The organism is Streptomyces sp. SDr-06, assembly GCF_003324565.1.
Lineage (GTDB): Bacteria > Actinomycetota > Actinomycetes > Streptomycetales > Streptomycetaceae > Streptomyces.
Window position 1 is genome coordinate 1 of the sequence record NZ_QOLA01000013.1, and the last position, 54,776, is coordinate 54,776.

Below are 54,776 nucleotides of genomic sequence, written 5' to 3' on the forward strand. Positions count from 1 at the left end.
CTTTCAGCGCCGATGGTACTGCAGGGGGGACCCTGTGGGAGAGTAGGACGCCGCCGAACAAATTGTGGGGAAAGCCCCGCACCGGATCTGTAGGAATACAGGTCACGGTGCGGGGCTTTTTCGCGTTGTGGCAGTATCCCTCCATGGAACACGTCATACGCCCCGTGCGGGCCGATGAATGGCTCAAGGTCAAAGAGCTCCGGCTTGCCTCGTTGCTGGACCCCGCAGCACCCGTCGCCTTTCTCGACACGTACGAAAGCGCGGTCGCCCGGCCCGATGCGTACTGGCAGGAGCGGGCGGCCGGGGCTTCACAACAGGAGGGTTCCGTCCGGCAGTTCATCGCTGAGGGGCCCGACGGGGAGTGGGCCGGCCAGGTGGTGGTGCTGGTCGAGGCCGAGGGTGATGACGACGTGTTCGGGAACAGGATCGCCGCACCGCAGGCCCACCTCGTGGGCGTGTTCGTACGGCCCGGGCACCGCGGGGTCGGGCTGACCGAGCGGCTCTTCGCGGCCGCACTGGAATGGGCCTGGGCGCTGCCGGAGCCGCGCCTGCACCGGGTACGGCTCTTCGTGCACGAGAACAACCCGCGCGCCCAGGGCTTCTACCGCAAGGCCGGCTTCGTGCCGACCGGGGTCACCGCGTTGCTGTCCGGGGACGGTTTCTACGACCTGGAGATGGAGATCGTCCGGCCGTAGCCGTACGGGAGCGTACCGGCGTCAGTCAGGCGAGGGTCTCGGTCCAGCGGGCCCGGGCCTGTTCGGGGGAGCGGAGCAGGGCCAGGGTGGGCATGCCCAGGTTCTGGCCGGTCGACAGCAGCTCGGGGAGCCTGGGCAGCGGGGCCACGGCCGCGACGTCGTCCAGGACGAGTGTCATTGGTGGGTCGAGGCGACCGTCAGATGACCGTTCGGCCATGCGGCGGCCGCGCTCGACCACGTCTGAGGCGAGTGCCGTGAGCAGGGGCATCGCGGCGGGATGGGACCGGGGGTCCTCGATCGCTTCACCCACCACATAAAGGGTGCCCCCCTCGTTCACAAATGATTCCAGCGCGAGCGAATCCGCTCGGTTCGGGTTGCAGGCGTCGCGGATATGGATCGAGGAGAGACAGGCCAGAGCCCGGGCCGTCAACTGCTGGGCGATTTCCCGGCGTTCGGGGTAGGCGGTGAGGGCGGACTCCAGGAGCCCGGCGCCGCCGCTCTGGGCCTTGGGGTGGGTGCGGAGGATGCGTACCGCCTCCTGGGCGGACGTCCCCTGTGACCAGCGGTGCAGCTGCTTCATGGCCTTGCCGTCGCGGCTCTCCAGGGCGGCGGCGTGCAGCCAGCAGCGCAGGAGGGTTTCCGCGGTGTCCGCCATGGCGGCGTCCACGCGGGCCTGCGGGCGGACCGGGGCCAGGAGCGCGGCGGCCCGCGCGGCGGCGGTGTCGGGGTCTTCGCAGCCGGCGGTGGGGGACCAGTGCAGCCTGGCGGGGGTGTCGCAGCGGTGGGTCGGGTCGTAGACGTGTACGGGGCCGAGCTTTGCCCGGGCGTCCTTCGTCTCCGCCCACAGGACGGGGTCCGAGGTGACCACCAGGGCCGGGCCCTCCGCGTCCTGGATCGCCTGGAGGGCGGTGGGTCTTCTCGCTTCCGGGGCGCCGAAGAGGAGGCGGGGGGCCTGCTGTTCCGCCCGGGGGGCGGGGAGCTGTTCCCACGTGGCGGGGGCGGGCTCGCTCACGGGCGCGGGGTGCGGGTGTTCTTGCGGTGGTGCGGGGCTGGGTGCGACCGGCTGCGCGGGAGCGGCGAGCGGGGCTCCGGCGGGTGCCCGCTGTGTCCGCTCTTCCCCGAGGTCTCGGCTTCGCTCGGCCGGGGGAGGCCCCAGCAGCCCCGCGGAACGTTCGTCGACGCCCACGGGCGAGGGGAGTTCAGGGGAGGCACCCGCGACCCGGCTCGGCGCGTGCTTCGCTCTCGATCGCACCGCTCGCCAGCGGGTGAACGTGCCCAGGGCGAAGATCGTCAGGACGATCAGGACGAGGAGTTCGCCGATCAGGAGGCCCCAGAAGAGGCCGTAGCCCGAGAGAGCGGTCGGCGGGGTGTCGGGCCAGGCGGCCGGCAGGTCGTGGGGGGCGGTCACCAGGGAGCGCAGGGCCATCGGGCTGTGCGTGAACGATACGCCGGGGGGCCAGGCCCCCTGGGTGAAGAGGCCCGCCAGACCCGTGGCCGTCCACACCAGGACCGTGAGGCCAAGCAGGAAGGCCAGCAGGCCGATCAGGAGTCCGTCCGGGATGCCGCGCTGGTCGCCTCTCGGTGTGCCGGTTCCGCTCACGTCAGGCCACCGTGGACTCGGACGAGCCGGACAGTTGCTGTTCGATGAGCGCGGCGCGGCGTTCCGCCTCCGATTCGAGCTGGGAGTCCAGCTCCGAGGCCAGGATGTCGTCCGTGGCGGCGGACTCGGTCATGGCGCGGTCGGTGAAGACCAGCGGCCGTTCGCGTTCCGTGATCAGGTGTTTGACGACCTGGACGTTGCCGTTGACGTCCCAGACGGCGATGCCCGGGGTGAGGGTGGGGATGATCTCGACCGCCCAGCGGGGCAGGCCGAGGACGCGGCCCGTCGCCCTGGCCTCGTCGGCCTTCTGGGCGTAGATCGTCCTGGTCGAGGCCATCTTGAGGATCGCCGCCGCTTCCCTCGCCGCCGCTCCGTCCACGACGTCGGAGAGGTGGTGGACCACCGCCACGAAGGACAGGCCGAGACGTCGGCCGAACTTCAGGAGGCGCTGGAAGAGCTGGGCCACGAAGGGGCTGTTGATGATGTGCCAGGCCTCCTCGACCAGGAAGATGCGCTTCTTCCGGTCGGGGCGGATCCAGGTGTGCTCCAGCCAGACGCCCACGATCGCCATCAGGATCGGCATCGCGATCGAGTTGCGGTCGATGTGCGAAAGGTCGAAGACGATCAGGGGCGCGTCCAGGTCGATGCCCACCGTGGTCGGGCCGTCGAACATGCCGCGCAGGTCGCCGTCGACCAGACGGTCGAGCACCAGGGCGACGTCCAGGCCCCAGGCCCGTACGTCGTCTATGTCGACGTTCATCGCCTCGGCCGACTCGGCCTCGGGGTGGCGGAGTTGCTCGACGATGTCGGTCAGGACCGGCTGGCGGTCCGTGATCGTCCCGTTGACGTAGGCGTGCGCGACCTTGAGAGCGAAACCCGATCGTTCGTCCAGGCCGTGACCCATCGCGACTTCGATGATCGTTCGAAGCAGGGCGAGCTGGCCGGTCGTGGTGATCGCCGGGTCCAGTGGGTTGAGCCGGATGCCGCCGTCCATCGCGGTCATCGGGTCGAGCCGGATGGGAGTTATCCCCAGCTCGCGCGCGATGAGGTTCCATTCGCCGACGCCGTCCTCGCCCTGGGCGTCGAGCACGACCACCTGCCGGTCGCGGAACCTCAACTGCCGCAGCACATAGGTCTTCTCCAGGGCCGACTTGCCGTTGCCGGACTCGCCGAGGACCAGCCAGTGCGGGGCCGGGAGCTGCTGTCCGTACAGCTGGAACGGGTCGTAGATGTAGCCCTTGCCGCTGTACACCTCGCGCCCGATGATCACGCCGGAGTCGCCGAGGCCGGGGGCGGCGGTCGGCAGGTAGACGGCCTGGGCCTGGCCCGTGGAGGTGCGGACGGGAAGGCGGGTGGTCTCCACCTTGCCGAAGAGCAGGGCGGTGAAGGCGTCGGTGACGAGAGACAGCGGATCTCGCATGGCGGGTACTGCCTCTCAACTAGCGGCGGATGCCGGTCGCGAACGGCAAGGTGTTGACGAAGGCCCGATGGTGCTCGCGGTCGCACCACTCCAGCTTCAGGTACGACTTGCCGGCGGAGGCCCTGATGGTCCGCTTGTCGCGGGCCAGGGCCTCCGGCGAGCGCGAGGACACCGTGATGTAGCCGACCAGGTTGACGCCGGCGGCCCCGCTCGCGAGGTCCTCGCCGCGCTGGTCGAGGCGGCCGTGGGCGGCGATGTCGCGCGGGTCGACCGTGCGGTTCATCTTGGCCGCGCGGGACGCCTCCGCCTCGTCGTTGGTCTTCTCGGTGAGCATGCGCTCGATCGCGACCTCGGTGGGTTCGAGGTCCATGCAGACCGCCACCGTGCGGATCACGTCCGGCGTGTGGACGAGCAGCGGGGCCAGGAAGTTGACGCCGACCGGGGTCATCGGCCACTCCTTCACCCACGCCGTGGCGTGGCACCAGGGGGCCCGCGTCGAGGACTCGCGGGTCTTGGCCTGGAGGTAGGTGGGCTCCACGGCGTCGAGCTCGGCGGGCCAGGCGTTGCGCTTGGTCATGGCCTGGATGTGGTCGATGGGGTGGTCCGGGTCGTACATGGAGTGCACGAGCGAGGCGAGACGGCTCTGGCCGAGCGGCTGGCGTACCCGGATGTCGGCCTCCGCCAACCGGGCGCAGATGTCGGTCAGTTCGCGGGCCATGACGACCGCGAGGCCGGCGTCGCGGTCGAGCTTGCGGCCGTGGGGGTTGGCGGCGCGGGCCATGGCGTGGGCCTCGGCGGCGAGCTCGCGGCTGTACTGCATGCAGGCCACGAGGTAGGCGCGGTGCTGCTCGCTGGAGGTGGACACCATGGACTGGAGCTGCTCGTACGACTCCTGGAGCCAGGCCGGGGCGTTCTTGTCGCCGCGCTGGGCGACGTCCTTGGCGTGCGCGTCGGGGTCGGCGGGCAGGGTGCGGGCCAGCATCTGGAGCCTCGTCACGAAGCCGTCGCCGTTGGCGACGTGCTTGAGTAGCGTGCCGAAACGGTCGACCAGGGCTTCCTGGTCCTCACTGTCGCGCAGGCCGACGCCCGGTCCCTCGATCTCGATCGCGGCCGTCACGGTACGCCGGTCGGCGTGCAGCAGGACCGCGATCTCGTCGGGACCGAAGGGAGCCGCGAGCCAGTTGATGTGGCCGATGCCGGGCGGCGGCCCGACCTCGACCTCGCGCCCGTCGAGCCGCACCCCGGCCTCGGGCGCCCCCGAGCGGAAGGCGGTGCCGCGCCGGAGCGACCGCTTGTAACTGCGGTTGATCTCGAACCACTTGTAGAACGTGCGGTGCTTGTACGGCAGGTACACCGCGGCGAGCGCCAGGAACGGGAAGCCCATCAGGAGCACGATCCGCAGGGACAGGACGGGGACGAGCAGCCCGCACATCATGCCGAGGAAGGCGCCGCCGATGATCAGTACGATCTCGCCGGTCTCGCGGTTCTTGCCGACGACGGCCGACGGCCGGGCACGGCCGATCAGATACGTACGGCGGGGCGCGACCGGCTGGGACTGGGTCGTCAACGCCCTCCACCTCCAGTGTTCTTGTTACCTGTGTTGCGGCGGTGAGTGTGCGGCGTGCCCGACGTGGGAGCGGAGCCGCTGCGCGGCGTGGGTGCGGCGGAGGGGACAGTTCCGCCGCCGACCCCGCCGCCGGAGCCCCGGCTGCTGTGGGCGGACATGCCGCCGGACACGGCGTTCGCGGGGCGCGCCTGGGTGGCTCCGCCCCCCTGGTTGCCCCGTCCGCTGTGGGTCTTGATGCCCTGGGAGACGAGGGCGGCGGGCGAGGAGATGAGGGCGGCGGCCTGGGAGCCGTCGGTGGCCTGCTTGCGGTTGGTGCGGGCGGAGGCGATCTCGTCGCCGAAGCCGGGCACGAAGCGGTAGATCATCGCCGAGGCGAAGATCGCGAGCAGGATGATGGCCAGGCCCGAGACGACTGCCGAGAACGAGTCCGGGCCCTTGCCGGAAGAGAGCGCCCCGGCGAGCCCGAGCACGATCACGATGACCGGTTTCACCATGATCACGGCGATCATGATGCCCGCCCAGCGGCGTACGTGGCCCCACATGTTCTTGTCGACGAGCCCCGCGTACACGACGGTGCCGAGCAGCGCGCCGACGTACAACAGGGCGGCGCGGATGACCAGTTCGAGGAAGAGGACGCCCGCGGCCAGGATCGAGACGAGCGCGACGACGATCAGCATGATCGGCCCGCCGCCGATGTCCGTGCCCTTCTTGAGCGCGGCCGAGAACGACCCGAAGAACACGTCCGACTGGTTGCCGGTCGCGTTCGCGATGGCCTCCGTGACGGCGTCGGTCGCCGATACGACGGTGTAGAGGATCAGCGGCGTGAACGCGGAGGCGAGGACCGTCAGCCACAGGAAGCCGACGGCCTCCGAGATCGCCGTCGACAGCGGCACCCCGCGGATGGCCCGTTTGGCCACGGCCAAGAGCCACAGGACGAGGGTGAGGAAGGTCGCGGCGGCGAAGACCACGGCGTACTGGGTGCGGAAGCTGGGGTTGGTGAAGTCGACCGTCGCCGTCGACTTCACCGCGTCGGAGAGCTTGCCGACGATCCAGGCGGCCGCGTCGGCACAGCCCTTCGCCAGGGAGGTCAGGGGGTCGGCGGATTGGGTATCGGGTGGCGGGGTGGCTCCGCCCTTGCTGGAACCGGATTCGCAGTAGTCCCTGGCGGGGCCACGAATGAGGTCGCAGGCGTTGTTGCTCGGGCTCGGGCTCGGACTGCTGCCCGGTGACCCGCTCGGAGTGGGAGTCGGGGCAGCGTACGCCCTGGTCGCGAGCAGGATGGCCGCCGTCTGGACGGCCGTGAACGCGGCGGCGATCGAGAAGGCGCGGTGGGGCGGCTTACCGGGCATACGTGAACCCTCCGTACTGCTCCACGGCGTCGGACATGTCCTTGGCGGGAGCGGCGGCCTGGTCACGGCCGACGGGTGCCGGGCCGTCCTTCTGCGTAAAGTCGGTGATCTTCCAGTCCCCGCCGGTCCACTTGAGCTGGAACGTGTTCGTGAACCAGCTCTCCGACACTGGGTTCTTGGAGCCCTCACCAGCCATCCCGAACAGTGCCGAGTACCAGACCGACACGGTCGCGGTGGCACCGTCGAACTTGTCCGCCTTGGAGCCGACCGGGTTGAACCGGGAGATGAACGTCTGCCCAGCGGGCGCCGTGCCGTCCGGGTTGAGGCCGATGCGGGTCAGGAAATCCTTGCCGGAGTAGGCCTTGTCGAGGTCGCTCTGCCGGGCCGCCGCGACATCCGGGGCGTACACCGTGCCCACGATTTCGTGACGGCGGTTCGTGCTGTACATGCCGTCGGAGCCCAGCGCCACCAGGTAGTTGACGGCAGCCGACTGTGCCCCCTGCTCGTTCTGGGGGAAGCCGGAGGCGATGCCGGATTGTTTGCCCGGTACCGGCTTCGTGCCGGTGGCCGCCGTCGACTGGCCGTCCGGCTTCTTCGCGTTCTGGCCGTCCGCCGAGGCGCCGGAGTCGCCGCCCCGGTTCGCGAAGGCGATCGCGGCCACCAGCAGGACCACGACGCCCACCACCATGACGAGCGAGCGGCTGTTGCGCGGGGGGCGGCGGGTGCCGCCGTAGCTGTCGCCGGAGCCTTCCGGGAGGCGGGTGCGGGTCTGGCGGGTGCCGCCGAGCGTGCTGAAGCGGTCGTCGCCCGGGCCCGGGGCACCCCCGCCGTGGCCCGGCTCGTCGTCGAAACTCATGCCTGCGCCCCCTCGACCGTTGGCGGTTCCGCGTAGTACGACGGTAGCCGTGCTGGTACCCGCGCGGGCGCGGTGTAATGACTCGACATCAGGGAGACGCAACCTCTGCCGTTGGGCACGACGGACGGGTGGTGTGAGGGGGACAGAAGAACAGAAAGAGGGGAGCGGATCGGCTGACGTGAGGTCAGACGGCCATCCCGTACACGATGGTGAAGAGCGTGCCGAGTGAGCCGATGATGAAGACTCCGGTCAGGCCCGCCACGATCAGGCCCTTGCCCTGCTCGGCGCTGAACGTGTCGCGCAGCGCCGTCGCTCCGATCCGCTGTTTGGCCGCACCCCATACCGCGATGCCGAGGCAGAGAAGGATGGCGACCGCCATCACCACCTCCACCATGATGCGGGCCTCGTTGCCGAGCGTCCCGAACGGCCCCCAGTTGGGGGCGATTCCGCCGATGATGGTGGTGATGTCGCCTTTTCCGGCTGCCAGGTACATGTAACTCACCGCCCCTGTCGGGTAGTTCGAAGCCCCTGCCCCATGGCATGGGTCAGGTTCTATCTTCGCTGATGAAACCGGCGGAGTAGGACGCCTTGGCGCCTCTCTTTACCCGCCCCCGCACGCCAGTGCCGGTCGCACCGCCCTGACCTGCGGTGAACCGGTTGTATGCGGGAAACGCGTATGGTCACTCTGTGTATCACGCAGGGTGACTCCGGGCAATGACTGTCGTTGTTACACCCTTGGGCCGCTTGTCGTGTCGGCGGTCCGGGTACGGGTGCCCAGGCGACGGGCCGCTTCATAGAAACTTCTCAGAAAAGGTTCATGGTCGTTCTCAGCGGGGCCCGCGAGAGTCAGAGTGTTCGCAGTAGTCAGCAAGCAGGCCCGCCGACCACCAGGAGACGCACCGTATGAAGCGCACTGGCATCTCCGGGATGAAGTTCGCATCCAGGCGCGGACGGTTCAGCGCGCTCTCGGCCGCGGCGGTGCTGCTGGTCATACCCGCGTACGGGGACCATGACGTGGCGTCCAGGAATCTGACCGAGGCGGCACCGGCCACGGCGGCCAACGCCCGGGTGGGCGCCCTGTTCAAGGGGGACCTCGACGGCGGGCACTACTGCACCGCATCGGTGGTGCACAGCTCGGGCCACGACCTCATCGTCACCGCCGCGCACTGCCTTCCCCCGGACGAGTCGGAGGACGGCAAGGCGGTGTTCGTGCCCGCCTACCGGGACGGTTCGGCGCCGTACGGGACCTGGCCGGTGCAGTCGGTGTACGCGGACGACAGCTGGAACGAGGACGGCGACCAGGACAGCGACGTGGCCTTCGCGGTGCTCGGGCCCGGTTCGGACGGCGGCAAGAAGGTGGAGGACGTGGTGGGCGCCGCGCCGCTGTTCGCGGGCCGCACGACCGGGCAGTCCGTGACCATCACCGGCTACCCGGGCGACACCGAGGCCCCGCAGGTCTGCACGAACACGTCCATCGCGTACGGCGACACCCAGCAGCGCGTCGACTGCCCCGACTTCCCGGGCGGCACCAGCGGCAGCCCGTGGGTCGTGGCGGGCGGGGCGGTCGCGGGGGTGATCGGCGGGTACGAGTTCGGCGGCGACGACCCCGACGTCTCGTACAGCATCGTCTTCGGGCAGCACACCAAGTCGCTGTTCAAGCTGGCGGAGTCGGCGGGCGATCCGAAGCCTTCGGCGCCGATGGCGGCCATCAGCCCCCAACCCGTCGCCAGCAGTACGCCGCTGACGTCCGGTCAGCAGGCCGCCCAGCCGACGAGTCAGACGATTGCGTGCGCCTGCCTCCTTCCTTGATCATGCTGGACATCCCCGCCGCTCGGCGTTCGCGCCGGGGGCGGCGATCGCGTGCGCGGCGACCGGGCGGCCGCCCTTCGGGGACGGGCCCGGTGGATGCGGTGTCGTACGGGGTGATCCGGGCCCGGTGCGACGGATTCATGGCCGGATGAGCATGGCCCCGACACGAGTGCGGGCGAAGTGGCGGTGAACCCGGCCTTGATGGGGGAGGGTTGAGGGGTGCGCAGAGTCTGGGTGATCGGCGGGGTCGGGTTCGGGGTGTGCCTGAGCTTCGTCGCGCTGCTCGTGGTCGGTACGTACTCGGCCGCCGCCGGGCTGGCTTCGAAGGCGGGCGGGGCGGTCGGGCTGGCCAAGGGCGCCGTCCCGGCCGTCTACCAGCCCCTCGTGCAGAAGTGGGGCAACCTCTGTCCCAGTCTCAACCCGGCGATGCTCGCCGCCCAGCTCTACTCGGAGAGCGGCTGGAAGCCCAATGCCGTGAGCCCCGTCAACGCGCAGGGCATCGCCCAGTTCATGCCCGACACCTGGGCGAGCCACGGCATCGACGGCAACGGTGACGGCAAACGGGACATCTGGGACCCGGCGGATGCCATTCCGTCAGCAGCCTCGTACGACTGTGAATTGGCCAAATACGTCAAGGACGTGCCGGGCGACGCGAGCGACAACATGCTGGCGGCGTACAACGCGGGCGCGTACGCGGTCATCAAGTACAAGGGCGTCCCTCCGTACGCGGAGACCCAGGGCTACGTGAAGACCATCCGCTCGCTTGCGAAGAGCTTCGCCGCGCCCGTGGGCCGGGTGCAGCCCTCCCAGCAGGCGGCCGGGGCCATCTACTACGCGCAGCAGAAGCTGGGCACGCCGTACCTCTGGGGCGGGGAGGGGACGCCCGAGCAAGGGGGGCGGTTCGACTGCTCGGGGCTTACGCAGGCCGCGTACCAGAGCGTCGGGATCACGCTGCCGCGCGTCGCCAACGACCAGTACAACGCCGGCCCGCACCCCGCCCGCAACGAACTGCTCCCCGGGGACCTGGTGTTCTTCTCGACCGACCTCAGCAACTCGCGGGCCATCCACCACGTCGGCCTGTACGTCGGTGGCGGGTACATGATCAACGCGCCCTACACCGGTGCCGTCATCCGCTTCGACAAGATCGACGCGCCCGACTACTTCGGCGCGACCCGGGTCACCAAGGACGGCGCGGCGGCGCTGCCCAGCTTCAAACCGGGGGCTTGAAAAAGTCCACCCAGTGGCTGGAACTCTCCGTGAAGCCAAGGCCCTGAGCTGCGACGATGAGTCACTCTTCGATAACGTCGTCGTGATCATTCGGTGGAGAGTGGAACGCGGCGGCCGTGGAGGGCGTTCCCTGGACAGTGATTGATGTACGTACTGACCACGGGGGTTGGTAGCAGGACGGATCAAGGCAAGGGGCCGCAGCATGGCTGGACTCGCATTCGACGGAGCGAATCCCGATGTCAGCGTGCTCTACGACATCAACGGACTCGCCAAGGACGCCCCGTCCTGGTTCGACCGCGCCATGGCGTTCGTCGGGGAGTACGGGATCCTGCTCGGCCTGGTGCTCGTCGTGCTGTGGTGCTGGTGGACCGTGCGGCGCGGGGAGGACCGCCAGTCGGCGGTCACGTCCGTGGCCGGGATCGTGTGGGGCCCGCTGGCCGCTGGGATCGCCGTCCTGGTCAACATCCCGATCCGGGGCTTCGTGCACCGCCCGAGGCCCTTCCTCGACCACAAGGGCCTCGACGTCCTGGTCGAGGGGAAGACCGACTTCTCGTTCGTCAGCGACCACGCCACCCTCGCCATGGCGCTGGCGGCCGGACTCTTCGTGGCCAACCGGAAGTTCGGCCTCGTCGCCCTCGGCCTCGCCCTGTTCGAGGGGTTCTGCCGGGTCTACATGGGCGTGCACTACCCGACCGACGTCGTGGGCGGGTTCGCGCTCGGCACCGCCGTCGCGCTGCTGCTCGCCCCGCTCGCCCAGATGCTGCTCACCCCGCTGGTCGCGGCCGTCGCCCGCTCGCCGCGGCTCGGCCGCCTGGTGCACTCGCGCAAAGCGCTGACGGTGGTTCCGGCCGCGGCCGGCGGCCCGGTCGAGCACCCGGGGCCCGAGGAGCGCGACCTCGCGGCCTGACCGGCCGTCAGAGAGCTTGCGGGAAGTCGAAGAGCCGGGCCGGGTCGTACCGCTTCTTGAGCTCCGCAAGGCGTGGCGCGGCCGAACCGTAGTAGGCCGTACGCCAGTCGGCGAGGGACGGGTCCGGGTAGTTCTGGTAGGCGGCGCCCGACGCGTACGGGCGCATCGCCTCGTGCGTCCGGGCGAGCCAGGCCTGCTGCGTCGCCCCCGAGGTGCCAGGCCGCCAGGACGCGATGTACTGGACGAGCACCCGCGAGGTGCGGTGCACGAAGGCGGTGGCGTCCGGTGCGACCCGGTTGATCGCGCCGCCGAGCGCGGTGAGCACCACGGTGCCGCCGCCCCCGTTGTCCGCCGCCGCGATACGGGTGAACTCCTCGGCCCGGGTGAGGAGTTGGCGTACTCCGGCTGACGGGAGCGCCTCGGTGAAGAAGTCGGACCTCGCGGCGTACGTCTCGCGCTGGAGCACTCCTTGCGGGGAGCGGCCGGGAGTGCGGCCCGGCAGGTGGCACTGGTCCTGGCCGAACGTGGCGCACCCCGCGTACAGGAGCATCGCGTCCTGGAAGCCGGTGCGGTGCAGGGACACCGAGGAGGCGGGGGCGCCCGCGCGGTCGGCGAGGCGGTCGAGCGCGTTCTGCAGGTCGTCGTACGAACCGATCGAGAACGCCGCCACGTTGACGGTCGGGGCGGCGCCGCCCGCCGCGCCCGCCACATGGGCGGCGGACCAGATCTCGTCCGCCTGGTCCGGCCCCCACGCCTGCCAGGCCTCGATCACGCCCTGCGCCTGCCGCCAGGGCCAGGTCAGGTACGCGGTCACGCCCCGCGGAGCCTCGTGCGTACGGAAGGTGAGGCTCGTGACCACCCCGAAGTTGCCGTTGCCCGCGCCGCGCAGGGCCCAGAAGAGGTCCGCGTTCTGCTGGTCGTTCGCGGTCAGACTCCGGCCGTCGGCCGTGACGAGGGTCGCGGAGGTCAGGCTGTCGCAGGTCAGCCCGTACGCGCGGGCCGTGACGCCGTGTCCGCCGCCCAGGGTCAGGCCCGAGACGGCGACGGTGGGGCACGAGCCGCCCGGGATGGCGCGGCCGTTCTTGGCGAGGCCCGTGTAGACGTCGACGAGCCGGGCCCCCGCGCCCACGGTGCCGTCCCCCGCCACGCCGTTCAGCCGCGACACGTCGACGACGAGGCGGCCGGTGCCCGAGGACCAGCCCGCGTAGTCGTGGCCGCCGCTGCGGACGGCGAGCGGGGTGCGGTGGGCGCGGGCGTAGGCCAGGCACTCCTGTACGTCCGCCTCGTGGGCCACGTAGGCGACGGCGTCCGGCTTCTGGTCGTCGTAGCGGGTGTTGTAGAGCTGGCGGGCGGTGGCGTAGTCGGCGTCCCCGGGGCGCACCAGCTTGCCCTCCAGGGAGTGGGCCAGCGCGTTCCAGTCCGCGGGCGCCGACGCGGAGGGGCTGCGGGAGGGGGTGGCGCTGGGCCGGGGCGTGTGCTTGCCGGTGCCGTCGCAGGCGGTCGCGGTGAACGCGGTGGCGGCTGCGGTCAGGAGGGTGCGGCGGCGCATGAGGGGCTCCCGGGGGCGTGTGGGGCGCTGCGCTGGCTATTGCCCGCCCCGCCCGCTCCCGAACCGGGAGCCGCGCCCCGGGCGCCGGGACTCAGTGGGCGGGGTCGGTCGAGAGCTGGGGGTTGTGGGCCCGGGCGTCGGTGCGGGCCCGGTCACGGCTGCGGCGGGCCGGGCCCGTCCAGCCGCAGGAGCAACGGGCGATCGCGAAGCTGCCGCGTTCCGTGATGGTGGTCTGGTGGGGCACCTCACCACCGTACTGCGGGCGTGACGGGGGCCGTACCGGAGTCGTTAGGAGTGCGGGCTAGGCCAGTGGGCGTTGGGGGTTTGGCGACGATGGTGGTGCAACGGCACGGAGCCGGACGAGCGGGTGCGATCGCGGCCGCCGCGCTGGTGGGCGGGGTGATCGCGACCGTCGCCGGATGCGGCGCGGACGACGTGGAGGTCGCGGGCGGCGCCCAGGCCGACCCGGCGGCGATGGTGCGGATGGCGGCCGACCGCCTGGTGGCGGCGGGGACTTCGCAGGCCACCACCTCCATGGAGATGGCCACCGGGGGCACCCGGGTGACGATCCGCGGCCAGGGCACGTACGACTTCCGGCGCAGGACGGGGCAGTTGACGGTGGTGCTGCCCAAGGACGCGGCCGGGGCGGACGAGCGCCGCCCGATCACCGAGCTCCTCGCGCCCGGCGCGCTCTACATGAAGAACCGGGGCGCGGGGGTGCCCGCCGACAAGTGGGTACGGGTCGACACCGCCACCCTCGCCGACGGCAACCTGGTCACGGGCGGCGTCACCGACCCGTACACGGCCGCCGAACTCCTGCGCGGCGCCCACGGCGTGAACTACGTCGGCGACGAGGAACTCGCCGGGGTGAAGGTGCGCCACTACCGGGGCAGTGCCGCATTGCCCGCGAAGGTGGCGAAAGGGTTCTCCACGGGGGCGGTGCCCTTCGACGCGTACCTCGACGAAGCGGGGCGACTGTGCAAGGTCCGCCAGCAGTTCAGCTACGTCAACCGTGGCCGGCCCGTGGCGGTCGCCTCGACGACGCTGCTTTACGGGTTCGGGGCGCCGGTGAACGTGCGGCTGCCGGACGCGCGGGACATCTTCGCCGGGAAGATCCAGCCGTAATCAGCCAGAAATGGCCCCCTCGGGCGGGGCTGTGGTGGCGGAAATGGTCCGTCCGTGCCATGCGCGGTCCGTGTCCCCCTCCCTACGCTAGGAAGCCGACGATGGCGAGCAGACCGAGCGAACAGTCCGAGCCGGGCGGACAGACCCGGCGGACGACGGCGGGAAGAGGTCGAGGAAGAGGTGATGTGCGTGGCTTCGCTTCGCGGTGCGACCGTCCAGGACCACGTGGCCCTCGTCGAGATCGAGCTGTGCGGTGACCTGATGATCGCGGCCTCCGCCGCGGAGGGGGACCGGCTCAGCCCGGACCTCATCGACGAGGTGCTGAACGTGGGGCGACCCGGCCCCGCCGAACCGCCGGAACGGTCCGCCATCTGGGCCGGCCGCGACGACTGGGTCTAGCACGGGGACTTGAGGGCGCGGCGGGTCTTCCTTCCGCCGCGCCCCGCCCGCATCCGTCACGTCTGCCGCGACACGCCCGTGCCGGGAGGTCCTTGCGGGTGCGGCTGTCCGGGGTACGCCGCGTCCGGGCCCGTACGTTCGGGAAGGCGTGAGGCGCGGGGCTGCCTCACGTGCGCATCATGCGGGCGATCGCCTTGGTGGCTTCCTCCACCTTGGCGTCGATCTCGTCGCCGCCCTTGACCGCCGCGTCCGCCACGCAGTGCCGCAGGTGCTCCTCCAGGAGCTGGAGCGCGAAGGACTGCAGGGCCTTCGTGGACGCGGAGACCTGGGTGAGTATGTCGATGCAGTAGACGTCCTCGTCGACCATCCGTTGCAGGCCGCGGATCTGGCCCTCGATGCGGCGCAGCCGCTTGAGGTGCTCGTCCTTCTGCTTGTGGTAGCCGTGCACGCCGTGGTCGTGGTCGGTCAGGGGGGGCTCGACCGGGGGACCGGCTGCCTCGGTGGTCGTCATCGCGTCCTCCCGTTGTCTGCCATGTGCCTCGCGGCCTGCCCTGTGAGGCAAGGGGTTCGATACCCCTCATGGGTATATGGTAACGAATTTCCGGCTCCCTGGCGGGGGCCCGTGCTGATCACTGTGCCTGATGGGCGACACTGAAGAACGCCGGTTAGCCGTGGCCGGATGATGCGCCTAGCATCAGCCTGACCGAATCCCAAGCACTCCGAGGACCCCACGTGCGCTTTCGTCTGACCCCCAGGGAGACGAGCTTCTACGACATGTTCTCCGCATCCGCGGACAACATCGTCACCGGCTCGAAGCTCCTCATGGAACTGCTCGGAGCGGACTCCGCGTCCCGGGCCGAGATCGCGGAGCGCATGCGGGCAGCGGAGCACGCGGGGGACGATGCCACCCACGCGATCTTCCACCAGCTGAACTCCTCCTTCATCACGCCGTTCGACCGCGAGGACATCTACTCCCTCGCCTCGTCGCTCGACGACATCATGGACTTCATGGAGGAGGCCGTCGACCTGGTCGTCCTCTACAACGTGGAGGAACTGCCCAAGGGCGTCGAGCAGCAGATCGAGGTGCTCAACCGGGCGGCCGTGCTGACCGCCGAGGCGATGCCGAACCTGCGGACGATGTCCAATCTGACCGAGTACTGGATCGAGGTCAACCGCCTGGAGAACCAGGCCGACCAGATCCACCGCAAGCTGCTCGCCCACCTCTTCAACGGCAAGTACGACGCCATCGAGGTGCTCAAGCTGAAGCAGATCGTGGACGTTCTCGAAGAGGCGGCGGACGCGTTCGAGCACGTGGCGAACACGGTGGAGACCATCGCCGTCAAGGAGTCCTGACCCAGTCATGGACACCTTTGCGTTGATCGTGACCATCGGGGTCGCGCTCGGATTCACATATACGAACGGCTTCCACGACTCGGCGAACGCCATCGCCACGTCGGTGTCCACGCGGGCACTGACGCCGCGGGCCGCGCTCGCCATGGCCGCCGTCATGAACCTCGCCGGTGCCTTCCTCGGCAGCGGTGTCGCCAAGACCGTGAGCAAGGGGCTCATCTCCACGCCCGAGGGCAACAAGGGGATGGGCATCCTGTTCGCGGCGCTGGTCGGCGCGATCATCTGGAACCTGGTCACCTGGTACTTCGGGCTGCCCTCGTCCTCCTCGCACGCCCTGTTCGGCGGCATGGTCGGGGCGGCGCTCGCGGGCGGGATCACGGTGTACTGGTCCGGCGTGCTCGACAAGATCGTCATCCCGATGTTCCTCTCGCCGGTGGTCGGCCTGATCGTCGGCTACCTCGTCATGTGCGCGATCCTGTGGATGTTCCGCAAGGCCAATCCGCACAAGGCCAAGCGCGGGTTCCGCATCGCGCAGACCGTCTCGGCGGCCGGCATGGCGCTCGGCCACGGCCTCCAGGACGCGCAGAAGACCATGGGCATCGTGGTGATGGCGCTGACCATCGCCGACGTTCAGTCCGCCGGTGACGAGATCCCGATCTGGGTCAAGATCGCGTGCGCGGCGATGCTGTCGCTCGGTACGTACGCGGGTGGCTGGCGGATCATGCGGACGCTGGGGCGGAAGATCATCGAGCTGGACCCGCCGCAGGGGTTCGCCGCCGAGGCGACGGGTGCCTCGATCATGTTCGGGTCCTCGTTCCTCTTCCAGGCGCCCATCTCCACGACGCATGTGATCACCTCGGCGATCATGGGTGTGGGGGCGACCAAGCGGGTCAACGCGGTGCGGTGGGGGGTCGCGAAGAACATCATCCTGGGGTGGTTCATCACGATGCCTGCGGCTGCGTTGGTGGCGGCGGGGAGCTATCTGGTGGTGCGGCTGTTCTTCGGCTAGGCGTGTCGTCCGGCCGGGTCTTGTGCCCCACCCCGCCCCTTCCCCAAACCCTCCGGGGGCGGGAGGGGGCGGCGCCGTTTCCGGAGCCCCGCCGTTTCCGGGCCCCGCCCGGGAGGCCCTCCGCCGACGAGCACCCCGGGCCACCCGCGCCCGGCCCCCATTCATCCACAGGCTGTGGACGCCACTCGCACAGTTCCCCGCGCCCCTCGACCCCGGTGTCTTCTGCGCGCCGCGGACGGCTGTCCGCGCAGTTCCCCGCGCCCCTGAATGCGCCTTCGTCCGCGCGCCGCGTGTGGCTTGTCGCGCAGTTGCCCGCGCCCCTTTCAGACCGTCCTTCGGCTGGCGACCGTGCGTGGTTGTTCGCGCAGTTCCCCGCGCCCCCGGCAGGGTTGCTGCCGGACACCCTGCATTCGTGAGACCCGCCTTCGTCCGCGGACCGTGCCCGCTTCTCGCGCAGTTCCCCGCGCCCCTAACTGCACCGGTGCTGGCCAGCACCGGGCACCTCAGCCCGTCATGGGGGTCCCCCCTGGCCCTTAAGGCCTTGGGGGAGTTTGAGGACGAGCGCCGTTCAGGCGCGAACGGGGTGTGGGGGCGGAGCCCCCGCCGGGGTTCGAGGGGCGGAGCCCCTCGGGGGGTCTGGGGCGCAGCCCCAGGGGCCGGACCATCCAACCCCGCGCAACGGGCGGGCGGGTGGGCAGGCCCGCCGGGGTCCGAGGGGCGGAGCCCCTCGAGGGGGTTTGGGGGCGCAGCCCCCAAGGCTCAGCCATCCACCCCCCGCACGGGCGGGCGGGTGGGAAAACCCCCGGGGTCTGGGGCGGAGCCCCAGGGGGCGGCTCCAACCGGCGTAACCGAAAAGTGGGCCCGCCCCCTGGTTCGCAAGGGGCGGGCCCGTCGTCTTGCGGTGGCACCGCCATGCAGCACCGCAGACGTCTGGGGGAGGCGGGGCCTAGCCGAAGCGGCCCGAGATGTAGTCCTCCGTGGCCTGGACGGACGGGTTGGAGAAGATCCGCTCGGTCTCGTCGATCTCGATGAGCTTGCCGGGCTGGCCGACCGCCGCGAGGTTGAAGAAGGCCGTACGGTCCGAGACACGCGCGGCCTGCTGCATGTTGTGCGTCACGATGACGATCGTGAAGCGCTCCTTGAGCTCGCCGATCAGGTCCTCGATCGCGAGGGTGGAGATCGGGTCGAGGGCGGAGCACGGCTCGTCCATGAGCAGGACGTCCGGCTCCACGGCGATGGCCCGCGCGATGCACAGACGCTGCTGCTGGCCGCCGGAGAGACCCGAACCGGGCTTGTTGAGGCGGTCCTTGACCTCGTTCCAGAGGTTCGCGCCCTTGAGCGACTTCTCGACGACGTCGGCCAGTTCGTTCTTCTTGAACTTGCCGTTCAGCCGCAGCCCCGCCGCCACGTTGTCGAAGATCGACATCGTGGGGAACGGGTTGGGGCGCTGGAAGACCATGCCGACCGTACGGCGCACGGCCACCGGGTCGACCGCGGAGCCGTACAGGTTCTCGTCGTCCAGGAGCACCTTGCCCTCGACCCGGCCGCCGGGGGTCACCTCGTGCATGCGGTTGAGGGTGCGCAGGAACGTGGACTTGCCGCAGCCGGACGGGCCGATGAAGGCGGTCACCGAGCGCGGCTCGACCGTCATCGAGATGTCGTCGATCGCCTTGTGGGCGCCGTAGTAGGCGGAGAGGCCCGATACGTCGATTCGCTTGGCCATAACAATCACTGCTTCTTTCGAGCGTGCGAGAAGGGGTCGCTGAGATGGCCGCGTCAGCGACCGTGCTTGGGGGCCTTCCAGCGGGCGATGCCGCGAGCCACCAGGTTGAGGATCATGACGAAGGCGATCAGGACCAGGGCGGCGGCCCAGGCGCGGTCGTACGACGCGTCGCTGCCGACCCGGTACTGCTCCCAGATGTAGAAGGGGAGCGAGGACTGAGCACCCGCGAAGGGGTTCGTGTTGATCAGCTGGCTGCCGAAGACGAGCAGCATGATCGGGGCGGTCTCACCGGCGATGCGGGCGATGGCGAGCATGACGCCCGTGGTGATGCCGCCGATCGCGGTCGGGATGACCACCTTCAGGATGGTGCGCCACTTCGGTACGCCCAGGGCGAGGGAGGCCTCGCGCAGCTCGTTCGGGACGAGCTTGAGCATCTCCTCGGTGGAGCGGACCACGACCGGCATCATCAGGATCGCGAGGGCGAGCGAGCCCATGAACCCGGACGGCTGGAGGTCGAACATCAGCATCAGGGTCAGGATGAAGAGCCCGGCCACGATGGACGGGATGCCCGTCATGACGTCGACGAAGAAGGTGACGGCCCGGGCGAGGGCGCCCTTGCCGTACTCCACCAGGTAGACCGCGGTGAGCAGGCCGAGCGGCGCGGAGATCAGGGTGGCCAGGCCCACCTGCTCCAGGGTGCCGATCAGCGCGTGGTAGACGCCGCCGCCCGGCTCGAAGCCGGGGACACCGGCCATCGAGTGGGACAGGAAGTATCCGTTGAGGACCCGGGTGCCGCGGCTGATGGTCGTCCAGAGCAGCGAGAACAGCGGGATCACGGCGAGGACGAAGCAGACCCAGACCAGGGAGGTCGCCACCCGGTCCTTGGCCTGCCGCTTGTTCTCGACGGCCGAGGTGACCGCGTACGAGACGAGGATGAAGAGCAGGGCCGCGATCAGGCCCCACTGGACCTTGCTCGACAGGCCGAAGGCGAGGCCGATCCCGACGGCGAGGGCGATCGCGACGAGCGCGAAGGCGGCGCCGGCCCAGCGGGGCAGGGCGCGGTGGCTGAGGCTGCCCCTGCCGGGGGCCGGAGCGGCCGGCCGGGCGTCCTGAACGGCTGCGTGGCTCATGCGAGGCTCCCTTCGGGGGCTGCGGTACGGAGGCTGCGGGAAGGCACGGTGCTCATGCGTTGGCTCCCGAGTACTCCTTGCGGCGCGCGATGATCATGCGTGCGGCGCCGTTGACCAGCAGGGTGAGCACGAAGAGGACCAGGCCGGAGGCGATCAGCGCGTCCCGGCCGAGCTGGTTGGACTCGTCGAACTTCGCGGCGATGTTCTGCGCGAAGGTGCCGCCGCCCGGGTTGAGCAGGTGCAGCGAGACGATGTAGCTCGGGGAGAGGACCGTGGCGACGGCCATGGTCTCGCCGAGCGCGCGGCCCAGGCCCAGCATCGAGGCGGAGATCACGCCCGAGCGGCCGAAGGGCAGCACCGAGAGGCGGATGACCTCCCAGCGGGTCGCGCCGAGGGCCAGGGCGGCCTCCTCGTTCATGCGCGGGACCTGGAGGAACACCTCGCGGCTGACGCTGGTCACGATCGGCAGGATCATGATCGCGAGCAGGATGCCGACGGTGAAGATGGAGCGGGCGACGCCGACCTCGGTCTTCTCGAAGACGTAGGTCCAGCCCAGGTAGGTGTCGAGCCACTCGTTGAAGCCGCCGAGGTAGGGCACGAGGAACAGGGCGCCCCAGATGCCGTAGACGATCGACGGGACGGCGGCGAGCAGGTCGACGACGTACGCGAGCGGCGCGGCCAGCTTGCGCGGCGCGTAGTGCGAGATGAACAGGGCGATGCCGACGGCGATCGGGACCGCGATGGCCATCGCGACGACCGAGCTGACGACGGTGCCGAAGAGCAGGACGGCGATGCCGAACGCGGGGGGGCTGCCGGCCGGGTTCCAGTCGAAGGTGGTCAGGAAGTTGCCCTGGTCCTTCGAGATCGCGATGCCGGCCCGGACACTGAGGAAGACGGCGATGGCCGCCATGACGACGAGCAGGAAGATGCCCGAGCCCCGCGAGAGTCCGAGGAAGATCTTGTCGCCCGCGCGGCCGGTGGACTGCTTGCGGCGCGCTGCCGGGGCGGGAGCGGGAGGTGGTGGGGTGTCCGTTGCTATGGAAGAAGCCATGATCTTTCCGGTCTGTGGGCGGGGCCCGAGGGTCCCTGGCGGCGGTGCACCGGATGGTGTGCGGCGGGGGCCGGATCGGGGCCCCCGCCCCACGCGAGCCGTCGGGTCTTCGGCCCGGCGGCTCAACTGGTCTGCTACTGGAGCTCGTTGATGGTCGAGACGACCTTGGAGTTGATCTCGGCCGGGATGGGCGCGTAGCTGGCGTCGGTGAGCAGCTTCTGCCCGTCGGCGCCGGCGGCGTAGGAGAGGAAGGACTTGACCGTGCCGAGGGTGGCCGGCTTGTTGCCCTTGTCGCAGACGACCTCGTACGTCACGAGGACGATCGGGTAGGCGTTGTCGGCCTTGGTCGTGTAGTCCAGCTTCAGCGCCAGGTCCTTGCCGGTGCCGGCGATCTTCGCGGCGGCGATGGCGGTGGAGGCGTTGGCGGAGCTGGCCTTGACCGGGGCGGACGCGCCGGTGTTGATGTCGACGGTCTTGATCGACTGCGAGGAGGCGTACGAGAGCTCGAAGTAGCCGATCGCGCCGTTGGTCTGCTTGACCTGGGCGGCGACGCCGGCCGAGCCGGACGCGGCCTGGCCGCCGGGCGCGGCCCACTTCTTGGCGGGCGCGTACGACCAGTCGGCCTTGGCCGTGGCGCTGAGGTACTTGGTGAGGTTCTCGGTGGTGCCGGAGTCCTCGGAGCGGTGGAAGGCCTGGATCGCCAGGTCGGGGAGCTTGGCGCTCGGGTTCAGCTTGGCGATGGCCTCGTCGTTCCACTTGGTGATCTTGCCGTTGAAGATCTTCGCGAGCGTCGAGGCGTCCAGGACGAGGTTGTCGACGCCCTCCACGTGGAAGCCGATCGCGATCGGGCCGCCGACCATGGGCAGGTTGATGCCCTGGCCGCCGCCGGTGCAGACCTTCTTGGAGTCCTCCACCTGCTGGGCGTTGAGCGGGGAGTCGGAGCCGGCGAAGCCGACCGTGCCCTGGGTGAAGGCGACGATGCCTTCGCCGGAGGACGAGGACTTGTAGTTGATCTGCGCGTCCTTGCAGGCCGCCATGTAGTTCTTGACCCACAGGTCCATGGCGTTCTTCTGCGCGGAGGAGCCGGAGGCCAGGAGCTGGCCCTTGGCGCCGTCGCACTTCACGTTGGAGGCGGCCCCGGTGGTCTTGTCGCCGCTGCCGCCCGTGCTCCCGCCGCCGCTGTTGTTGTCGCTGCCGCACGCCGTGAGGGCCAGGGCGCTGGACACGGCGATGACGCCGAGGGCGGTGGCGCGGAGCCGGTTCTTGCGCTGAAGCTTCACTTTCGGGTGTTCCTTCCGGGAGCCGCCGGTTTCCGTTCGTTGTACGGCGGCGTGCGTGGTGAGGCGGTGAGGGCGGGATGCCGTGCACCGTGTAAGGCCGAAATTAGGCAGAACAGGTGAAGCGGTCGACGGGGGAGAGTTAACGGAAGGTGAACCGTGGCGGGCAGTGCGGTGCCGACCGTTACCGGTTCGTGTTCAGGTGGCATACGGAAACGGCTCCGCGCCCGGGGAACACCGCGGCGGGCCCGGATTCCGGCGGCGCCGCGGGGTCAGGCGGAGTGGAGCGCGTCGAGGAGCGCGAGGACCAGCTGGCGGTCGCGGGGCTCGGTGAGGCGGTGGTGGGCGGCCGCGGGGGGCAGCCAGAGCAGCCGGTCGACCTCGGAGTTCGAGCGGAAGCGGCCCTCGCCCGCCTCGGCGGCCCAGTAGTCCACCCGCTTGGGGCGGCCCTGGCCGTCGGTGTAGTGCACGGTGGGCAGCGCGGCGCCGGGCGTGCACTGGTGCCCGGTCTCCTCCAGCACCTCGCGCAGCGCGCCCGCGAGCGCGTCCTCGCCCCGCTTCAGCTTGCCCTTGGGGTGGGACCAGTCGTCGTACTTGGGCCGGTGGACGAGGCAGACCTCCAGCCCGCCGTCCCCCCAGGGGGAGCGGCGCCACAGGACGCATCCCGCGGCGAGGACGGTTCCGTCGGGTGCGGTACTCATGGGGCGGCCGTGGTGGCCGGGGGTGCGGTGCTCACCGCCACAGGCTGCCAGACCCGCTGGAAGGCGAAGCGGGCCGCCTCCACGTCGTGCCGCTGGTCGGCGTGGAGCACCCCGAGCGCGTACGCCGTGGCCGGGGCGATCCGCGGGGTGCGGGCCGCCGCCGAGGCGGCGGCCGCGGCCTCGGCGGCGTCCCGGTGCCGGTCGAGGGCGCGCCCGGCGGCGAGCAGGCGCTCGCAGGGAGCCGTGTCGCCGAGCCCGTGGCGCAGCACCTCCTGGGCGTACCGGTGCAGCCGCAGGAGCAGCCGGACCTGGTGCCAGGGGCTGTCCTGGCTCTCGCTCTCCTGGACCAGTGCCTCCGCGTTGTACGGGCGGGCGGCGCGGGCCAGCGGCAGCGCGGCCACCGCCCGCTCCAGGCGGTCCTCGGCGTCCAGGGCCGCGGGCGTGAGCACCTCGCAGGCGTGGGTGGCGGCCGCGGACGTCAGCGGCACCTCGCTGGCCAGCAGCGCGACCGCGTCCGCCACGGCGTGGAACCGGGAGGAGCCGAGCGCCTGGAGCGCCGCCGAGTGGGCCCGGGTGCGGGCCAGCGTCAGCTGCCGGTCGAGCAGCGCGCCCGCCCGGGCGGCGCCCACCGTGAGGCTGCCCGCGTCCCCGCGCTGCGGCGGCACCTGGCTGCCGGAGAGCCGGTGCAGGGCGTCCAGGAGCCGGGTGAGCCGGGCGGCGGTGGCGTGCTCGCCCGCCAACGTGCCGGACAGCCACGCCAGTTCGGTGCGCAGCGGGTCGGCCCACGCCGCGTCGAGCAGCGGGCGGAAGGTGTGCAGGGTGCCGCTGATGCGGCGGGCGGCCGCGCGCAGGGCGCGGGCGGCCTCCTCGCTGGTGTGGTTGTCGGGCCCCGCCTCGCGGTGGAGGCGGAGACTGCGCAGGAATTCCCCCGCCTGCGCGTGGAGGTAGGGGGCCAGGACCTCGCCCGCCAGCTCCTGTCCGGCGATGTTCTCAGGGCGTTGCACGCCGGCGCCTCCGGGCGTCTATCAGCATCTCCTGTACGTTGCGCAGCGGCTGTCCCTCGGCGTCGGTCGAGTGCCGGGTCCAGTTCCCGTCGGCGCCCAGGTGCCAGGACGAGGTCGTGTCCGACATCCCGGTCTCCAGGAGCCGGCTCAGGGCCGCGCGGTGGGCCGGGTCGGCGACCCGGACCAGTGCCTCGATGCGTCGGTCGAGGTTGCGGTGCATCATGTCGGCGCTGCCGAACCAGACTTCGGGCTCGCCGCCGTTGCCGAAGGCGAAGACCCGCGAGTGCTCCAGGAAGCGGCCGAGGATCGAACGGACCCGGATGTTCTCCGAGAGGCCGGTCACCCCCGGGCGTACGGCGCAGATGCCGCGTACCCAGATGTCGACCGGTACGCCCGCCTGGGAGGCCCGGTAGCAGGCGTCGATGACGGCCTCGTCGACCATCGAGTTGACCTTGATGCGGACGTAGGCGGGCCGCCCGGCGTGCTGGTGGGCGATCTCCTTGTTGATCCGCGAGACCAGGCCGTCCCGCAGGGACTTGGGGGCGACCAGCAGCCGCCGGTAGGTCTCCCGGCGGGAGTACCCGGACAGCCGGTTGAAGAGGTCCGAGAGGTCGGCGCCGACCTGCGGGTCGGCGGTCAGCAGCCCCAGGTCCTCGTAGAGGCGGGCCGTCTTGGGGTGGTAGTTGCCGGTCCCCACGTGCGAGTAGCGGCGCAGCGTGTCGCCCTCCTGGCGCACCACCAGGGAGAGCTTGCAGTGCGTCTTGAGGCCGACGAGCCCGTAGACCACGTGGCAGCCGGACTCCTCCAGCTTGCGCGCCCACTTGATGTTGGCCTGCTCGTCGAAGCGGGCCTTGATCTCGACGAGGACGAGCACCTGCTTGCCCGACTCGGCCGCGTCTATCAGCGCGTCCACGATCGGTGAGTCGCCCGAAGTCCGGTACAGGGTCTGCTTGATGGCCAGCACGTCCGGGTCGGACGCGGCCTGTTCCAGGAAGGCCTGCACCGAGGTGGAGAACGAGTCGTACGGGTGGTGGAGCAGGACGTCGCGCTCGCGGACGGCGGCGAAGATGTCGGGCGCGGAGGCGGACTCGACCTCGGCGAGGTCGCGGTGGGTGCCCGCGACGAACTTGGGGAACTTCAGCTCCGGCCGGTCGAGCGCGGAGATCCCGAACAGGCCGGTCAGGTCGAGCGGGCCGGGCAGCGGGTAGACCTCGGCGTCCGAGATCTTCAACTCCCGTACGAGCAGGTCGAGTACGTACGGGTCGATGGACTCCTCGACCTCCAGGCGCACCGGCGGGCCGAAGCGGCGCCGCATGAGTTCCTTCTCCAGGGCCTGGAGCAGGTTCTCGGCGTCGTCCTCCTCGACTTCGAGGTCCTCGTTGCGCGTCACCCGGAACATGTGGTGCGCGAGCACCTCCATGCCGGGAAAGAGCTCCTCCAGGTGTGCCGCGATGACGTCCTCCAGCGGCACGTAGCGCTGCGGCGAGGCCTCAAGGAAGCGAGAGAGCAGCGGCGGGACCTTCACCCGCGCGAAGTGGCGGTGGCCCGAGACCGGGTTGCGCACCACCACGGCGAGGTTGAGCGAGAGCCCCGAGATGTACGGGAAGGGGTGCGCGGGGTCCACGGCCAGCGGGGTCAGGACCGGGAAGATCCGCTGCCGGAACAGGGTGAAGAGGCGGGCCTGCTCCTTCTCGGTGAGCTCCGGCCAGCGGATCAGGTGGATGCCGTCGTCGGCCAGGGCGGGCGCCACGTCCTGCTGGTAGCAGGCGGCGTGCCGGGCCATGAGCTCGCGCGAGCGCGTCCAGATCAGGTCCAGGACCTCGCGCGGCTGGAGACCGGAGGCGGAGCGGGTGGCGACGCCGGTGGCGATGCGGCGCTTGAGTCCGGCCACCCGGACCATGAAGAACTCGTCCAGGTTCGAGGCGAAGATCGCCAGGAAGTTGGCCCGTTCGAGCAGCGGGGTCGCCGGGTCCTCGGCGAGCTCCAGAACGCGCTCGTTGAACGCGAGCCAGCTGCGTTCGCGGTCCAGGAAACGGCCCGAGGGAAGCTCGTCGCCCTCGCCCTCGCTCTCGTCCTCGTAGGCGTCCAGGTCCGCGTCGATGTCCGGCTCCAGGGCGATGGGGGCCCCTCCCTGCTCGAACGAAGTTGAGAGCTCGGGGGAGGCGGCCGCGAGGGTGTGCGGCCGGTGCGCGGCTATGGAGCCGACGGACGGCTGGGCGGGCTGGAGCGGGACCTCGGCGCTGGGCTGCTGGCTCATGTCCCCATTGTTCCGCGCGTCGGGGCTGTCCAGCGCGTCGGAGAGGGCGGGGGTCAGGGCCCGGGGGGTTCTCGCGGGGGGAACTGTTCCGTTCCGGGTGGCGGGCGCCGGCGGCTTCATTACGCGAGCGTCGCAAGCGTGTCTGAATGGCTGGTTACGAGGACATGACGTAAGGGCAAGCGAACCCCGGCCCCCGGGCGTCGCCCAGGGGGCCGGTCGGCCGGTCGGCCCGTCTGCGGGGCGCGGCCACCAGCATGCGGCGGCCCGCCGGGCCGGGGCAAGGGGCGGGTCAGGACTCCGCGCGGTACATCAGGTCGACCTCGTGCGTGGTGAAGCCGAGGCGCTCGTACACCGTGACGGCCGCCGTGTTGTCGGCGTCGACGTACAGCATCGCGGTGGGCAGGCCCTCGGCGGCGAGGTGGCGCAGGCCCGTCGCGGTCAGCGCCTTGCCGAGGCCGCCGCCCTGCGCGTCGGGCCGGATCCCGACGACGTACACCTCGCCGAGCCGCTCCTCGGCGTGCACCTTGGTCCAGTGGAAGCCGACGAGTTCGCCGTCCTTCTCCGCGAGGAAGAAGCCCTTCGGGTCGAACCACGGCTCGGCCTTGCGGTCGTCCAGGTCGCGCTGGGTCAGCGAGCCCTGCTCGGGGTGGTGCGCGAAGGCGGCCGCGTTCACCGCGAGCCAGGCCGCGTCGTCCTCGCCCGGCGTGAACGTGCGCACGGTGACGCCCTCGGGCCAGACGGGCTCGGCGATGTCGAGCGGGCTCAACGGGCGCCGCAGCTGGCGCAGTTCGCGGAACAGGGTCAGGCCCAGAACCTGGGCGAGGTGGCGGGCCGCCGAGTGGCCGCCGTGCGCCCACACCCGCAGCCGCTTGCCGGTCGCGCCGAGCAGCGCGCTGCCGAGCGCGCGGCCGTGCCCGTGGCCCCGGTACGCGGGGTGCACCACCAGCTCGGCGGCGGGCGCCTCCACCGGGTCGGTGTCCTCCAGCTGGGCGTACCCGACCAGCGCATCGCCCACCGTCAGCAGGAAGTGCCGCACGCCGTCGCGGCGGCCCCCGCGCAACTGGAGCCGCCCCTGCTCGGAAACGGCCTGCTGCCCGTCGCCGCGGGCGGCTTCGGCGAGGAGGCCGAGGACGGCCTGCGCCTGGGAGTGACTGAGCTCGTCGAGCGTCTGGATCTCACGGGTGGACGGGGCGGGGGCGGCTGCGTCTGTCATGCCTACGAGAGTACGGCGGGGGGCCTCGCGGCCGGGGTGGGCCGGGCGTCCGCGATCAACGGCAACCAGCTCGTGACCCGCCACCCCCTGTTGCGCTACGCGCGTTGACCATAGGCTGCGCCGGGAATTCACCGGACACTCACAGGGGACTCAAAGACCAGATGCCAGCGAAACCCCACATGAAGCGTGCCGCCACACGAATGTGGGCGGGGGCCGCCGGACTTGCCACCGTCGGAGCGCTCGTCGCCGCGATGCCGGCCGACGCGCACGACCACGGGCACCACCCGAAGCCGGACCGCACCGTCGACGTACAGCTGCTGTCCTTCAACGACCTGCACGGCAACCTGGAGCCCCCGGCCGGATCGGCGGGCGCGGTGACGGAGCGTCAGGCGGACGGGATCACCAAGTCCGTTCCGGCGGGCGGCATGGAGTACCTCGCCACCTCGCTGCGCACCGCCCGCCAGGGCCACCCGTACTCGATCACCGCGGCCGGCGGCGACATGATCGGCGCGAGCCCCCTGCTCTCCGGGCTCTTCCACGACGAGCCGACCATCGAGGCGCTCAACAAGCTGAAGCTGGACGTCACGGCCGTGGGCAACCACGAGTTCGACGAGGGTGCCACCGAGCTCGCCCGGATGCAGCACGGCGGCTGCCACCCGACCGAGGGCTGCTACGAGAAGGGCAAGAAGTTCCGCGGCGCCGACTTCCCCTACCTCGCGGCCAACGTGACGAGCGAGAAGACCGGCAGGCCGATCCTCAAGCCGTACACGGTGTGGCGGAAGAACGGCGTCAAGATCGGCTTCATCGGCGTGACCCTGAAGGGCACCCCGAACGTCGTGACCGCGGCCGGGGTCAAGGGCCTCAAGTTCGCGGACGAGATCGAGACGATCAACAAGTACGCCAAGGAACTGGACCGCCAGGGCGTCAAGTCGATCGTCGCGCTGATCCACGAGGGCGGCATGCCGTCCACCAACGCGTACAACGACAGCTGCGACAGCCAGGGCCCCGGCAGCGGGATCTCCGGGCCCATCGTCGACATAGCCAAGGGCGTCTCGCCCAAGGTGGACGCGCTCATCACCGGCCACACCCACCAGGCGTACGTGTGCACCATCCCGGACCCGGCGGGCAACCCGCGCATGGTCACCTCGGCGGCCTCCTTCGGCAAGCTGTACACCGACACGACGCTCACCTACGACCGGCGCACCAACGACATCGTGCGTACGGCGGTGAAGTCGCCGAAGTCCGCGAACCACATCGTCCGCCGGGACCAGCCCAAGGCCGCCGACATGTCCGAACTGATCGCCCGCTGGGGCAAGTTGGCGGCGCCGGTGGCCAACCGGCCGCAGGGCTACATCTCCGCCGACATCAACGGCCGCGGCTCCGACGCCCCCGAGAAGCCGCTCGGCGACCTGATCGCCGACGCCCAGCTGGCGGGTCTCTCCGCGCCGGACAAGGGCGGCGCGCAGATCGCCTTCATGAACCCGGGCGGCATCCGCTCCGACCTCGTGTACAAGGCGTCCGGCGGTGAGGGCGACGGGGTCGTGACGTACGGCGAGGCCTTCACGGTGCAGCCCTTCACCAACATGATGAACGTGGTCGACCTGACCGGCGCGAAGATCATCTCCGCCCTTCAGCAGCAGGTCAGCGGCCCGAACCAGGCCGACCCGAAGATCCTCCAGGTCTCGAAGGGCCTGACCTACACCCTGGACATGACGAAGTCGGGGGCGGCCCGGGTGCTGACCGACACGGTGAAGCTGAACGGGGTGCCGCTCGACCCCGCGAAGACCTATCGCGTAGCCATGAACGAGTTCCTCGCCGGGGGCGGGGACGGGTTCCCGGCGCTGGTCGGCACGAACAAGGTCGTCGGGGCGTCGGACCTCGACGTCTTCGACGCGTACCTGACGGCGAACTCGTCGCCTTCGAACCCGCTGGCTCCGCCGGCTTCGGGACGCATCACCGTGCTGAAGTAGCGGCGCCCTGCGCCGCGTTGAGGGGGCGGGCCTTTTTCGGCCCGCCCCCCTTCGTGTCTTCTGCCACTCCGTGCCGGGCGCTTTCGGCACTCCGTGCCGGGGTTCGACTGCGGCCCGGTGGGGGCTGGTCGCGCGGTTCCTCGCGCCCCTCACCCCTTGTCCGCCGCGGGCCGTGCGTGGCTGGTCGCGCGGTTCCCCGCGCCCCTGGCCGCCTAATCCGCCGCGGGGTTTCGGGTTCAGGGGGTTTCTGGGGGTGGGGTTGGGGCGCCTGGGAGGGTGATGGTGGCCAGGGTGCCGCCGCCCGTGGCCGCGGCCAGGGTGACCTGGCCGCCCGCGTGCTGGACCGTGCGGGCCACGATGGACAGCCCCAGACCGGAGCCGGGCAGGGCCCGCGCCGACGGAGAGCGCCAGAAGCGTTCGAAGACGTGCGGGAGCTCCTCGGCGGGAATGCCGGGCCCCTGGTCGCGGACCGTCAGGACCCCGCGGTCCAGGGCCACCGTGATCGTGCCACGGGGCGGACTGAACTTCACCGCGTTGTCGAGCACGTTCACCACCGCCCGCTGCAACGCCGCCGGCTCGGCCCGTACGTACCAGGGCGCGAGCTGTGCCGTGATCGTCAGCTCGGGCCCGCGCAGCCGCGCCCGGTCGAGCGCGACCCGGGTGATGTCGTGCAGGCCGACCACCTCCAGCGGACCCTCGCGCACCGCGTCCGGCCGGGACAGCTCCTGCAAGTCCCCGATGAGGGAGGCCAGTTCGGACATCTGGGCCGTCACGGACGTCATCAGCGCCTTGCGGTCGGCGGGCGGGATGGCCCGCCCCGTCTCGTCGCTGCGGGCGAGCAGCTCGATGTTGGTACGCAGCGAGGTGAGCGGCGTGCGCAGCTCGTGCCCGGCGTCCGCGATGAGCTGCGCCTGCCGGTCCCGGGAGGAGGCGAGCGCGGCGGTCATCGCGTTGAACGAGCGCGAGAGCCGGGCGATCTCGTCCTCCCCCTCGACGGGGATGCGGACGGTGAGGTCCTCGGTCCGCGCCACGTGCTCGACGGCCCCGGTCAGCTTGTCCACGGGCCGCAGCCCGGTCCGCGCGACCCAGAGCCCGGCGGCACCGGCCGCGACCACGCCGATGCCCGCGAGGCCGGTCAGCAGGAGGGCGAGGCGATTGAGCGCGGAGTCGACCTCGGTGAGCGGCCGGGACAGCGAGACGGTGGCCCACCTGCCGTCGAAGTCCTGACGCTGGGTGTGCACCCGCACGTCCATCCCGCCGTCGGTCGTGCTGCTGTGCAGGGCTTCGGCCTTCAGGCTGAGGCTGCGGGCCACCGCGATGTCCTGGGGCGTGACCCGTACGGCCGGGGAGTCCGGAGCCACACAGCGGGTGCCGTCCGGCAGGACGACCTGGATGTAGGCGAACGGCTTCTTCCCCGGCGGCAGATTGCCCTCCGACAGACAGGACTGGAGCGCGGCCTGCACCAGGCTGGTGGGGGCGCTGGTGTTGCGCAGCGTGGTGTCGAGCTCGGCGCGCAACTGGGCCCGGGTCAGCAGCCAGCAGGTGACGGCGACCGCGGCCACCGCGACCGCGACCGCCGTCGCGACCAGCATGGCCAGCCGGGACCGCAGCGGCATCGCGTGGTACCGGCGCAGTGCTCGGTTCACTCCGCGCCGCCCGGCCGCAGGGCGTACCCCACGCCCCGCACCGTGTGCACGAGGCGGGGCTCGCCGCCCGCCTCCGTCTTGCGGCGCAGGTACATCACGTACACGTCGAGCGAGTTGGACGACGGCTCGAAGTCGAAGCCCCAGACCGCCTTGAGGATCTGCTCACGGGTGAGCACCTGCCGGGGGTGGGTCAGGAACATTTCGAGCAGGGTGAACTCGGTGCGGGTCAGTTCCACCACGCGGTCGCCGCGGGTGACCTCGCGCGTGGAGAGGTCCATCCTGAGGTCCGCGAAGCTGAGGACGTTCCCGGCGTCCTGCCCGGCCGCCCCCGCGTCGACGGCGTACGAGCTGCGGCGCAGCAACGCCCGGATGCGGGCGAAGAGTTCGTCGAGCTCGAACGGCTTGACCAGGTAGTCGTCGGCGCCCGCGTCGAGCCCGGTGACGCGGTCGCCGACCGTGTCGCGCGCCGTCAGCATCAGGATGGGCGTGGTGGAGCCCGCCGCGCGCAGCCGGCGGGCCGCGGTGAGCCCGTCCATCCTCGGCATCTGGATGTCGAGCACGATGAGCTCGGGCCGGTAGGCCTCCGCCTTGGCGAGGGCGTCGAGGCCGTCCACGGCGACCTCGGTGCCGTATCCCTCGAAGGCGAGACTGCGTTGCAGCGCCTCGCGGACGGCGGGCTCGTCGTCGACGATCAGGATGCGCTGCGTTTCGTCCTCGGCGGGGCTCATGAGCGGGTTCCTTCTTCTGCTTCGTGCGGCTCGGTGAACATCAGCCTCGCATGTGGACGGTGCGGCGCGGGGCGGCTCGCTGCCCCGCGCGGATCAGTAGCTGCCGCCGAAGCCGCCGCCGCTGTTCCCGCCCTGGCTGCTGTCGCCGCCGCCGGTGTTCGCGCCGCCGCTGCCGCCGCCCCGCAGGCTGGCGAGGTCGGACTTGACGGTGTTGATCGGGATGGCGAAGCCGAGCCCGACACTGCCCGCCGTCGAACCGCCCTGGCCGCTCGAACTCGGCGAGTACATCGCGGAGTTGATGCCGATGATGTTGCCGTTCATGTCGATGAGCGCGCCGCCGGAGTTGCCGGGGTTGAGCGAGGCGTCGGTCTGGAGCGCCTTGTACGTGGTCTTCGACGAGCCGGTGTCGCCGTTGAACTGCTGCCCGCCGAACTCGAACGGCCAGCCGCCGCTGCCGCGACCCTGCCCCTGACCCTGGTTGCCCTGCTCCTTGGCGACGGTGACGTCGCGGTCGAGGGCGGAGATGATGCCGGAGGTGACGGTGCCGGTGAGACCCTCGGGGGAGCCGATGGCGACGACCTGGTCGCCGACCGCGATCTTGCCGGAGTCGCCGAGACTGGCGGGCTTGAGGCCGCTCGCCCCGTCCAGCTTGATCAGCGCGAGGTCCTTGTCGGGGTCGGTGCCGACGACCTTGGCGGTGTAGCTCTTGCCGTTGCTGAGCTTCACCTTGACCGAGGTCGCCCCCGAGATGACGTGGTTGTTGGTGATGATCTCGCCCTTGGACGTGATGATCACGCCCGCGCCGGTCGACTCGCCCGAGCCGGACGCCGCGTTGATCTCGACGATGCTCGGCATGACGGCCTTGGCGACGCCGGAGACCGTGCCGTTGGTGCTGTTGGACGCGTTGGTGCCGCTCACCCCGGCGCTGACACTGCTGCCGTTGTCGGACACGTAGTGCTCGACGAGGCTCGCGGTGCCGCCGCCTATCGCCGCCGCGATGATGGCGACCGCCGCGAGGAGGCCGACCGAGCGCTTGGCGCGCCTGGGCCGGGGGGCGCCCGCCGCACCGCCGGCGGGGTGGGCGGTCCCGCCGCCGTCACCGCCGCCGTGGAACCCGGCGACCCCGGGCTCGGCGTGGGCGGCCGGGGCGCCCGGCCACACGGTGGTGCCGGGGCCGGTGGTCACCGGGGTGGTCGGCTGGTACGGGGGCGGCGGCGGATAGGCGGCCGCGTAGGCCTCGGCCTCTCGCCGCGCGTCGTCCTTGGCTCGCTGCCAGGACTCGTCCGCGGAGGCGGAGTGCTGAGGCTGCTGCTCGGGGTACTCGCCGCTGTGGCGGGGGCTCTCGGTCATGTCTATGACCTTCGCGAGCCTTCATGAGAGCAGTCTGAGGACCACTTAAGAAGCCCGGCAGAACCGTGTTTGCCCGAAATAAAGGCGCCTCGCGCGGCGCCGGGCGGACGGCTCAGCCGCAGCCGCAGGACCGGCGCACGACCAGCCGCGAGGGGAACTGCTTGAGGCGTTCGCGGCGCGAGCCCGCCACCCGCAGCCCGTCGTCCAGGACCAGGTCCACCGCGGCCCGCGCCATCGCGGGCCGGTCGGAGGCGATCGTGGTGAGCGGCGGATCGGTCAGGGCCGCCTCCTTCACGTCGTCGAAGCCCGCCACGGCGAGCTCGCCCGGCACGTCGATGCGCAGCTCGCGGGCGGCCCGCAGCACGCCGATCGCCTGGTCGTCGGTGGCGCAGAAGATGGCGGGCGGCCGCTGCGGCCCGGCGAGGATCTCCAGCGCCACCTGGTAGGCGTCGTACCGGTTGTACGGGGCCTGGAAGAGGCGGCCTTCGAGGGAGCGGCCGGACTCCAGCATGGCCCGGCGCCAGCCCTCGACGTGGTCGGCCACCGGGTCGCCGACCGCCGGGGTCGACTCGATGCCGCCGAGGCAGGCGACGTACTCGTGGCCGTGTTCGAGCAGGTGGCGGGTGGCGAGCTGGGCGCCGCCGATGTCGTCGGTCACCACCGCCACGTCGTCGATCGCCTCGGGCCGCTCGTGCAGCAGCACCACCCGGGCGTCCCACGCGTCGATCTCGGCCGCGGCCCGCTCGCTGGGGCCCTGGCTGACCAGGATCAGCCCGGCGACCCGCATGCCGAGGAAGGCCCGCAGATAGTGGACCTCGCGGTCGTCGATGTAGTCGGAGTTGCCGACCAGGACCATTTTCCCGCGCTCGGACGCCGCCTGCTCGACCGCGTGCGCCATCTCCGCGAAGAACGGCTGGCGGGCGTCCGGGACGATCATTCCTATGAGGTCGGTGCGCCGCGAGGCCATCGCCTGGGCGACCCGGTCGGGCCGGTACCCCAGCTCCTTGATCGCGGCGAGGACACGCTCGCGCGTGGCCGGGGCGACCGGCCGGGGTCCGTTGTTGATGACGTAACTGACGACGGCGGTCGAAGTACCCGCAAGTCGTGCCACGTCGTCCCGCGTCACCTTGGCCACGCGCGGCAGTCTACGCGGGGTGACCCCCCTCTGGGCAGGCCGTATCGCAGGTCGTACCCCAGGCGTGATCTACCGTTCGGGTTACGACTTCGAGGAGCGCGCCGCCGCTTCCTTCGCCTCGGCGGTGGCCGCGTCCACGACCGCCTTCGCCTTGGCGTCCTCGGCCGAGCGCTCGGGCTTCTCGGGCGTCACGAAGCGGTAGCCGACATTGCGGACGGTGCCGATCAGCGACTCGTGCTCGGGGCCGAGCTTGGCCCGCAGCCGCCGTACGTGCACATCGACGGTGCGGGTGCCGCCGAAGTAGTCGTAGCCCCAGACCTCCTGGAGCAGCTGGGCTCGGGTGAAGACCCGGCCCGGGTGCTGGGCGAGGTACTTGAGCAGCTCGAACTCCTTGAAGGTCAGGTCGAGGACCCGCCCCTTGAGCTTGGCGCTGTAGGTGGCCTCGTCCACGGAGAGGTCGCCGTTGCGGATCTCCATGGGGGAGTCGTCCGAGGTGGCCTGCGCCCGGCCGGTGGCGAGCCGCAGCCGCGCCTCGACCTCGGCCGGCCCCGCGGTGTCGAGCAGCACGTCGTCGATGCCCCAGTCGGCGGTGACGGCGGCCAGACCGCCCTCGGTCACGACCAGGACCAGCGGGCAGCCCGGACCGGTGGAGCGGAGCAGCTGGCACAGCGACCGCACGTGCGGCAGGTCGCGGCGGCCGTCGATCAGGATGACGTCGGCACCCGGGGTGTCGACGAGCGCGGGCCCCTCGGCGGGGGCCACCCGGACGGTGTGCAGGAGCAGGCCGAGCGCGGGCAGCACCTCCGTCGACGGCTGGAGGGCGTTGGTCAGGAGCAGCAGAGAGCTCATCGCGACCCTCCCCCGGGCTTTCGGCTTCGATCGAGCGGGGGATGCCCCCATGCCCGGGTCGTCCGTTTCGGGTCCTGCTCGGTTCGCTCGCCCATAACGTCGGTTCCTCCTCGGTCCCTGCGGAGGGGGGTCCCCCTGCTCCGGGAGAGCTCGGGGGCGTTGCGGCACTGCTTCGTACATGTCAGGACCCGGCTGCGGATCCCTTGTGAGCGTTTGTTCACCCGTCCGTAACAACGACCGGGAAACACAAAAGGACCCGGGGGCTACGGTGCCCGGATCCTCTGCCTAGGAGAATAGCCCACATGAATGCCGGGGCAGAGGACCGATTTCACACTTCAGCTGTTTCCTCGATCACTCCCGGACCCCGGCGCGCCATCCTGCGTACGTCGGACGGTGTCCGGATCGAGGCGGTTTACGAGCCCTGCGCGCGGGGCGCCGCCGACACCGCGATCGTGGTCGCGCACGGGTTCACGGGATCGGCCGACCGGCCCGCAGTGCGCCGGGCCGCGGGGGTGTTCGCGCAGTACGCGGCCGTGATCACCTTCTCGTTCCGCGGGCACGGGCGGTCCGGCGGGCGCTCGACCGTCGGCGACCGCGAGGTGCTCGACCTCGCTGCGGCCGTGGAGTGGGCGAGATCACTCGGGTACGCACGGGTGGTGACCGTCGGCTTCTCGATGGGCGGCTCCGTGGTGCTGCGGCACGCGGCGACCCATCAGGGGGGAGCACGGGGGCGCACCGAAGCAGTGGCGGCGGTCAGCGCGCCCGCCCGCTGGTACTACCGGGGCACGGCCCCGATGCGGCGGGTGCACTGGCTGGTGACCCGGCCCGCCGGGCGGCTCGTCGGCCGCTTCGGCTTCGCGACGCGCATCCACACCGAGGACTGGGACCCGGTGCCGCTGTCGCCCGTCGAGGCGGTCCCGCTGATCGCGCCCACCCCGCTGCTCATCGTGCACGGCGACCGCGACCCGTACTTCCCGGTGGACCACCCGCGGATGCTGGCGGCAGCCGGACCTGCGCAGTTGTGGCTCGAGCCGGGCATGGGGCACGCCGAGAACGCGGCCGACGACGAACTGCTCGGGCGGATCGCGGGCTGGCTCATCGCCGCGCGGCCCGCCGCGTAGCCCATCATGGAGGGCGACGAAAGGAGCCACACCATGGCAGCGGGAACCATCCGCTTCTGGGCCGCGGCCAAGTCCGCCGCCGGTGTCGGCGAGGAGCCGTACGCCGCCGGGACACTGGCCGAGGCCCTCGACGCGGTGCGCGAACGGCACCCCGGAGAGCTCACGCGCGTACTGCAGAGGTGTTCGTTCCTGGTCGACGGTGACCCCGTCGGGAAGCGGAACCATGAGACCGTACGCCTTGCCGAGGGCGGCACGGTCGAGGTGCTCCCGCCGTTCGCAGGAGGGTGACCCCCACGTCATGAGCGAGCAGTACCCGTATCAGCAGCAGCCCCAGTACGACCAGTACGGGCAGCCCGTGCAGCCCCAGCCGCCGTTCCCGTACGAGCCGTACCAGGACCAGCAGCAGTACACGCAGACCTGGGAGGGGCAGACCTGGGACACCCAGTACCAGCCCACGATCCCGCCCGTGCAGCAGCCCGCGGAGCCCGCGCCGCGCCGGGGGCGCCACGCGCAGCCCGCGCCCGACCAGCCCTGGCAGGAGAGCGCGGCCGACGCGGCGTACGCGGCCGACACGGCCTACCTGCCGCCGCAGAGCGCCCCCCGGCACGGCCCGGGGACCGCCTCGGTGCCGCTGCCGCCGGAGGTCCCGATGGCGCCCGCGCCCGCCCCGGCGCCGGTGTACGAACCGGCCGCGGCCCCGGCGTCCGCGCCCGCCGACGGCCCGGCGTACAGCTCGCCCACCACCGTCGGCAACACCCGCATCACCGACGCCCAGCGCGCCCGTGCCGAGGGCCGGTCGCCGATCATCGCGCCCGGGATGCGGCCCGCCGCGCTCACCGCCGTGCTCGCCCTGCTGCTCGCGGTGGCCGCGCCCGTCGGCCCCTACGCGCTCGCCGTGCCGCTCGTCCTCCTCCAGGCCGTCACGGCCGCGGGCTGGTTCCGGCTCAACGGCATGTGGCCGGCCCGCCAGGGCATCGCGCTCGCCTTCGCGGGCGGCCTCGTCGCGGACGTCGCCCTGCTGGCGCTCGGACGTGAGGACGCGCCCGCCGCGATCCTGGGCACGCTCGGGGTCTGGGTGCTGCTCACGCTCGTCCTCCAGTTGCGTTCGCACGCCGACCCCGACGAGCGGATGTACGGCCTGATGGCGACCGTCGCCTCGGCGGCCCTCGCGATCCTGGCCGGCGGATTCCTCGCGGCGCCGCCGCACGCGGTGTCCGTCGGCGCCGCCGCGGTGGCCGTCGCCGCCCTCGCGCGGGCGCTGCCGCTGCCGTCGGCCGCCTCGGTCGTGGTCGCGCTGCTCGCGGCGGCGGGCGTGGGCATCGCGGTGGGCGGCCTTGTCGGCATCGGCGCGAGCGGCGCCCTGCTCGGCCTCGCGGCCGGGGGCTGCGCGCTGATCGGGCTGCGGGTGGCCTCGTACGACTACCCGTCCCGGTTCGTCCACATGACGGCGGGCGTCGCCCTGCCGCTGACCGCGGCCGTCCCTGTGCTGTATCTCATCGGTCGCGCCGTGGCGTAGGGAACCGCGGTTAGGGTCGAGATCGTCATTCCGGAGGATCAATCACTGAAGACCGATCTTCCGGATCTTCGGCTTCGAAGACATGATCGACGACATCGAGGGTCGACGGCCGACCGGTGGGGGACACGTAGGCAATGCGCGCACTGCGAATACTTCTGATCATCGCGATCGTTCTCGGCGGCATCTTCGTCGCCGCGGACCGCATCGCGGTGAACATCGCCGAGTCCAAGACGGCCGACAAGATCAAGAGCAGCCAGCGGCTCAGTTCGACGCCGGATGTCAGCATCAAGGGCTTCCCCTTCCTGACCCAGGTGGTCGCCAAGGAGCTGGACGAGGTCGACGTCTCGCTGTCCGGGGTCACCGCGACGGCCGGGGGCCACTCGGTCAACGTCACCGAGGTGACGGCCGAGCTGCACGCCGTGAAGATCGACAGCAGCTTCTCCTCGGCGGTGGCTGGGCGGGCCGAGGGTGCGGCGCAGATCTCGTACGCGGACCTGTCCAAGGCCGCGCCCAAGGGGGCGACGGTCGGCTACGCCGGTGCGGACCGGGCGGCCAAGGGCCAGGTCAAGGTGACCGGCCCGCTCACCGACCTCCTGGAGGGCCAGGGCGTGTCGCTGCCCGCCCCGGTCAAGGCGCTGCTCCAGGGACGGACGGTGTCGGCGTACAGCACGGTGAGTCTGAACGGGTCGGGGTCGGTGCAGTTGCGGGCGGAGGCTCTGCCGAAGCTGCCGGTGCCGGGGTTTGAGCAGCGGTTGCGCAAGGCGGTCGACTACGACCTGAAGATCGACGGGATGCCGTCGAGCATCAAGCTGAACAAGGTCACGGCCACGGAGGCCGGGCTCCGCTTCTCGGGAGAGGGCACGGAGGTCCGCCTGGCGGGCTGAGTCCCCCACCCCGCTGTGACCCTCCGGGGCTCCGCCCCAGACCCCGTTTCGCGCCTGAACGGCGCTCGTCCTCAAACGCCGGACGGGCTGAGGTTGCCCATGCGGGCCAGCACGATGCCGCCAAGGGGCGCGGGGAACGGCGCGATAAGCCCCGCACGGTCCGCAGGCGCCCTGGGGCTCCGCCCCAGACCCCGTGTCGCGCCTGAACGGCGCTCGTCCTCAATCGCCGGACGGGCTGAAGATGCCCGTGCGGGCCAGCACGATGCCGCCAAGGGGCGCGGGGAACGGCGCGAGGAGCGGGCACGGTCCGCAGGTGAACGAGGGTTTTGGGGGCGCGGGGAACTGCGCGAGGGGGTACGCACGGTCCGCAGATCGAAGGGGGTTTTGGGGGCGCGGGGAACTGCGCGAGGGGGTACGCACGGTCTGCGGGCGAGGGTGTTGAGAGGCCCGGGCGGGGCCGTGGGTGCCGGATAGTGAGACGGGGTGTCCGGTGGGCAGGAGGCCGGGCCCGGAGGGCGACGGCGGGGAGGGGCCCGCGGGCCCCGGAGGACGCCCACGTACCAGCATGCGGATGATCGAGTCTCAGCATGCGACACACCGGTGACACGCCCCGGTATGCGTCCCTACGATCGGACGCATGAAGCGACAGGCGGACCTCACGAAGCGGCGGGCAGTAGACCTGTGCCGCGTCGCCGCCATGCTCTGTCGCCCCTTCTGAGCGGGACGCTCAACTCCCGCATTCCCCGGGCCACTTGGCCTCCCTCAGGCCGCCCAGGCCCACCCCGTGCCGCGTACGCGCGCCGCAGACGCGTACCCGCACACCTGCACCGCCCCCGCAGACTGCCCCGGAGGAGAAGAACATGAGCCGCAGCGACGTCCTGGTAGACGCCGACTGGGTCGAGGCCCACATCGACGACCCGAAGGTCGCCATCGTCGAGGTCGACGAGGACACCTCGGCGTACGAGAAGAACCACATCAAGAACGCGATCCGGATCGACTGGACCAAGGACCTCCAGGACCCGGTCCGCCGCGACTTCATCGACCAGGAGGGCTTCGAGAAGCTCCTCTCGGCCAAGGGCATCGCCAACGACACCACCGTCGTCCTCTACGGCGGCAACAACAACTGGTTCGCCTCGTACGCCTTCTGGTACTTCAAGCTCTACGGTCACCAGGACGTGAAGCTCCTCGACGGCGGCCGCAAGAAGTGGGAGCTCGACTCCCGCGACCTGGTGGACGGCGACCAGGTTCCCAGCCGCCCGGCCACCCAGTACAAGGCCAAGCCGCAGGACGCCTCCATCCGCGCCTTCCGCGACGACGTCGTGAACGCGATCGGCACCAAGAACCTCGTCGACGTGCGCTCGCCCGACGAGTTCTCCGGCAAGCTGCTCGCCCCGGCCCACCTCCCGCAGGAGCAGTCGCAGCGCCCGGGCCACGTCCCGTCCGCCCGCAACATCCCGTGGTCGAAGAACGCCAACGACGACGGCACCTTCAAGTCGGACGAGGAGCTCAAGGCCCTCTACGAGGCCGAGCAGGTCGACCTCGCGAAGGACACCATCGCGTACTGCCGCATCGGTGAGCGCTCGGCCCTGACCTGGTTCGTGCTGCACGAGCTGCTCGGCCAGACCAACGTCAAGAACTACGACGGTTCGTGGACCGAGTACGGCTCCCTCGTCGGCGTGCCGATCGAGCTCGGCGCCAACAAGTAACCCGCGCAGCCCCCAGCCGTACCAGACCGTAAACCGTAAGGAAGAGCCCATGTGTGGAGCGAAGGCCGGCGGCCCCGACGCCTCGACGATCAAGCCCGGTGAGACCACCATCCAGGGCCAGGTGACCCGCGACGGCGAGCCCGTCACCGGTTACGTGCGCCTGCTCGACTCGACCGGCGAGTTCACCGCCGAGGTCCCGACCTCGGCCACCGGACAGTTCCGCTTCTACGCGGCCGAGGGCACGTGGACCGTGCGCGCCCTGGTGCCGGGCGGCAGCGCGGACCGTACGGTCGTCGCCCGGACCGGTGGCCTCGCCGAGGTCGCCATCGCCGTCTGACCGACGGCGGCACGCAGGACCGGCCGGAGGGCCGCACCCCGGGGGTTGGACGCCTTGGAATGGGGTGCGGCCCTCCGTGCCGTCCGCCGGGCGCCGCAGCGGCCCCGCCCGGTCGGCCTCGTACCGTTTCCGGGCCGGGCCGGTGGTCGTACGCTGGATCTATGTTGGCCCGGCGTCGGCGTGGCTACTTCTGGATGATGGGCGGCTGCATCCTGCTCTTCGTGTCCGCCTGGGGCTTCGTGCGCCTGTGGTCGGTCCCGGTGGCGGTGGGCATGTGCGTGGTCGCCATGGTGATCCCGCCGGTCGCCGCGATGGTCGCCAACCGGCGCGGCCCCGACGACCGCTGGTGGGACGATCCGTCGGGCGACCCGAAGTCGGACGAGTGGTGGGACGAGCTGGACGGCAAGCGGCGCCGCCCGTGAGCGGCTGAACCCCGCCCGCCGGGGCCCGCCCGCCCGGCTCGGACGCGGCTAGTAGACGAGCGCCTGTACGCCGTCGGCCATGACCTCCTGCACGAAGACCTGCGCGCCCGCGATCCGTACGCCGTCCAGCACGTCCTTCTCGGTGATCTCCCGGCGGGTCGCGCACTGCGTGCACAGCGTGATCCGCCCGGCCGCCTGGATCGACTCGATGAGGTCGGGCAGCGGCGCGGCGTGCGGGAGCGAGAACTCGGCGGCCCGGCCCGGCAGGGCGAACCAGGACGCTTCGCCCGTCAGCCACAGCGAGACCTCCACCCCGCTGGCCGCCGCCACGGCCGCGACGGTGAACGCCTGCGAGCACCGCTCGGGCGCGTCGGCACCGGCGGTCACCTTGATCACGAGCTTCTTGTTCGGCATATGCCGAACTGTAATCCGCCGCGCCACAACCTCCCCCCGCCGCTATGGGTCTGCTGTGTGCCGCGGATGACGGAATCCGCGCTTCAAGTCCTGTGGGGGGACACGTGAGTTCAACGACAGAGCCACCCGGCGCGTCCGGGCCCGGCCCCGCCTCGCCGGTCGCGCAGGGCCCGCCGGCCCCGGCCGATCCCTTGGCGGGCGCCGAGAACCCGGCCTCCGTCCCCGTACGCCCCGGCGCCCCCGGCGCCGCACCGCCCTGATCGTCGCGGGCGCGGCCCTGCTCGGGGTGCTGGCGGGGACGGTCACCGGGTACGCCGTCCAGTACCAGCGCGGGCCGACGCCGCTCGGCCCGCTCGCGCAGCAGGGACTCGCGGAGTCGAGGACCGCTCCGGCGGACCGGAACACGACGGCGCGGGGCGTCTCGGTCAACCGCTGGGACGAGAAGTCCGACGGCGACCTGCGCCGCCTCCTCCTCGCCAAGCCGGACGCGGCGAAGACCGAGACGCAGCCCACCTGGCAGGACCTGCTGCTCGCGTCGGCCGACTACGAGCATCCCGACGGCGCCTTCGCCCGCTTCCTGCGCGACGGGTTCCGGCGCAGCGCGACGACGACCTGGTCGCAGGACGGCAAGGTCTACGTCACCGTGACGCTGACCCAGTTCCGCGACGACACCGCGGTCAAGTCCAAGGACTACGCGCGGCAGCAGCAGAAGTACCTGCCCGAGGAGGCGTTCGCGGGCAACTACGGCAAGCCGGTCCCGGGCAGCGACAACGGGCGCACCTACGTGTTCGACAAGCCGCACACCGAGGCCGGGTACGAGCCGCTCTACGAGGGCCGGGCGCTGGCCTGGCGCAACGGGATCTTCATGGAGATCCAGTACAACGACAACTCGGGCCCCGTCTCGGAACCGGCCCTCCAGGCCCTGGCCAAGCAGCAGTTGGAGCGCCTGTGAACGAGCCCGTGGAACCTGCCGACGCGCAGACCGTCCCCGCTCCGGCCGGTGGGGCCGAGCCCGAGGCGACGGCGGCCGGAGCCCCGTCCCGCCGCCGTGTCGTCCCGCTCGTCTGCGGCGCCGTGGCGCTCCTCGCCGTGGCCGGGGGCGCCGCCCTCGGGCTCGGGGCGCTGGCGGACGCGGACCGCGGCTCACCGACCGTCGTGTGGGCGGAGCCCAGCGGATCGCCCGCCACCGCGCCCAAGGCCGGGGCCGCCCCGCTCGCCGGGCTCGGCGGCAAACTGCTTCCGCTGCCCCCGGGCTATCAACTCGGCCCGGACATCGGCGAGTTCGGCAATGACTCGGTCCTCGGCGCCCAGCAGGCCGCCGCGCTCCTGAAGGAGGGCGCCCGCGGGCTGCCCGCCGGTGAGCGCGAGAAGAACGACAAGGCGGTCGACGGACTGAAGGTCCAGGGCATCGCCCTGCGCAGCTACACCGACGGCACCTTCGTCACCGAGATGCGGCTCTCCCGGATGGAGAACACCGAGGCGATCAAGAAGCTGAACGCGTTCCAGGGCGAGCTCTCGCACGCGCTCAAGGCGCTCCGCGCGGGCCCCAGGATCGACGGCCACGCCAACGCCGTGTGCTTCCTGCTGCCCAAGGACGACAAGCTCAAGCTCGACGCGATGTTCTGCAACGCCTACGAGGGCGACGTCATGGTCAGCACGTACACCTACGCCCCCGCCCCGCTGGACACCAGCCGCGCGGCCGGGCTGCTGCGCAAGCAGCTCGACCTCATCAAGTCCCCCGGGGAGTCCGTGTGAGCGACCTGACCGACCTGACAGCCCCCGCCGGGCAGAGCCCCGCCGAGGACCCGCCCGCGCCCACCGCGCGCAAGGAGCGCCGGGTGCTCCGCGCGGTCCTGCGCTGGACGTCGGCCGTGGCCGTGTTCGGGGTGCTCGGCAGCGGGGTCGCGTACGGCATCGCGGCCCAGGAGCGTACCGACGTGCCGGGGCTCTCCACCAGGAACGACGGACGCTGGGCCTACCCGAAGCTGGTGAAGCCCGCGCTCCCGGCGGGAGCCGCGCTGCCGTACGCCGCCGACAACCCCGGCATGATCCACTACGCCGACCTGGAGCAGCTGCTGCTGCCGGCCCCGGCGGGGTCCACCCCCGATCCCACGCTGAAGGGCGACCGGAGCCGGATCACCGCCGACCGGTTCCTCCAGGAGTTCGGCGCCGACAACCGGGTCTCCAGCATGCGCCAGGACCTCGCCCAGGGCGGGCTGCGGCAGATCGCGGCCCGCGGCTGGACCATGCCGGACGGCACGGCCACCCGCATCTACCTGGTGCGCTTCCACAGCTCCGGCTACCAGAACGCGTTCACCACGCTGTACTTCTCCAACACGGGCAGCGCCCCGAGGCGCCTGTCGGACATCGAGGGCGAGTCCTCGCTCGACGAGGGCTACATCTCCGGCAACGGCATCCCGCACGTGCGGCACGACGTGTACGTCGAGGCGGCGCCGAGCGGGCCCGTGCAGGTCCGGCACGCCTACATCGCGGCCGGGGACATCGTGGCGCTGGTCGTCCAGTCGAGGAAGGGCTCCGCCGCCGCGGTCCCCTTCCACCAGACCACGGTCCTCCAGGAGCAGCTCCTCGGCTGAGCCGCGCGCGGCCCGCGGCGCCGTACGACGGGGCGCGCCACCGGCGGCGTACCTCACAGAGAGGGCCGGGCCCCCACCCATTAGGCTGGGGGCCGGCCCCGTCCGCCCCTACACCCGCTCATGCGAGGAGCCCCCCGTGCTTGAGGCTGTTTTCTCCACCCTCCTTGTCCTGGTCTGCGTCGGCGTCCTCGCGTTCGCCGGGCTGACCGTCAAGAAGCTCTACCAGGGCCAGCGCTGACCCCGACGCTCGCCTCGACCGCAACGAAGAGATCGCAGCCCTCATGATCGAGATTCCGTCCGACCTGCACCCCGACCTCGTGCCCCTCGTCTTCCTCCTCGGTACGTGGGAGGGCGCCGGCGTGACCGACTTCCCGGGCGCCGAGAAGGCGAACTTCGGGCAGTCCGTGACCTTCTCCCACGACGGCCGTGACTTCCTGGAGTACGTCTCGCACTCCTGGATCCTGGACGCCGAGGGCAACAAGGTGAAGCCGCTGGAGTCCGAGTCCGGCTACTGGCGCATCGACAAGGACCGCAAGGTCGAGGTCGTCATGGTCCGCGACCAGGGCATCGTCGAGGTCTGGTACGGCGAGCTCGCCCACCAGAAGCCGCAGATCGACCTGGTCACCGACGCCGTCGCCCGCACCGCGGCCTCCGGCCCGTACACCGGCGGCAAGCGCCTGTACGGCTACGTCAAGAGCGACCTGATGTGGGTCGGCGAGAAGGCGACCCCCGACGTCGAGCTCCGCCCCTACATGTCGGCGCACCTGAAGAAGGTCGTCACGCCGGAAGAGGTCGCGGAGATGGCGCGGGGCCTGGGCGACCTGCCGGACGACGGCATCGCCTTCTTCAAGTAGGACGAGGGCTCGGCCGGGTGGGCCGGTGCGGTGCCGCGCCCCGAGGGGCGCGGCCGCCCCGACCGGCGCGCACCCGGCGCACTCACCCTCCCGCCCGGCGCGTTCGCTCCTACACTGGGAGCGTGGTGACCACCGACTGGCAGAGCGACCTCCGCAGGCGCGGGTACCGGCTGACCCCCCAGCGACAGCTCGTCCTGGAGGCTGTCGACGTGCTCGAACACGCGACGCCCGACGACATCCTCACCGAGGTGCGCAAGACGGCGGGCGGCGTGAACATCTCCACCGTGTACCGGACCCTTGAGCTCCTGGAGGAGCTGGGCCTGGTCTCGCACGCCCACCTCGGGCACGGCGCCCCGACGTACCACCTGGCCGACCGGCACCACCACCTCCACCTGGTGTGCCGCGACTGCACCGAGGTGATCGAGGCCGACGTCGAGGTGGCCGCCGACTTCACCGCGAAGCTCCGGCGCGACTTCGGCTTCGAGACGGACATGAAGCACTTCGCGATTTTCGGGCGCTGCGACAGCTGCGCCCGGAAGGCTCCGAGCACCGAGTCGTAGGCTTGCCCGCATGAAGAGCCCTCTGCTGTCCCAGCCCGGCGCCGTCCCCGCCGAGGGGCGCGACGAAGGAGTCGCGGCGCACTACGGCGACCTGTTCCGCGAGCAGCGCGCGCTCGCCGGCGGCACCGGCCTCGTCGACCTCTCGCACCGCGGTGTCGTCACCGTCACCGGCGACGACCGGCTGAGCTGGCTGCACCTGCTGCTCACCCAGCACGTCAGCGAGCTGCCCGCCGGGCAGGCCGCCGAAGCGCTGGTGCTGTCCGCGCACGGTCATGTCGAGCACGCCCTGTACCTCGTCGACGACGGCACCACGGTGTGGATCCACGTCGAGCCCGGCACCGAGGGCGAGCTGATCGCCTATCTGGAGTCGATGAAGTTCTTCTACCGGGTCGAAGTCGCCGACCGCACCGCGGAGTTCGCGGTCGTCCACCTGCCCGCCGGGTCCATCGCGGAGGTGCCGGACGGGGTGGTGGTGCGCGAGACGGCGTACGGCCGCGATCTCTTCCTGCCCCGCGCCGACCTGGAGAAGTACGCCGTACAGGCGGGCCCCCTCGTCGGGATCCTGGCGTACGAGGCGCTCCGCGTGGAGGCGCACCGGCCGCGGCTCGGCTTCGAGACCGACCACCGGACGATCCCGCACGAGGTGGGCTGGATCGGCTCGGCCGTTCACCTCCAGAAGGGCTGCTACCGGGGCCAGGAGACCGTCGCGCGCGTCCACAACCTGGGCAAGCCCCCGCGCCGCCTGGTCTTCCTGCACCTGGACGGCAGCGAGGTGCTGCTGCCCGGCTCCGGCACGCCGGTCCGGCTCGCGGCCGACGGTCCCGAGGGCCGCCAGCTCGGCTTCATCACGACCTCGGCCCGCCACCACGAGCTGGGCCCGATCGCGCTGGCCCTGGTCAAGCGGAACGTCCCGGTGGACGCGGAGCTGCTCGCGGGCAGCACCGCGGCGGCCCAGGAGGTCGTGGTCGAGCCGTAGGGCTCAGACGTCGACGACGATCGTGAACGGGCCGTGGTTGGTGAGGGACACCCGCATGTCCGCGCCGAAGCGGCCCGTCTCCACGTGCGCGCCCAGCGCCCGCAGCCGGGCCACGACCTCGTCGACCAGGGGCTCGGCCACCTCGCCCGGGGCCGCCGCGTTCCAGGTGGGGCGGCGACCCTTGCGGGCGTCCCCGTAGAGAGTGAACTGCGAAATCGCCAGCAAGGGCGCATTCACGTCCGAGCAGGACTTCTCGCCCTCAAGGATGCGAACCGACCACAGCTTGCGGGCGAGCTGCGCCGCCTTGTCCGGATTGTCCCCGTGGGTGACTCCGACCAGGACACACAGCCCCTCGCCCGCGATCTCGCCGACCGTCTCACCGTCCACGACGACCTTCGCGCCGTCGACTCTCTGCACCACCGCTCGCATGCGCCCCAACCTATGACACCGTCCCGTCCGATTTCCGAGCGGCTGAACGGGTGCAGTGCACCTGCACGTGCCGTACCCGGAGTGGCACGATGCGTACAGGCGGTGCTTCCCCTCGGCCCTTCGGGCCCGGGGAGACCCCATGCACCGGTCGAGGGGACGGAAAGACGCATGACCACACCAGGCGCCGGGCAGTCGCCCGGTCCCGTATCGCTGACCCGGACCAGCCCGCGTACCGCCGTGCGGCCGCCCGTGCAGCGGGCCGGTGGCACCCTGCCGCCCCAGCGCGACCACGATCTGGCCTCGCTCCGGCTCGCCGAGCTGCGCACCCTGCGACGGCAGTCGCAGCGCGACGAGGCCGACCTCAGCTATGTGCGGCGGCTGCTGCACGGCCGGATCGACATCCTGCGGGCCGAGCTGGCCCGGCGCACCGGGCCGCAGGCGCCGGTGGTGGAGCGGCTCGCCGAGATCCTCACCGACGCCCCGTCCTCGCACCGCGCCTCGGCCCGGCACGTCACGCTGTCGGCGCCGCGCAGCGAGGAGTACCGCATGCTGGCGGCGGAGATGGACGCCGAGGTCGAGCTGTCCGACCTGGCCGCCCGTACGGACGAGGAGCTGCACACCGCGACCGGGCGCCTGATCCGCTACGAGCAGCAGGTCTCGCGGCGCCGTCAGCAGCTCCAGCGCACCGCCGACGATTGCAGTGCCGAGATCGCCCGCAGGTACCGTGATGGTGAAGCACAAGTAGACGATCTGCTCACCTGACCCGCCCGCACCGGAAGCGACCCCTCCGGGGCAGGTCACCTGTCCGGAAGGCCGCACCGCCATGACCGCCGTGTCCCCGACGTCCCCGATACCCCCGGTCCTCGCCGAAGTCGTCCGTTCCGGATTCGTCGAGGGCCATCACCGGGGTTCGCTGGTGGTGCTGGCGGCCGACGGCAGTGTCGAGTTCGCGCTCGGCGACCCGTCCGCGCCCGTCTTCCCGCGCTCGTCCAACAAGCCGATGCAGGCGGCCGCCGTGCTGCGGGCCGGTCTTGAGCTGTCCGGCGAGCGCCTGGCCATCGCCGCCGCCAGCCACTCGGGCGAGGGCTTCCACCTCGATCTCGTACGCAAGATGCTGGCCGAGCACGGCCTGACCCCGGACGACCTCCAGACGCCGCCCGACCTGCCGCTGGACCCGGCCGAGGCCGAGACGTACCTGGCGGCGGGCCACGTGCGCGAGCGGCTCACCATGAACTGCTCGGGCAAGCACGCGGCCATGCTCGCGGCCTGCAAGCTGAACGGCTGGGACGCCCGCGGCTACCTCGACCCGGCGCACCCGCTCCAGCGGCTGGTCCTGGAGTCCGTGGAGGCGGCCGCCGGCGAGCGGGTCGTCTCGGTCGGCACCGACGGCTGCGGGGCGCCGCTCATGGCGATCAGCCTGACCGGCCTCGCGCGGGCCTTCCGCACCTTCGCGACGGCCGGGGCGGACTCGGTCGAGGGCCGGGTCGCCGAGGCGATGCGCACGCACCCCGAGTACGTGGCCGGCACCCGGCGGCCCGACACCTGGCTGATGCGCGAGGTGCCCGGGACGCTGTCGAAGATGGGCGCCGAGGCCGTGCAGGCGGTGGCGCTCGCCGACGGCCGCGCGCTCGCCTTCAAGGTCGACGACGGCGCGACCCGTTCGCTCGGCCCGATCCTGGCCCGCGCGCTCCGGCTCCTGGGCGTGGACGGCCCGGTGGTGACCCGGATCGGCCGGGCGCCGCTGTTCGGCGGGGCCGCCGAGGTCGGGGAGATCCGCGCGACCTTCTGAGCCGGGGCCGCCCGGCCCGGCCCCCGGGTCAGGGCGTGAGCAGCACCTTGCCGACGAGGCCGCGCCCCTCGATCGCGGCGTGCGCCTCGGCGGCGCGCTCCAGCGGGAACACCGCGCCGATCACCGGCCGCAGCCGCCCGGCCGCCGCGTCCGCAAGGACCCGGCCGAGCAGTTCGGTACGGCGCCGCGGCGTCAGCTGTACGTCGCGGATGCCGACCAGGGTGACGCCGCGCCGCCGGGCCTCGTCCGGGTCGACGGCCGCGAAGCCGTTTCCGGTGGGGGCGCCGTGCGCGGAGAAGCGGCCGCCGTCGGCGGTCAACGCGTAGGCGGTCAGGCCGAGTCGGCCTCCCACGCCGTCCAGGACGAGATCGGCGCCGCCCTCGCCCAGCGCGGCCCGGGCGTGCCGTCCCCACTCCGGGTCGGTCGCGTCGACGACGTGGTCGGCGCCCAACTCCCGTACCAGCGCGGTCTTTTCGGGCCCGCGCGCCACCCCCACCACCCGGGCGCCGAGCGCACGGGCGAACTGGACGAGCAGGGTGCCCATGCCGCCGGACGCGCCGGTGATCAGGACGGTCTCGCCCGGCTTGAGCGCGGTGGTGTCGAGCAGCGCGAGGGCGGTCACCCCGTCGTGGACGAGGGCGGCCGCCTCGCGCGTCCCGACGCCGTCGGGGACGGGGGAGAGGTGGTCGGCGGGGGCCGCCAGGAGTTCGGCGTAGCTGTCGGCCCGGCCGGACACGGCCACCCGGCGGCCCAGCCAGGCCGGGTCCGTGCCGGGGCCGGTGGCGGTGACCGTGCCGGACACGCCGCCGGAGGGTACATAGGGCGGGGTGACGTCGAAGTACTCGCCGAACACCCCCGCGCGGATCTGGGTCTGCACGAAGAGGGTGTCGATGTGGTCGACCGCCACGACGGCCTCGCCCGGCCCGGCGACCGGATCCGGCACCTCCGCCGCGACCAGTACCTCGGGCCCGCCGAACTCCCTGACCTGTGCCACCCGCATGTCGACCACTCCCGCCCGTTGTCCGCGCCGGTGCGCGGTCCGTACGGCGAGTCTTCAACCTCGACCAGGCTTGAAGTCAAGGGTGATCCCGCACGGCCCGTACTAACGGTGCCGGGATGCCCTTAGGGTGAGGGCGGCGCGTCGGACGCCGGGTCGGACGAGAAACGGGAGTCGCGGTGGCGGGCGTGGAACCGGGGACGGTACGGCCGGGCGGGCGGACCGCGCGGGTGCGGGCGGCCGTGCTCCGGGCGGCCGGTGACGCACTGGCGGAGCACGGCTTCGACCGGCTGGACCTGGCCGACGTCGCCCGGCGGGCGGAGGTCGGCAAGACGACCGTCTACCGCCGCTGGTCCACCCCCGCGGGCCTGGTCGCCGACCTCCTGGACGACATGGCCGAGCAGTCCTCGCCCCGGGCGGACACCGGCTCGCTCGACGGCGACCTGCTGGCGAACGCCCGCCTCGTCGTCGGGACGCTGACCGATCCCCGGCAGGGCGCCTTGTTCAAGGCGGTCATCGCCGCGGCCACCTGCGACGACCGCGCGGCCCGCGCCCTGCGCCGCTTCTACGCCACCCGCATCGAGGAGTGGGCCCCCTGCGTGACCCGGGCCGCCGACCGCGGCGAACTCCCGCCGGGCACCGACCCGGCGGAAGTGATCCGATCGGTCTCGGCCCCGCTCTACTACCGCTTCCTGGTGAGCGGCGACCCCCTGGACGACACCGCGGCGACCCGCGCGGCCGCGGCCGCCGCGGCGGCGGCCAGGGCGGGGGCGTACCGGGTGCAACAGGGCGATTAGGCCCATCGCCCACGTGGCGCGGCACACTATTGCAAGCGTCTGCTTGCAATAGTTAGCAACATGGGTGCACCATCGGGGTATGGCATCGCTCAACGTCGGCAATCTCGGCGAGTATCTGCGCGAGCAGCGGCGCAACGCGCAGCTGTCGCTGCGGCAGCTCGCCGATGCCGCCGGGGTGTCCAATCCGTATCTGAGTCAGATCGAGCGCGGGCTGCGCAAGCCGAGCGCGGACATTCTGCAGCAGCTCGCGAAGGCGCTGCGGATCTCCGCCGAGACGCTGTACGTGCAGGCCGGGATTCTCGACGAGCGGTCCCCCGAGGCCGCGGGCACGCGGAGCGTCATTCTGGCCGACCCCTCGCTCAGCGAGCGCCAGAAGCAGGTTCTGCTCCAGATCTACGAGTCCTTCCGCAAGGAGAACGGGCTCGACGCCGACACGGACGACACGGACACAGACAGCGCCGCCGACGGCAGTGATGCCGACCACCCTCAAGCGAGCAACTGAGCACTGATCCGGGAGGACAGTCATGGCCATCACCGATGACCTGCGCAAGACCCTCACCGACCCCACCCCCCTCTACTTCCTCGCCGGTACGGCGGACTACGCGGGGCAGCAGGCCAAGAAGGTCCCGGCGCTGATCGAGAAGATCCAGACCGAGGCGCCCGAGCGCATCGAGGCGGTGCGCCGCACCGACCCCAAGGCCGTGCAGGAGAAGGCCACCGCCCGCGTCAAGGAGGTCCAGGCCGCCGTCACCACCCGTGCGAACGACCTGTTCGCCGCCCTCGACGGGGACTTCAAGAAGCTGGGCGAGGGTGCCCAGGACCTGGCGCTGCGCGGCGTGGGCGTGCTCGCGGAGTACGCCGTCAAGGCCCGCGAGGGCTACGACTCGGTCGCCGAGCACGGCCAGGAGGTCGTCAAGCAGTGGCGCGGTGAGGCCGCCGACGAGATCGTCGAGATCGCCGGCGCCGTGGAGCCCACGGGCGACGCCAAGGCTGACGCGCCCGCTCAGGGCGAGCCCGCCGCGGCCGACGCCGACGACAAGCCCGCCGCGAAGAAGGCCGCCCCGCGCAGGGCCCCGGCGAAGAAGACCGCCGCCAAGTCCGCGGAGTAGCACGCCACGCACCCCGGCTTCTCCCACTAGGTCGCGGGGCGGGCACCTTCGCGGTGGCCGCCTCGTTGGACTAGTACCTTGGCCGCGAGACGCTCTCCGTACTCATCAGGACCTTCAGGACTCACTAGGCGGTGCACGGCATGTTGCTCACGGGATTCAGCCTTCTCACGTCGCTGCTCTATCTCGCGATGCTCGTCATCGCCGTGGTGGCGCTGGTCTTCGCCGTCGTGGCCCGTGAGGACGCGTACCGCGCGGCCGACAAGCAGACCAAGCCGTTCTGGCTGATCATCCTCGGCATCACGGTCGTGGTGAACCTGGTCGTGCCGGTGCTGTTCCTGCAGCTCGCCGGGCTCGTCGCGTCGATCGTGTTCATGGTCGACGTGCGGCCCGCGCTCCGGCAGGTCTCCGGCGGTGGCCGGGGCGGCCGCCGCGGCGGCGGCTCCAGCAGCGACGGTCCGTACGGGCCCTACAACGGCGGGCGGTAGCCCCTCAGGCGGGGAGCCCGGCCCGGTCCGCGCGCTTGCGCTCCAGCAGGACCACCGCCACGTCGTCCGTCAGCTCGCCGCCGTTGAGCTCGCGGGCCCGGGTCACCGCCGCTTCGAGCAGTGACTCGCCGCGCAGCCCGGACGCCAGCTGGCTGTTGATCATCTCCAGCATGCCGTCCTGCCCCAGCCGTCGGCTGCCCTCGCCGGTGCGGCCCTCGATGAGGCCGTCGGTGTACATCAACAGGCCCCACTCCCGGCCGAGTTCGACCTGGCGGCGCGGCCAGCGGGCGCGCGGCAGCAGGCCGAGGGCCGGGCCGCCGTTCTCGTACGGGAGCAGCTGCGCCCGGCCGTCGAGCGCGATCAGCGGCGAGGGGTGCCCGGCCAGGCACAGGCCCGCGCTGCGGCCGTCGGGGGCGATGTCGACGGTGCACAGCGTCGCGAATATCTCCTCGCTGTCGCGCTCGTGCTCCAGCACCTCCTGAAGCGTCGAGAGCAGCTCGTCGCCGCACAGCCCCGCGAGGGTCAACGCCCGCCAGGCAATGCGCAGTTCGACCCCGAGCGCCGCCTCGTCGGGCCCGTGGCCGCAGACGTCGCCGATCATCGCGTGGACGGTCCCGTCGGGCGTGCGCACCGTGTCGTAGAAGTCGCCGCCGAGCAGCGCCCGCGAGCGGCCGGGGCGGTAGCGGGCCGCGAAGCGCAGGTCCGAGCCGTCGAGCAGCGGGGTCGGCAGCAGACCGCGCTCCAGGCGGGCGTTCTCCTGGGCGCGCAGCCGCGACTCGGCCAGCTTGTACTGGGCGGTGTCCGCGCGCTTGCGCTCCACCGCGTACCGGATGGCGCGGCTGAGCAGCCTGCCGTCCAGCTCGTCGCGGAACAGATAGTCCTGCGCGCCGACCCGGACCGCCTCCGCCGCCCGTTCCGCGTGGGTGGACGGGGTGAGGGCCAGCACGGCGTGGCGCGGGGCGAGGAGGAGCAGATGGCGCAGGGCGTCGAGCTCGTCGTCCGGGTCGCGGCCGGGCAGCGCCAGGTCGAGCAGGATGCAGTGGATGTCGTCGGTGAGCAGCCGCTCGGCCTCGGTGAGGTTGCGGGCGGTGCGGATGCGGACCCGGGTGCCCGCCGAGTCGAGGAGCTCGTGCACGGTGAAGGTGCCCGTCGGGTCGTCCTCGATGACCAGCAGGTTGAGCGGGGTGTCTGCCGCGCTGCCCGTGGGGGCCTCCGGTGCGGCTCGCTGGTGCGGTACGGGTACGTGCTGGGATGCGGGCATCGTCGGTTCCGGAATCCTTCCCTCCCCCCGAGGGCGCGGGGAGCGCCGGTCGGCGCCCCACCAGCCGGGACCCTAGCGTCATCCAGGGGCGGGACGGAATGGCGTTCGACACGTGATCGGCGGAGGCCGGTTGGCATATGCCTCATGCCTCATTTGTCCGGGCCCCAGGAAGTTGCGGGTTGCCCGTACCGCCGGTACGGAACTGCCCGCCCGGTCGCCCCGGAACTGCCCGCCCGGACGCGCCGGACGGCCCGGCCGACGGCGCGGCGCCCGGACGGGCGCGGCGCGCGGCGGGACGCGGATGCCCGGCTTGTCCGCTATGGGGTGGCTACTTGTCGGGGCGTACGACGCCGAGGATCGGCATGGTGCCCGCTCCCGTGATCGTCACGTTCCGGCCGGGCCGGGGGGAGTGGACGATCGCGCCGTCGCCGATGTACATCCCGACGTGGGTCGCGTCGGCGAAGTAGATGATGAGGTCGCCGGGGCGCATGTCCTTGATCGCGACGTGCGGCAGCTGTGCCCACTGCTCCTGCGAGGTCCGCGGGATCGGGTGCCCGGCCGCGAGCCAGGCCTGCGAGGTGAGCCCCGAGCAGTCGAAGGTGTCGGGACCCGCGGCTCCCCAGACGTACGCCTTGCCGATCTGGTCGGTCGCGAACTTGACGGCCTTCTTGCCCTGCTCGCTCGCGCCGGCGTTGATCTCCTTCAGTATCCCCGTGCTCAGCCAGGCCGTCTGGGAGTCGAACTCCTTCTTCCGCTCCAGCTCGGCCAGGCGCTGCTTCTCCTGCTCCTTGAGCTGGGACTGGAGCTTCTCGGCCGCCGCGATCTTCTCGGTGATGTCCTTCTTCGCGGCTTCCTTCTTGACCCGGTTGTCCTCCAGGTTCTTCCACTGGGCGGTGGCGTCCTTGCTGTACGCCGCCAGGTCGGCCTGGGTGCGGTTCAGCTCGCCCAGCAGGCCCTGGGCCGCCTGCTGGCCCTGGCGCAGCGCGTCGGCTCCGTCGAGGAAGGTCTCGGGGTCGCCGCTGAGCATCATCTGCGCGCCGGGCGGCAGGCCGCCGTTGCGGTACTGCATCCGCGCGGTGGCGCCCGCCTGGTCCTTCAGGCGCTTGATCTTCTCCTGGCCCTTCACGATCTCCTGGGCCAGCTGGACGATCTGCGCGGACTGCTGCTTGGTCTGCTCCTCGGCGAGGTTGTACGCGTCGGTGGCGGTGGCCGCCTGGCGGTAGAGGTCGTCGATCTCCTTGCCCACCTCGTCCAGCGTCCGCGGCTGCGCCGGCGCCGTGGCCGACGCGTTGGGCGTCGGGTCGGCGAACGCCGTGCCCGGCGCGGCCAGCGCCGTCAAGGCGCACACCAAGGCGATCGCGGCCGCCAACCGGCGTTTCTTCAGCACTGTCAACTCCCCCTCCAGCCAACCCCGGCCCCACACCGGAACACCGGTCAGTCTGGATGTGATTTACCGTCAGTAACATCACACCGTGTCCGCGATGCTGCCACGGCCTCCGTCAAAACGACAGAGGCGCAAGGGCACCGGAGCGGGCACATCCCCCTGCGCGTTCCTCCGCGCATCCCTCTCGTGTGACGAACGCGGAGCTCCACGCGTTCCACCGGCCACGGGAGTTCACTCGTACGACG

57 protein-coding genes are annotated in these 54,776 nt (G+C 71.6%); 30 read left to right on the forward strand and 27 right to left on the reverse strand.

The features are described 5' to 3' along the window. The first annotated feature begins 143 nt into the window (after positions 1-143). Complete coding sequence (locus tag DT019_RS24155) at positions 144-695, forward strand: GNAT family N-acetyltransferase (protein ID WP_114039178.1); 552 nt, start codon at positions 144-146, stop codon at positions 693-695. Between the two features lie 25 nt (positions 696-720). On the opposite strand, the gene DT019_RS24160 is transcribed toward DT019_RS24155, so the two are convergent. The 6 genes from DT019_RS24160 to DT019_RS24185 form a co-directional block, all read right to left on the reverse strand. Continuing rightward, on the reverse strand, positions 721-2,295 hold the full coding sequence (locus DT019_RS24160) for a type IV secretory system conjugative DNA transfer family protein (protein ID WP_114039002.1): 1,575 nt from the start codon (positions 2,293-2,295) through the stop codon (positions 721-723). Position 2,296: 1 nt separating this feature from the next. Next, positions 2,297-3,715, reverse strand: coding sequence for an ATP-binding protein (locus DT019_RS24165; protein WP_114039003.1), 1,419 nt, complete (start codon positions 3,713-3,715; stop codon positions 2,297-2,299). A gap of 19 nt (positions 3,716-3,734) precedes the next feature. Further along, positions 3,735-5,282, reverse strand: a complete 1,548-nt coding sequence (locus tag DT019_RS24170; RefSeq protein WP_114039004.1) for an SCO6880 family protein — start codon at positions 5,280-5,282, stop codon at positions 3,735-3,737. Next, on the reverse strand, positions 5,279-6,631 hold the full coding sequence (locus DT019_RS24175) for a hypothetical protein (protein WP_189389888.1): 1,353 nt from the start codon (positions 6,629-6,631) through the stop codon (positions 5,279-5,281). Before DT019_RS24175 ends, DT019_RS24170 begins: the two co-directional genes overlap by 4 nt. Continuing rightward, complete coding sequence (locus DT019_RS24180; RefSeq protein WP_114039005.1) at positions 6,621-7,487, reverse strand: hypothetical protein; 867 nt, start codon at positions 7,485-7,487, stop codon at positions 6,621-6,623. Before DT019_RS24180 ends, DT019_RS24175 begins: the two co-directional genes overlap by 11 nt. 184 nt (positions 7,488-7,671) lie before the next feature. Next, positions 7,672-7,980 (reverse strand): hypothetical protein, encoded by a 309-nt coding sequence (locus DT019_RS24185; RefSeq protein ID WP_053729027.1) that lies wholly within the window; start codon positions 7,978-7,980, stop codon positions 7,672-7,674. A gap of 410 nt (positions 7,981-8,390) precedes the next feature. Between DT019_RS24185 and DT019_RS24190 the strand changes: the two genes are divergently transcribed. From DT019_RS24190 to DT019_RS24200, 3 genes are all read left to right on the forward strand, one after another. Further along, positions 8,391-9,296 (forward strand): trypsin-like serine peptidase, encoded by a 906-nt coding sequence (locus DT019_RS24190; RefSeq protein WP_114039006.1) that lies wholly within the window; start codon positions 8,391-8,393, stop codon positions 9,294-9,296. Positions 9,297-9,530: 234 nt separating this feature from the next. Beyond that, entirely contained in the window at positions 9,531-10,523 is a 993-nt protein-coding gene (locus DT019_RS24195; RefSeq protein WP_114039180.1) for a bifunctional lytic transglycosylase/C40 family peptidase, read from the forward strand. 202 nt (positions 10,524-10,725) lie between these two features. Continuing rightward, complete coding sequence (locus DT019_RS24200; RefSeq protein ID WP_114039007.1) at positions 10,726-11,430, forward strand: phosphatase PAP2 family protein; 705 nt, start codon at positions 10,726-10,728, stop codon at positions 11,428-11,430. A 7-nt stretch (positions 11,431-11,437) separates the two neighbouring features. Here DT019_RS24200 and DT019_RS24205 read toward each other — a convergent pair whose 3' ends face one another. Together DT019_RS24205 and DT019_RS39730 are read right to left on the reverse strand one after the other, a co-directional pair. After that, positions 11,438-12,979 carry an FAD-binding oxidoreductase gene (locus DT019_RS24205; RefSeq protein WP_114039008.1) on the reverse strand — a complete coding sequence of 514 codons (1,542 nt, stop codon included), beginning with the start codon at positions 12,977-12,979 and terminating at the stop codon, positions 11,438-11,440. A gap of 91 nt (positions 12,980-13,070) precedes the next feature. Then, complete coding sequence (locus DT019_RS39730; protein ID WP_189389890.1) at positions 13,071-13,223, reverse strand: hypothetical protein; 153 nt, start codon at positions 13,221-13,223, stop codon at positions 13,071-13,073. 89 nt (positions 13,224-13,312) lie between these two features. Between DT019_RS39730 and DT019_RS24210 the strand changes: the two genes are divergently transcribed. Together DT019_RS24210 and DT019_RS24215 are read left to right on the forward strand one after the other, a co-directional pair. Continuing rightward, the gene (locus DT019_RS24210; RefSeq protein ID WP_114039181.1) at positions 13,313-14,104 is read left to right on the forward strand and encodes a hypothetical protein; all 792 of its coding nucleotides are present in this window, start codon (positions 13,313-13,315) and stop codon (positions 14,102-14,104) included. Positions 14,105-14,287: 183 nt separating this feature from the next. After that, a complete protein-coding gene (locus DT019_RS24215) occupies positions 14,288-14,503 on the forward strand; it encodes a hypothetical protein (RefSeq protein WP_114039009.1) in 216 nt (71 codons plus the stop codon). Between the two features lie 166 nt (positions 14,504-14,669). Here DT019_RS24215 and DT019_RS24220 read toward each other — a convergent pair whose 3' ends face one another. Beyond that, entirely contained in the window at positions 14,670-15,014 is a 345-nt protein-coding gene (locus DT019_RS24220) for a metal-sensitive transcriptional regulator (RefSeq protein ID WP_114039010.1), read from the reverse strand. Positions 15,015-15,235: 221 nt separating this feature from the next. Here DT019_RS24220 and DT019_RS24225 point away from each other — a divergent pair, with 221 nt between their 5' ends. Both DT019_RS24225 and DT019_RS24230 read left to right on the forward strand, forming a co-directional pair. Beyond that, positions 15,236-15,856 (forward strand): DUF47 domain-containing protein, encoded by a 621-nt coding sequence (locus tag DT019_RS24225; protein ID WP_114039011.1) that lies wholly within the window; start codon positions 15,236-15,238, stop codon positions 15,854-15,856. Positions 15,857-15,863: 7 nt separating this feature from the next. After that, positions 15,864-16,862 (forward strand): inorganic phosphate transporter, encoded by a 999-nt coding sequence (locus DT019_RS24230; protein WP_114039012.1) that lies wholly within the window; start codon positions 15,864-15,866, stop codon positions 16,860-16,862. Between the two features lie 946 nt (positions 16,863-17,808). Here DT019_RS24230 and pstB read toward each other — a convergent pair. The 8 genes from pstB to mshD form a co-directional block, all read right to left on the reverse strand. Beyond that, a complete protein-coding gene (gene pstB, locus DT019_RS24235; RefSeq protein ID WP_114039013.1) occupies positions 17,809-18,585 on the reverse strand; it encodes a phosphate ABC transporter ATP-binding protein PstB in 777 nt (258 codons plus the stop codon). Between the two features lie 53 nt (positions 18,586-18,638). Beyond that, positions 18,639-19,715 carry a phosphate ABC transporter permease PstA gene (gene pstA / locus DT019_RS24240; protein ID WP_114039014.1) on the reverse strand — a complete coding sequence of 359 codons (1,077 nt, stop codon included), beginning with the start codon at positions 19,713-19,715 and terminating at the stop codon, positions 18,639-18,641. Between the two features lie 52 nt (positions 19,716-19,767). Next, a complete protein-coding gene (gene pstC / locus DT019_RS24245; RefSeq protein ID WP_114039015.1) occupies positions 19,768-20,766 on the reverse strand; it encodes a phosphate ABC transporter permease subunit PstC in 999 nt (332 codons plus the stop codon). Between the two features lie 134 nt (positions 20,767-20,900). Next, positions 20,901-22,046 (reverse strand): phosphate ABC transporter substrate-binding protein PstS, encoded by a 1,146-nt coding sequence (gene pstS / locus DT019_RS24250; protein ID WP_114039016.1) that lies wholly within the window; start codon positions 22,044-22,046, stop codon positions 20,901-20,903. Positions 22,047-22,315: 269 nt separating this feature from the next. After that, positions 22,316-22,744 (reverse strand): NUDIX hydrolase, encoded by a 429-nt coding sequence (locus tag DT019_RS24255; RefSeq protein ID WP_114039017.1) that lies wholly within the window; start codon positions 22,742-22,744, stop codon positions 22,316-22,318. Next, complete coding sequence (locus tag DT019_RS24260) at positions 22,741-23,748, reverse strand: CHAD domain-containing protein (protein WP_223279735.1); 1,008 nt, start codon at positions 23,746-23,748, stop codon at positions 22,741-22,743. Before DT019_RS24260 ends, DT019_RS24255 begins: the two co-directional genes overlap by 4 nt. Continuing rightward, a complete protein-coding gene (locus DT019_RS24265) occupies positions 23,735-26,005 on the reverse strand; it encodes an RNA degradosome polyphosphate kinase (RefSeq protein WP_114039018.1) in 2,271 nt (756 codons plus the stop codon). Before DT019_RS24265 ends, DT019_RS24260 begins: the two co-directional genes overlap by 14 nt. A 289-nt stretch (positions 26,006-26,294) precedes the next feature. After that, entirely contained in the window at positions 26,295-27,218 is a 924-nt protein-coding gene (gene mshD / locus DT019_RS24270) for a mycothiol synthase (protein WP_114039019.1), read from the reverse strand. 161 nt (positions 27,219-27,379) lie between these two features. On the opposite strand from mshD, the gene DT019_RS24275 reads away from it, so the two are divergent. Next, on the forward strand, positions 27,380-29,188 hold the full coding sequence (locus DT019_RS24275) for a bifunctional metallophosphatase/5'-nucleotidase (RefSeq protein ID WP_114039020.1): 1,809 nt from the start codon (positions 27,380-27,382) through the stop codon (positions 29,186-29,188). A gap of 236 nt (positions 29,189-29,424) precedes the next feature. On the opposite strand, the gene DT019_RS24280 is transcribed toward DT019_RS24275, so the two are convergent. The 5 genes from DT019_RS24280 to DT019_RS24300 form a co-directional block, all read right to left on the reverse strand. Beyond that, positions 29,425-30,834: a sensor histidine kinase gene (locus tag DT019_RS24280; protein WP_388980609.1), complete on the reverse strand. Its 1,410-nt coding sequence runs from the start codon at positions 30,832-30,834 to the stop codon at positions 29,425-29,427. Beyond that, positions 30,831-31,562, reverse strand: coding sequence for a response regulator transcription factor (locus DT019_RS24285; RefSeq protein ID WP_114039022.1), 732 nt, complete (start codon positions 31,560-31,562; stop codon positions 30,831-30,833). Before DT019_RS24285 ends, DT019_RS24280 begins: the two co-directional genes overlap by 4 nt. Before the next feature lie 93 nt (positions 31,563-31,655). Then, on the reverse strand, positions 31,656-32,912 hold the full coding sequence (locus DT019_RS24290; protein ID WP_114039023.1) for a S1C family serine protease: 1,257 nt from the start codon (positions 32,910-32,912) through the stop codon (positions 31,656-31,658). A 112-nt stretch (positions 32,913-33,024) separates the two neighbouring features. After that, positions 33,025-34,047 (reverse strand): LacI family DNA-binding transcriptional regulator, encoded by a 1,023-nt coding sequence (locus DT019_RS24295; RefSeq protein WP_114039024.1) that lies wholly within the window; start codon positions 34,045-34,047, stop codon positions 33,025-33,027. A gap of 81 nt (positions 34,048-34,128) precedes the next feature. Continuing rightward, positions 34,129-34,896: a response regulator transcription factor gene (locus DT019_RS24300; RefSeq protein WP_114039025.1), complete on the reverse strand. Its 768-nt coding sequence runs from the start codon at positions 34,894-34,896 to the stop codon at positions 34,129-34,131. Between the two features lie 302 nt (positions 34,897-35,198). Here DT019_RS24300 and DT019_RS24305 point away from each other — a divergent pair, with 302 nt between their 5' ends. The 8 genes from DT019_RS24305 to DT019_RS24335 all read left to right on the forward strand — a co-directional run bounded on the left by DT019_RS24305 (position 35,199) and on the right by DT019_RS24335 (position 40,882). Next, positions 35,199-36,017, forward strand: a complete 819-nt coding sequence (locus DT019_RS24305; protein WP_114039026.1) for an alpha/beta hydrolase — start codon at positions 35,199-35,201, stop codon at positions 36,015-36,017. 33 nt (positions 36,018-36,050) lie between these two features. Beyond that, positions 36,051-36,305: a MoaD/ThiS family protein gene (locus DT019_RS24310; protein ID WP_053729010.1), complete on the forward strand. Its 255-nt coding sequence runs from the start codon at positions 36,051-36,053 to the stop codon at positions 36,303-36,305. A gap of 10 nt (positions 36,306-36,315) precedes the next feature. Then, positions 36,316-37,533: a hypothetical protein gene (locus tag DT019_RS24315; RefSeq protein ID WP_114039027.1), complete on the forward strand. Its 1,218-nt coding sequence runs from the start codon at positions 36,316-36,318 to the stop codon at positions 37,531-37,533. Between the two features lie 134 nt (positions 37,534-37,667). Then, positions 37,668-38,417, forward strand: coding sequence for a DUF2993 domain-containing protein (locus DT019_RS24320; RefSeq protein ID WP_189389892.1), 750 nt, complete (start codon positions 37,668-37,670; stop codon positions 38,415-38,417). Positions 38,418-39,054: 637 nt separating this feature from the next. Then, positions 39,055-39,135: an Ms5788A family Cys-rich leader peptide gene (locus DT019_RS41105; protein ID WP_350751515.1), complete on the forward strand. Its 81-nt coding sequence runs from the start codon at positions 39,055-39,057 to the stop codon at positions 39,133-39,135. Between the two features lie 142 nt (positions 39,136-39,277). Continuing rightward, on the forward strand, positions 39,278-40,123 hold the full coding sequence (locus DT019_RS24325; RefSeq protein ID WP_114039028.1) for a sulfurtransferase: 846 nt from the start codon (positions 39,278-39,280) through the stop codon (positions 40,121-40,123). Between the two features lie 49 nt (positions 40,124-40,172). Then, entirely contained in the window at positions 40,173-40,460 is a 288-nt protein-coding gene (locus DT019_RS24330) for a DUF1416 domain-containing protein (RefSeq protein ID WP_016644785.1), read from the forward strand. Between the two features lie 161 nt (positions 40,461-40,621). Next, positions 40,622-40,882, forward strand: a complete 261-nt coding sequence (locus DT019_RS24335) for a DUF3099 domain-containing protein (RefSeq protein ID WP_114039029.1) — start codon at positions 40,622-40,624, stop codon at positions 40,880-40,882. A gap of 48 nt (positions 40,883-40,930) precedes the next feature. On the opposite strand, the gene DT019_RS24340 is transcribed toward DT019_RS24335, so the two are convergent. Further along, positions 40,931-41,296: a DsrE family protein gene (locus DT019_RS24340; RefSeq protein WP_114039030.1), complete on the reverse strand. Its 366-nt coding sequence runs from the start codon at positions 41,294-41,296 to the stop codon at positions 40,931-40,933. 104 nt (positions 41,297-41,400) lie between these two features. On the opposite strand from DT019_RS24340, the gene DT019_RS39735 reads away from it, so the two are divergent. From DT019_RS39735 to DT019_RS24375, 7 genes are all read left to right on the forward strand, one after another. After that, a complete protein-coding gene (locus DT019_RS39735) occupies positions 41,401-41,556 on the forward strand; it encodes a hypothetical protein (protein WP_189389894.1) in 156 nt (51 codons plus the stop codon). A gap of 26 nt (positions 41,557-41,582) precedes the next feature. Next, positions 41,583-42,248 (forward strand): hypothetical protein, encoded by a 666-nt coding sequence (locus tag DT019_RS24345; RefSeq protein ID WP_114039031.1) that lies wholly within the window; start codon positions 41,583-41,585, stop codon positions 42,246-42,248. Continuing rightward, entirely contained in the window at positions 42,245-43,051 is an 807-nt protein-coding gene (locus tag DT019_RS24350) for a hypothetical protein (RefSeq protein ID WP_114039032.1), read from the forward strand. The genes DT019_RS24345 and DT019_RS24350 overlap by 4 nt, the downstream gene beginning before the upstream one ends. Then, positions 43,048-43,890 (forward strand): hypothetical protein, encoded by an 843-nt coding sequence (locus tag DT019_RS24355; RefSeq protein ID WP_223279736.1) that lies wholly within the window; start codon positions 43,048-43,050, stop codon positions 43,888-43,890. Before DT019_RS24350 ends, DT019_RS24355 begins: the two co-directional genes overlap by 4 nt. Before the next feature lie 281 nt (positions 43,891-44,171). Continuing rightward, positions 44,172-44,744 (forward strand): FABP family protein, encoded by a 573-nt coding sequence (locus DT019_RS24365; protein ID WP_114039033.1) that lies wholly within the window; start codon positions 44,172-44,174, stop codon positions 44,742-44,744. Positions 44,745-44,866: 122 nt separating this feature from the next. Next, positions 44,867-45,304: a Fur family transcriptional regulator gene (locus DT019_RS24370; RefSeq protein ID WP_114039034.1), complete on the forward strand. Its 438-nt coding sequence runs from the start codon at positions 44,867-44,869 to the stop codon at positions 45,302-45,304. 10 nt (positions 45,305-45,314) lie between these two features. Further along, on the forward strand, positions 45,315-46,280 hold the full coding sequence (locus tag DT019_RS24375; RefSeq protein ID WP_114039035.1) for a YgfZ/GcvT domain-containing protein: 966 nt from the start codon (positions 45,315-45,317) through the stop codon (positions 46,278-46,280). Between the two features lie 3 nt (positions 46,281-46,283). Here DT019_RS24375 and dtd read toward each other — a convergent pair whose 3' ends face one another. Next, positions 46,284-46,709 carry a D-aminoacyl-tRNA deacylase gene (gene dtd / locus DT019_RS24380; protein WP_114039036.1) on the reverse strand — a complete coding sequence of 142 codons (426 nt, stop codon included), beginning with the start codon at positions 46,707-46,709 and terminating at the stop codon, positions 46,284-46,286. 168 nt (positions 46,710-46,877) lie between these two features. On the opposite strand from dtd, the gene DT019_RS24385 reads away from it, so the two are divergent. After that, positions 46,878-47,471, forward strand: a complete 594-nt coding sequence (locus DT019_RS24385; RefSeq protein ID WP_114039037.1) for an ABC transporter substrate-binding protein — start codon at positions 46,878-46,880, stop codon at positions 47,469-47,471. 61 nt (positions 47,472-47,532) lie between these two features. Further along, positions 47,533-48,498, forward strand: a complete 966-nt coding sequence (locus DT019_RS24390; RefSeq protein WP_114039038.1) for an asparaginase — start codon at positions 47,533-47,535, stop codon at positions 48,496-48,498. Between the two features lie 28 nt (positions 48,499-48,526). On the opposite strand, the gene DT019_RS24395 is transcribed toward DT019_RS24390, so the two are convergent. After that, positions 48,527-49,498, reverse strand: coding sequence for a zinc-binding dehydrogenase (locus tag DT019_RS24395; RefSeq protein WP_114039185.1), 972 nt, complete (start codon positions 49,496-49,498; stop codon positions 48,527-48,529). Between the two features lie 185 nt (positions 49,499-49,683). On the opposite strand from DT019_RS24395, the gene DT019_RS24400 reads away from it, so the two are divergent. From DT019_RS24400 to DT019_RS24415, 4 genes are all read left to right on the forward strand, one after another. After that, a complete protein-coding gene (locus DT019_RS24400; protein WP_114039186.1) occupies positions 49,684-50,292 on the forward strand; it encodes a TetR/AcrR family transcriptional regulator in 609 nt (202 codons plus the stop codon). A 79-nt stretch (positions 50,293-50,371) separates the two neighbouring features. Next, the gene (locus DT019_RS24405; protein WP_114039039.1) at positions 50,372-50,794 is read left to right on the forward strand and encodes a helix-turn-helix domain-containing protein; all 423 of its coding nucleotides are present in this window, start codon (positions 50,372-50,374) and stop codon (positions 50,792-50,794) included. 22 nt (positions 50,795-50,816) lie between these two features. Continuing rightward, entirely contained in the window at positions 50,817-51,401 is a 585-nt protein-coding gene (locus DT019_RS24410; RefSeq protein ID WP_114039040.1) for a hypothetical protein, read from the forward strand. 140 nt (positions 51,402-51,541) lie between these two features. Beyond that, the gene (locus DT019_RS24415; RefSeq protein ID WP_114039187.1) at positions 51,542-51,886 is read left to right on the forward strand and encodes a DUF2516 family protein; all 345 of its coding nucleotides are present in this window, start codon (positions 51,542-51,544) and stop codon (positions 51,884-51,886) included. A gap of 4 nt (positions 51,887-51,890) precedes the next feature. Here the strand turns inward: DT019_RS24415 and DT019_RS24420 are convergent, their stop codons facing one another. Both DT019_RS24420 and DT019_RS24425 read right to left on the reverse strand, forming a co-directional pair. Beyond that, entirely contained in the window at positions 51,891-53,147 is a 1,257-nt protein-coding gene (locus DT019_RS24420; RefSeq protein ID WP_114039041.1) for a PP2C family protein-serine/threonine phosphatase, read from the reverse strand. Between the two features lie 328 nt (positions 53,148-53,475). Next, positions 53,476-54,531 carry an NlpC/P60 family protein gene (locus DT019_RS24425; protein WP_114039188.1) on the reverse strand — a complete coding sequence of 352 codons (1,056 nt, stop codon included), beginning with the start codon at positions 54,529-54,531 and terminating at the stop codon, positions 53,476-53,478. Positions 54,532-54,776 lie beyond the last annotated feature (245 nt).

Excerpts from the sequence above, each read along its gene's own strand:
- DT019_RS24155 (WP_114039178.1), top strand. The coding sequence starts at position 144 with ATGGAACACGTCATACGCCCCGTGCGGGCCGATGAATGGCTCAAGGTC.
- DT019_RS24165 (WP_114039003.1), bottom strand. The coding sequence starts at position 3,715 with ATGCGAGATCCGCTGTCTCTCGTCACCGACGCCTTCACCGCCCTGCTC.
- DT019_RS24175 (WP_189389888.1), bottom strand. The coding sequence starts at position 6,631 with ATGCCCGGTAAGCCGCCCCACCGCGCCTTCTCGATCGCCGCCGCGTTC.
- DT019_RS24180 (WP_114039005.1), bottom strand. The coding sequence starts at position 7,487 with ATGAGTTTCGACGACGAGCCGGGCCACGGCGGGGGTGCCCCGGGCCCG.
- DT019_RS24185 (WP_053729027.1), bottom strand. The coding sequence starts at position 7,980 with ATGTACCTGGCAGCCGGAAAAGGCGACATCACCACCATCATCGGCGGA.
- DT019_RS24190 (WP_114039006.1), top strand. The coding sequence starts at position 8,391 with ATGAAGCGCACTGGCATCTCCGGGATGAAGTTCGCATCCAGGCGCGGA.
- DT019_RS24200 (WP_114039007.1), top strand. The coding sequence starts at position 10,726 with ATGGCTGGACTCGCATTCGACGGAGCGAATCCCGATGTCAGCGTGCTC.
- DT019_RS24205 (WP_114039008.1), bottom strand. The coding sequence starts at position 12,979 with ATGCGCCGCCGCACCCTCCTGACCGCAGCCGCCACCGCGTTCACCGCG.
- DT019_RS24210 (WP_114039181.1), top strand. The coding sequence starts at position 13,313 with ATGGTGGTGCAACGGCACGGAGCCGGACGAGCGGGTGCGATCGCGGCC.
- DT019_RS24215 (WP_114039009.1), top strand. The coding sequence starts at position 14,288 with ATGTGCGTGGCTTCGCTTCGCGGTGCGACCGTCCAGGACCACGTGGCC.
- DT019_RS24220 (WP_114039010.1), bottom strand. The coding sequence starts at position 15,014 with ATGACGACCACCGAGGCAGCCGGTCCCCCGGTCGAGCCCCCCCTGACC.
- DT019_RS24230 (WP_114039012.1), top strand. The coding sequence starts at position 15,864 with ATGGACACCTTTGCGTTGATCGTGACCATCGGGGTCGCGCTCGGATTC.
- pstB (WP_114039013.1), bottom strand. The coding sequence starts at position 18,585 with ATGGCCAAGCGAATCGACGTATCGGGCCTCTCCGCCTACTACGGCGCC.
- pstA (WP_114039014.1), bottom strand. The coding sequence starts at position 19,715 with ATGAGCCACGCAGCCGTTCAGGACGCCCGGCCGGCCGCTCCGGCCCCC.
- pstC (WP_114039015.1), bottom strand. The coding sequence starts at position 20,766 with ATGGCTTCTTCCATAGCAACGGACACCCCACCACCTCCCGCTCCCGCC.
- DT019_RS24255 (WP_114039017.1), bottom strand. The coding sequence starts at position 22,744 with ATGAGTACCGCACCCGACGGAACCGTCCTCGCCGCGGGATGCGTCCTG.
- DT019_RS24265 (WP_114039018.1), bottom strand. The coding sequence starts at position 26,005 with ATGAGCCAGCAGCCCAGCGCCGAGGTCCCGCTCCAGCCCGCCCAGCCG.
- mshD (WP_114039019.1), bottom strand. The coding sequence starts at position 27,218 with ATGACAGACGCAGCCGCCCCCGCCCCGTCCACCCGTGAGATCCAGACG.
- DT019_RS24275 (WP_114039020.1), top strand. The coding sequence starts at position 27,380 with ATGCCAGCGAAACCCCACATGAAGCGTGCCGCCACACGAATGTGGGCG.
- DT019_RS24285 (WP_114039022.1), bottom strand. The coding sequence starts at position 31,562 with ATGAGCCCCGCCGAGGACGAAACGCAGCGCATCCTGATCGTCGACGAC.
- DT019_RS24290 (WP_114039023.1), bottom strand. The coding sequence starts at position 32,912 with ATGACCGAGAGCCCCCGCCACAGCGGCGAGTACCCCGAGCAGCAGCCT.
- DT019_RS24300 (WP_114039025.1), bottom strand. The coding sequence starts at position 34,896 with ATGAGCTCTCTGCTGCTCCTGACCAACGCCCTCCAGCCGTCGACGGAG.
- DT019_RS24305 (WP_114039026.1), top strand. The coding sequence starts at position 35,199 with ATGAATGCCGGGGCAGAGGACCGATTTCACACTTCAGCTGTTTCCTCG.
- DT019_RS24310 (WP_053729010.1), top strand. The coding sequence starts at position 36,051 with ATGGCAGCGGGAACCATCCGCTTCTGGGCCGCGGCCAAGTCCGCCGCC.
- DT019_RS24315 (WP_114039027.1), top strand. The coding sequence starts at position 36,316 with ATGAGCGAGCAGTACCCGTATCAGCAGCAGCCCCAGTACGACCAGTAC.
- DT019_RS24320 (WP_189389892.1), top strand. The coding sequence starts at position 37,668 with ATGCGCGCACTGCGAATACTTCTGATCATCGCGATCGTTCTCGGCGGC.
- DT019_RS41105 (WP_350751515.1), top strand. The coding sequence starts at position 39,055 with ATGAAGCGACAGGCGGACCTCACGAAGCGGCGGGCAGTAGACCTGTGC.
- DT019_RS24325 (WP_114039028.1), top strand. The coding sequence starts at position 39,278 with ATGAGCCGCAGCGACGTCCTGGTAGACGCCGACTGGGTCGAGGCCCAC.
- DT019_RS24330 (WP_016644785.1), top strand. The coding sequence starts at position 40,173 with ATGTGTGGAGCGAAGGCCGGCGGCCCCGACGCCTCGACGATCAAGCCC.
- DT019_RS24335 (WP_114039029.1), top strand. The coding sequence starts at position 40,622 with ATGTTGGCCCGGCGTCGGCGTGGCTACTTCTGGATGATGGGCGGCTGC.
- DT019_RS24340 (WP_114039030.1), bottom strand. The coding sequence starts at position 41,296 with ATGCCGAACAAGAAGCTCGTGATCAAGGTGACCGCCGGTGCCGACGCG.
- DT019_RS24365 (WP_114039033.1), top strand. The coding sequence starts at position 44,172 with ATGATCGAGATTCCGTCCGACCTGCACCCCGACCTCGTGCCCCTCGTC.
- DT019_RS24375 (WP_114039035.1), top strand. The coding sequence starts at position 45,315 with ATGAAGAGCCCTCTGCTGTCCCAGCCCGGCGCCGTCCCCGCCGAGGGG.
- dtd (WP_114039036.1), bottom strand. The coding sequence starts at position 46,709 with ATGCGAGCGGTGGTGCAGAGAGTCGACGGCGCGAAGGTCGTCGTGGAC.
- DT019_RS24385 (WP_114039037.1), top strand. The coding sequence starts at position 46,878 with ATGACCACACCAGGCGCCGGGCAGTCGCCCGGTCCCGTATCGCTGACC.
- DT019_RS24390 (WP_114039038.1), top strand. The coding sequence starts at position 47,533 with ATGACCGCCGTGTCCCCGACGTCCCCGATACCCCCGGTCCTCGCCGAA.
- DT019_RS24395 (WP_114039185.1), bottom strand. The coding sequence starts at position 49,498 with ATGCGGGTGGCACAGGTCAGGGAGTTCGGCGGGCCCGAGGTACTGGTC.
- DT019_RS24405 (WP_114039039.1), top strand. The coding sequence starts at position 50,372 with ATGGCATCGCTCAACGTCGGCAATCTCGGCGAGTATCTGCGCGAGCAG.
- DT019_RS24410 (WP_114039040.1), top strand. The coding sequence starts at position 50,817 with ATGGCCATCACCGATGACCTGCGCAAGACCCTCACCGACCCCACCCCC.
- DT019_RS24415 (WP_114039187.1), top strand. The coding sequence starts at position 51,542 with ATGTTGCTCACGGGATTCAGCCTTCTCACGTCGCTGCTCTATCTCGCG.
- DT019_RS24420 (WP_114039041.1), bottom strand. The coding sequence starts at position 53,147 with ATGCCCGCATCCCAGCACGTACCCGTACCGCACCAGCGAGCCGCACCG.